This window comes from Brevundimonas sp., assembly GCF_046299595.1.
In the GTDB taxonomy this organism is placed as follows: Bacteria; Pseudomonadota; Alphaproteobacteria; order Caulobacterales; family Caulobacteraceae; genus Brevundimonas.
Genome location: NZ_JBKBHQ010000001.1, coordinates 1477560 through 1535230 on the forward strand (window position 1 = coordinate 1477560; position 57671 = coordinate 1535230).

48 protein-coding genes (2 of these 48 cut by a window edge) are annotated in these 57671 nt (G+C 66.9%); 30 read left to right on the plus strand and 18 right to left on the minus strand.

Annotated features, from left to right (window positions below; translation table 11 throughout):
- Nucleotides 1–1136, minus strand: partial view of a prolyl oligopeptidase family serine peptidase gene (locus tag ACK4E3_RS07375; protein ID WP_409698526.1) — the 5' portion only. It extends 1039 nt beyond the left edge of the window; 1136 of the gene's 2175 nt are visible here — the first part of the coding sequence; it begins with the start codon at nucleotides 1134–1136; its stop codon lies off the left edge, out of view.
- Nucleotides 1137–1261: 125 nt separating this feature from the next.
- A complete protein-coding gene (locus ACK4E3_RS07380; protein ID WP_409698529.1) occupies nucleotides 1262–2110 on the minus strand; it encodes a potassium channel family protein in 849 nt (282 codons plus the stop codon).
- An 88-nt stretch (nucleotides 2111–2198) separates the two neighbouring features.
- On the opposite strand from ACK4E3_RS07380, the gene dapF reads away from it, so the two are divergent.
- Nucleotides 2199–3053: a diaminopimelate epimerase gene (gene dapF / locus ACK4E3_RS07385; RefSeq protein WP_409698532.1), complete on the plus strand. Its 855-nt coding sequence runs from the start codon at nucleotides 2199–2201 to the stop codon at nucleotides 3051–3053.
- Nucleotides 3054–3143: 90 nt separating this feature from the next.
- Complete coding sequence (locus tag ACK4E3_RS07390) at nucleotides 3144–5426, plus strand: NADP-dependent malic enzyme (RefSeq protein ID WP_409698535.1); 2283 nt, start codon at nucleotides 3144–3146, stop codon at nucleotides 5424–5426.
- 78 nt (nucleotides 5427–5504) lie between these two features.
- On the opposite strand, the gene ACK4E3_RS07395 is transcribed toward ACK4E3_RS07390, so the two are convergent.
- The 4 genes from ACK4E3_RS07395 to timA all read right to left on the minus strand — a co-directional run bounded on the left by ACK4E3_RS07395 (nucleotide 5505) and on the right by timA (nucleotide 10708).
- Nucleotides 5505–7262, minus strand: a complete 1758-nt coding sequence (locus ACK4E3_RS07395) for an AmpG family muropeptide MFS transporter (RefSeq protein WP_409698538.1) — start codon at nucleotides 7260–7262, stop codon at nucleotides 5505–5507.
- A gap of 52 nt (nucleotides 7263–7314) precedes the next feature.
- On the minus strand, nucleotides 7315–8874 hold the full coding sequence (locus tag ACK4E3_RS07400; RefSeq protein WP_409698541.1) for a response regulator: 1560 nt from the start codon (nucleotides 8872–8874) through the stop codon (nucleotides 7315–7317).
- Nucleotides 8875–8958: 84 nt separating this feature from the next.
- A complete protein-coding gene (locus ACK4E3_RS07405) occupies nucleotides 8959–10044 on the minus strand; it encodes an MltA domain-containing protein (protein WP_409698544.1) in 1086 nt (361 codons plus the stop codon).
- A gap of 25 nt (nucleotides 10045–10069) precedes the next feature.
- Entirely contained in the window at nucleotides 10070–10708 is a 639-nt protein-coding gene (gene timA, locus ACK4E3_RS07410; protein ID WP_409698546.1) for a TIM44-related membrane protein TimA, read from the minus strand.
- Nucleotides 10709–10915: 207 nt separating this feature from the next.
- Here timA and secB point away from each other — a divergent pair, with 207 nt between their 5' ends.
- On the plus strand, nucleotides 10916–11431 hold the full coding sequence (gene secB / locus ACK4E3_RS07415; RefSeq protein WP_409698549.1) for a protein-export chaperone SecB: 516 nt from the start codon (nucleotides 10916–10918) through the stop codon (nucleotides 11429–11431).
- Nucleotides 11432–11466: 35 nt separating this feature from the next.
- Here secB and dnaQ read toward each other — a convergent pair whose 3' ends face one another.
- The 5 genes from dnaQ to ACK4E3_RS07440 are packed head-to-tail and all read right to left on the minus strand — an operon-like array spanning nucleotide 11467 to nucleotide 15172.
- Nucleotides 11467–12189 carry a DNA polymerase III subunit epsilon gene (gene dnaQ / locus ACK4E3_RS07420; RefSeq protein WP_409698552.1) on the minus strand — a complete coding sequence of 241 codons (723 nt, stop codon included), beginning with the start codon at nucleotides 12187–12189 and terminating at the stop codon, nucleotides 11467–11469.
- 48 nt (nucleotides 12190–12237) lie between these two features.
- The gene (gene coaE / locus ACK4E3_RS07425; protein ID WP_409698555.1) at nucleotides 12238–12825 is read right to left on the minus strand and encodes a dephospho-CoA kinase; all 588 of its coding nucleotides are present in this window, start codon (nucleotides 12823–12825) and stop codon (nucleotides 12238–12240) included.
- Nucleotides 12822–13679, minus strand: coding sequence for a shikimate dehydrogenase family protein (locus ACK4E3_RS07430; protein WP_409698558.1), 858 nt, complete (start codon nucleotides 13677–13679; stop codon nucleotides 12822–12824). The genes coaE and ACK4E3_RS07430 overlap by 4 nt, the downstream gene beginning before the upstream one ends.
- Nucleotides 13676–14284 (minus strand): Maf family protein, encoded by a 609-nt coding sequence (locus tag ACK4E3_RS07435; RefSeq protein ID WP_409698561.1) that lies wholly within the window; start codon nucleotides 14282–14284, stop codon nucleotides 13676–13678. Before ACK4E3_RS07435 ends, ACK4E3_RS07430 begins: the two co-directional genes overlap by 4 nt.
- Before the next feature lie 24 nt (nucleotides 14285–14308).
- Entirely contained in the window at nucleotides 14309–15172 is an 864-nt protein-coding gene (locus ACK4E3_RS07440) for a pyruvate, water dikinase regulatory protein (RefSeq protein ID WP_409701160.1), read from the minus strand.
- A 530-nt stretch (nucleotides 15173–15702) separates the two neighbouring features.
- Between ACK4E3_RS07440 and hemE the strand changes: the two genes are divergently transcribed.
- The 4 genes from hemE to rho all read left to right on the plus strand — a co-directional run bounded on the left by hemE (nucleotide 15703) and on the right by rho (nucleotide 19858).
- Nucleotides 15703–16728, plus strand: a complete 1026-nt coding sequence (hemE, locus tag ACK4E3_RS07445) for a uroporphyrinogen decarboxylase (protein WP_409698563.1) — start codon at nucleotides 15703–15705, stop codon at nucleotides 16726–16728.
- The gene (hemH, locus tag ACK4E3_RS07450) at nucleotides 16728–17762 is read left to right on the plus strand and encodes a ferrochelatase (protein WP_409698566.1); all 1035 of its coding nucleotides are present in this window, start codon (nucleotides 16728–16730) and stop codon (nucleotides 17760–17762) included. The genes hemE and hemH overlap by 1 nt, the downstream gene beginning before the upstream one ends.
- A complete protein-coding gene (gene hemJ, locus ACK4E3_RS07455; protein ID WP_409698570.1) occupies nucleotides 17759–18211 on the plus strand; it encodes a protoporphyrinogen oxidase HemJ in 453 nt (150 codons plus the stop codon). Before hemH ends, hemJ begins: the two co-directional genes overlap by 4 nt.
- Nucleotides 18212–18439: 228 nt before the next feature.
- On the plus strand, nucleotides 18440–19858 hold the full coding sequence (gene rho, locus ACK4E3_RS07460) for a transcription termination factor Rho (protein WP_409698573.1): 1419 nt from the start codon (nucleotides 18440–18442) through the stop codon (nucleotides 19856–19858).
- Between the two features lie 80 nt (nucleotides 19859–19938).
- On the opposite strand, the gene ACK4E3_RS07465 is transcribed toward rho, so the two are convergent.
- Nucleotides 19939–20640 (minus strand): dienelactone hydrolase family protein, encoded by a 702-nt coding sequence (locus tag ACK4E3_RS07465; RefSeq protein WP_409698576.1) that lies wholly within the window; start codon nucleotides 20638–20640, stop codon nucleotides 19939–19941.
- Nucleotides 20641–20684: 44 nt separating this feature from the next.
- Here ACK4E3_RS07465 and ACK4E3_RS07470 point away from each other — a divergent pair, with 44 nt between their 5' ends.
- From ACK4E3_RS07470 to ACK4E3_RS07555, 18 genes are all read left to right on the plus strand, one after another.
- Nucleotides 20685–20936: a DUF6489 family protein gene (locus ACK4E3_RS07470; protein ID WP_409698579.1), complete on the plus strand. Its 252-nt coding sequence runs from the start codon at nucleotides 20685–20687 to the stop codon at nucleotides 20934–20936.
- Nucleotides 20933–22240, plus strand: coding sequence for a tRNA uridine-5-carboxymethylaminomethyl(34) synthesis GTPase MnmE (gene mnmE, locus ACK4E3_RS07475; RefSeq protein ID WP_409698582.1), 1308 nt, complete (start codon nucleotides 20933–20935; stop codon nucleotides 22238–22240). The genes ACK4E3_RS07470 and mnmE overlap by 4 nt, the downstream gene beginning before the upstream one ends.
- A gap of 152 nt (nucleotides 22241–22392) precedes the next feature.
- A complete protein-coding gene (gene mnmG, locus ACK4E3_RS07480) occupies nucleotides 22393–24252 on the plus strand; it encodes a tRNA uridine-5-carboxymethylaminomethyl(34) synthesis enzyme MnmG (RefSeq protein ID WP_409698585.1) in 1860 nt (619 codons plus the stop codon).
- A gap of 70 nt (nucleotides 24253–24322) precedes the next feature.
- Nucleotides 24323–24913 carry a 16S rRNA (guanine(527)-N(7))-methyltransferase RsmG gene (rsmG, locus tag ACK4E3_RS07485; protein WP_409698588.1) on the plus strand — a complete coding sequence of 197 codons (591 nt, stop codon included), beginning with the start codon at nucleotides 24323–24325 and terminating at the stop codon, nucleotides 24911–24913.
- A gap of 7 nt (nucleotides 24914–24920) precedes the next feature.
- Nucleotides 24921–25760, plus strand: coding sequence for a ParA family protein (locus ACK4E3_RS07490; protein ID WP_409701163.1), 840 nt, complete (start codon nucleotides 24921–24923; stop codon nucleotides 25758–25760).
- A 49-nt stretch (nucleotides 25761–25809) separates the two neighbouring features.
- On the plus strand, nucleotides 25810–26694 hold the full coding sequence (locus ACK4E3_RS07495; protein ID WP_409698591.1) for a ParB/RepB/Spo0J family partition protein: 885 nt from the start codon (nucleotides 25810–25812) through the stop codon (nucleotides 26692–26694).
- Nucleotides 26695–26711: 17 nt separating this feature from the next.
- Nucleotides 26712–27797 (plus strand): AI-2E family transporter, encoded by a 1086-nt coding sequence (locus tag ACK4E3_RS07500; protein WP_409698594.1) that lies wholly within the window; start codon nucleotides 26712–26714, stop codon nucleotides 27795–27797.
- 352 nt (nucleotides 27798–28149) lie between these two features.
- Nucleotides 28150–33051 carry an NAD-glutamate dehydrogenase gene (locus tag ACK4E3_RS07505; RefSeq protein ID WP_409698597.1) on the plus strand — a complete coding sequence of 1634 codons (4902 nt, stop codon included), beginning with the start codon at nucleotides 28150–28152 and terminating at the stop codon, nucleotides 33049–33051.
- A 20-nt stretch (nucleotides 33052–33071) separates the two neighbouring features.
- A complete protein-coding gene (locus ACK4E3_RS07510) occupies nucleotides 33072–33539 on the plus strand; it encodes a universal stress protein (RefSeq protein WP_409698600.1) in 468 nt (155 codons plus the stop codon).
- Between the two features lie 79 nt (nucleotides 33540–33618).
- A complete protein-coding gene (locus ACK4E3_RS07515) occupies nucleotides 33619–34188 on the plus strand; it encodes a NifU family protein (RefSeq protein WP_409701166.1) in 570 nt (189 codons plus the stop codon).
- A 3-nt stretch (nucleotides 34189–34191) separates the two neighbouring features.
- Complete coding sequence (tsaB, locus tag ACK4E3_RS07520; RefSeq protein ID WP_409698603.1) at nucleotides 34192–34875, plus strand: tRNA (adenosine(37)-N6)-threonylcarbamoyltransferase complex dimerization subunit type 1 TsaB; 684 nt, start codon at nucleotides 34192–34194, stop codon at nucleotides 34873–34875.
- Nucleotides 34868–35302, plus strand: coding sequence for a GNAT family N-acetyltransferase (locus tag ACK4E3_RS07525; RefSeq protein ID WP_409698607.1), 435 nt, complete (start codon nucleotides 34868–34870; stop codon nucleotides 35300–35302). The genes tsaB and ACK4E3_RS07525 overlap by 8 nt, the downstream gene beginning before the upstream one ends.
- A 27-nt stretch (nucleotides 35303–35329) precedes the next feature.
- A complete protein-coding gene (locus ACK4E3_RS07530; protein ID WP_409698610.1) occupies nucleotides 35330–35773 on the plus strand; it encodes a Fur family transcriptional regulator in 444 nt (147 codons plus the stop codon).
- 41 nt (nucleotides 35774–35814) lie between these two features.
- Nucleotides 35815–37194, plus strand: coding sequence for a tRNA (N6-isopentenyl adenosine(37)-C2)-methylthiotransferase MiaB (gene miaB / locus ACK4E3_RS07535; RefSeq protein ID WP_409698613.1), 1380 nt, complete (start codon nucleotides 35815–35817; stop codon nucleotides 37192–37194).
- A 1-nt stretch (nucleotide 37195) separates the two neighbouring features.
- The gene (locus tag ACK4E3_RS07540) at nucleotides 37196–38191 is read left to right on the plus strand and encodes a PhoH family protein (protein ID WP_409698616.1); all 996 of its coding nucleotides are present in this window, start codon (nucleotides 37196–37198) and stop codon (nucleotides 38189–38191) included.
- The gene (gene ybeY / locus ACK4E3_RS07545) at nucleotides 38188–38652 is read left to right on the plus strand and encodes an rRNA maturation RNase YbeY (protein ID WP_409698619.1); all 465 of its coding nucleotides are present in this window, start codon (nucleotides 38188–38190) and stop codon (nucleotides 38650–38652) included. The genes ACK4E3_RS07540 and ybeY overlap by 4 nt, the downstream gene beginning before the upstream one ends.
- Nucleotides 38653–38756: 104 nt before the next feature.
- On the plus strand, nucleotides 38757–40301 hold the full coding sequence (gene lnt, locus ACK4E3_RS07550; RefSeq protein WP_409701169.1) for an apolipoprotein N-acyltransferase: 1545 nt from the start codon (nucleotides 38757–38759) through the stop codon (nucleotides 40299–40301).
- Nucleotides 40302–40404: 103 nt separating this feature from the next.
- Complete coding sequence (locus tag ACK4E3_RS07555; protein WP_409698622.1) at nucleotides 40405–40815, plus strand: helix-turn-helix domain-containing protein; 411 nt, start codon at nucleotides 40405–40407, stop codon at nucleotides 40813–40815.
- A 100-nt stretch (nucleotides 40816–40915) separates the two neighbouring features.
- On the opposite strand, the gene ACK4E3_RS07560 is transcribed toward ACK4E3_RS07555, so the two are convergent.
- Nucleotides 40916–44062, minus strand: coding sequence for an efflux RND transporter permease subunit (locus tag ACK4E3_RS07560; RefSeq protein ID WP_409698625.1), 3147 nt, complete (start codon nucleotides 44060–44062; stop codon nucleotides 40916–40918).
- Nucleotides 44059–45171, minus strand: a complete 1113-nt coding sequence (locus ACK4E3_RS07565) for an efflux RND transporter periplasmic adaptor subunit (RefSeq protein WP_409698628.1) — start codon at nucleotides 45169–45171, stop codon at nucleotides 44059–44061. Before ACK4E3_RS07565 ends, ACK4E3_RS07560 begins: the two co-directional genes overlap by 4 nt.
- 380 nt (nucleotides 45172–45551) lie before the next feature.
- On the opposite strand from ACK4E3_RS07565, the gene lepA reads away from it, so the two are divergent.
- Nucleotides 45552–47372 carry a translation elongation factor 4 gene (gene lepA, locus ACK4E3_RS07570; protein ID WP_409698631.1) on the plus strand — a complete coding sequence of 607 codons (1821 nt, stop codon included), beginning with the start codon at nucleotides 45552–45554 and terminating at the stop codon, nucleotides 47370–47372.
- 33 nt (nucleotides 47373–47405) lie between these two features.
- Here lepA and ACK4E3_RS07575 read toward each other — a convergent pair whose 3' ends face one another.
- From ACK4E3_RS07575 to ACK4E3_RS07585, 3 genes are read right to left on the minus strand one after another with little or no spacing between them, the layout of a single operon-like run.
- A complete protein-coding gene (locus ACK4E3_RS07575; protein WP_409698634.1) occupies nucleotides 47406–48530 on the minus strand; it encodes an osmoprotectant NAGGN system M42 family peptidase in 1125 nt (374 codons plus the stop codon).
- Nucleotides 48527–50392, minus strand: coding sequence for an N-acetylglutaminylglutamine synthetase (gene ngg / locus ACK4E3_RS07580; protein ID WP_409698636.1), 1866 nt, complete (start codon nucleotides 50390–50392; stop codon nucleotides 48527–48529). The genes ACK4E3_RS07575 and ngg overlap by 4 nt, the downstream gene beginning before the upstream one ends.
- Nucleotides 50382–52157: an N-acetylglutaminylglutamine amidotransferase gene (locus ACK4E3_RS07585; protein ID WP_409698639.1), complete on the minus strand. Its 1776-nt coding sequence runs from the start codon at nucleotides 52155–52157 to the stop codon at nucleotides 50382–50384. The genes ngg and ACK4E3_RS07585 overlap by 11 nt, the downstream gene beginning before the upstream one ends.
- A gap of 348 nt (nucleotides 52158–52505) precedes the next feature.
- Between ACK4E3_RS07585 and ACK4E3_RS07590 the strand changes: the two genes are divergently transcribed.
- The 4 genes from ACK4E3_RS07590 to ACK4E3_RS07605 all read left to right on the plus strand — a co-directional run bounded on the left by ACK4E3_RS07590 (nucleotide 52506) and on the right by ACK4E3_RS07605 (nucleotide 57327).
- Nucleotides 52506–54800 carry a TonB-dependent receptor family protein gene (locus tag ACK4E3_RS07590; protein WP_409698642.1) on the plus strand — a complete coding sequence of 765 codons (2295 nt, stop codon included), beginning with the start codon at nucleotides 52506–52508 and terminating at the stop codon, nucleotides 54798–54800.
- 18 nt (nucleotides 54801–54818) lie between these two features.
- On the plus strand, nucleotides 54819–55970 hold the full coding sequence (locus tag ACK4E3_RS07595) for a serine hydrolase domain-containing protein (RefSeq protein ID WP_409698646.1): 1152 nt from the start codon (nucleotides 54819–54821) through the stop codon (nucleotides 55968–55970).
- 179 nt (nucleotides 55971–56149) lie between these two features.
- The gene (locus tag ACK4E3_RS07600) at nucleotides 56150–56908 is read left to right on the plus strand and encodes an extensin family protein (protein WP_409698649.1); all 759 of its coding nucleotides are present in this window, start codon (nucleotides 56150–56152) and stop codon (nucleotides 56906–56908) included.
- Nucleotides 56909–57123: 215 nt separating this feature from the next.
- Nucleotides 57124–57327, plus strand: coding sequence for a cold-shock protein (locus ACK4E3_RS07605; protein WP_409698652.1), 204 nt, complete (start codon nucleotides 57124–57126; stop codon nucleotides 57325–57327).
- Nucleotides 57328–57423: 96 nt separating this feature from the next.
- Here the strand turns inward: ACK4E3_RS07605 and ACK4E3_RS07610 are convergent, their stop codons facing one another.
- A protein-coding gene (locus ACK4E3_RS07610) for a DMT family transporter (RefSeq protein WP_409698655.1) crosses the window boundary here: on the minus strand, nucleotides 57424–57671 show its 3' portion. The gene runs 661 nt beyond the window's last position; the window shows 248 of its 909 coding nt (coding positions 662–909); its start codon lies off the right edge, out of view — the gene reads right to left on this strand; its stop codon occupies nucleotides 57424–57426.

The following is a 57671-nucleotide window of genomic DNA, read 5'->3' on the forward strand; positions in this document are numbered from 1 at the left end:
AGGGTGTTGCGGGTGGTGGTCACGCTCTGGACCGCCTCACGCTCGCCGGGGCGGATGATGAGCTGGTGGTCCGCCGCCTCGGGGCTGTTCAGCAGGGTATCAAGGTCGGTGTAGATCAGGTCGCCCGTGGTGAAGCTCTGGCCCGAGCGCGTGGTCCAGTCCTGATTGGTGGTATAGATGAAGCGATCGCCGATCAGGCCGCGGATGTTGACCCGGGCGGGCAGATCGATCTGGCGCACGCCTTCGTCGCTCAGCACGAAATACTGCGCCTCATAGAAGCTGGTGGCGCGCGAGATCATCACCGCACGGATGCGCCCGTCGGGTGCGCGCAGGGTGAAGGCACTGACGGACACATCGCTCTGCTCGCCCGCGAAGACCTCGGGGGCGCTGGCGATGTCCTCGCCGCGGCGCAGCAGGCGGATGGTGCGCGCATAGCCCGAGTCCGTCAGGCTGCCCTCGCCGAAGTCGCGGTGCACCAGCAGGGTGTCGCGGTCGATCCAGGTCACGCCGCCCTTGGATTCCGGCAGGGCAAAGCCGCCCTCGACGAACGACAGCGTCTCGCGGTCGAACTCGCGCACCTCGTTGGCGTCCTTGCCCCCGTCCGAAAGGAACACCAGGCAGTGACGGCCCTCGGGGAACAGGCAGCTGGCGCCCTGCCAGACCCAGTTGGCCCCTTCCGCTGCCGTCAGGGCGTCAACGTCGATGATGGTTTCCCACTCGGGCTCGTCGGTCAGATAGCTGCCCAGGGTGGTGGTGCGCCAGATGCCGCGCACATGGGTCGCGTCCTGCCAGAAATTGTCGACGCGCCGCTCCAGTCCCGTGCCCAGGCCCGAAAAGCCGGGAGAGGCGATACGGTCGCGCGATTCCAGGATCTCGAGCGCGGTCTGATAGAAGCCCTCATAGCGCGGATCGCCCTGCAAGGTGCCCAGCGAATGGCGGTTGCGCTCCTCGACCCAGGCCATGGCGCGCTCGCCCTCGATCTCCTCCAGCCACAGATAGGGGTCTTCGTCCGCCACGCGCACGGGCTCGGCGACGGGGGTGGGAAGACGGGCTTCCGGGGCGTCCTGGGTCATGGCGGGTCCGGCAATGGGCACGACGAGGCTGGCAATCGCGGTCAGGGCAAGGCGGCGAAGCATGGAAACTCCTGAAAGCCTGAATGGGCAGTCTTTGGAAGGGCGCACCTTAGCGGGGCATGCGCGCAGGGCAAGCGGCCAGTCACAGCGCGGGTTACAGAAATGGTCCCGCATCAGACCCCTGAAGATCAATCGCCACGATTGGGAATGCGCAGGGACTTGCCGCAGGCCTTGCAGTGAACCGCATCCGGGTCGTGGCGCTCAAGCCCGCAGCGCGGACAGGCGAAATGCACCTTGTGGGGCCGGGCCAGGGACTGGATCAGGCGGAAGAACAGGCCCACCCCGCCCAGCATCACCGCGATCGACAGCAGCCTGCCCCAGACGCCGGGAAGGATGATGTCGCCGTAGCCCGTGGTCGTCAGGCTGGTGATGGTGAAATAGAGCGCATCCACATACCCCGAGATGCCCTCGTAGCGGCCCATGAAGCTGGTGTAGACAAAGCCCGTCACCACGAAGACGAAGGTGACCAGCGCCGCCAGAGCCTTGGTTACGTCCTCCACGCGCGTGTCGTCATAGTGCCGCCCGACCGTCTTCCAGAAGAAGTCGCTGTTCACCAGCGACCACAGCCTCAGCACCCTCAGGAATCCGAGGTTGATCAGAACGGTGGGGAACAGCAGCGTGGCCAGAACGAACAGGTCCACCCACACGATGGGCCGCTTGATCCATTCGCGCAGGGAGCCGAACGCCAGCGCCCGCGCCCACAGGTCGAAGGCCAGCAGTGCGGCGATCAGATAATCCAGCACATAGAAGGTAAGCCCGCCGTCGTCGCGCAGCAGAGGCGCGGCAATGAAAAAGGCGATGATGAGAAAATCGATCACCAGCACGCCGAAACGGAAGCGCACCGCCGTGGGCGATGAGCCATGATAAAGCGCGCGCAGACGCGCCTTGACACGCCATTCCCGGAAGCGGCTCGGCCTCGAAGGGTTCGGCCCTGGCACGCTCGCGCCCTCGGCGCCTGCGCCCGGTACTCTCGCCATGATCGCCCTTTGAAGCTGGGGGTGTCGGCAACGGAAGGTGAGGGGCGGGCCTCCCACCCGGGCGATTTTGCCCTATATCTGCGCCGCTATGGATAAGGGCACACACGCCTTCGTCAAGATGAACGGCACCGGCAATGACTTTGTCATCGTCGATGCGCTTGGCGCACCCTTCACCCCCACGCCCGATCAGGTGCGCCACATCTGCTCGCGCGGGCATGGGGTTCATGGCGGATGCGACCAGCTTATTGCGCTCGAGCCCGCCCGCTCTGACGGTGCCGTCTTCATGCGCGTGTGGAACAGCGATGGCGGGGTGGTGGAGACCTGCGGCAATGCGCTCCGGTGCGCGGGCTGGCTGATGATGCAGGGCAGCGGGCGCGAGCAGGTGGCCATCGAGACCCTGGCCGGGACGGTTCTGGCCTGCCGGGATCATGCGGATGCCGAGGGCACTCCCATGGTCGGGGTCGACATGGGCCGCCCGCGCCTCGACTGGCGCGAGATTCCGCTGGCCGAGGAAATGGACACGCGCGGCATCGAGCTTCAGGTCGGGCCGATCGACGATCCGGTGCTGCATACGCCCGGCGCGGTCTCCATGGGCAATCCCCATGTGGTGTTCTTCACCGACAGGCTCGATGACACCTTCGTGCGCGCGACCGGCTCGCTGATCGAGAACCACCCCCTGTTCCCCGAGCGGGTCAATGTCGGCTTTGCCCATCTCGAGAGCCGCGCGCGCATTCGCCTGAGGGTGTGGGAGCGCGGTGCCGGACTGACGCGGGCCTGCGGCACTGGTGCCTGCGCCGCCCTGGTGGCCAGCGCGCGCCGGGGCCTGAGCGATCGCATGGCGCAGGTTGTGCTCGACGGCGGCACGCTTCAGATCGTGTGGGGCGAGGACGACCATGTGCGCATGACCGGCCCGGTCGCATTGGAGGGCTCGGGGCGTCTGTGAGCGCGTGCGGCGCGCAACAGCGGTTGTAGCCACCGGGGGTGGCCGCTAGGGTCAGCGCGAAACCCCGCACCGGAGCCGCCGAACCTTCCCATGCCCGAACTGACCGACAAGCAGACCTTCACCGAGCAGGAAGCCCTCGATTTCCACCGCCTGCCCCGGCCCGGAAAGCTGTCGGTCGCGCCCTCCAAGCCCATGGCGACCCAGCGCGATCTCAGCCTCGCCTATTCGCCGGGCGTTGCCGTGCCCGTGCGCGAGATCGCCCGCGACCCCGACCTGGCCTATGAGTACACCTCCAAGGGCAACACCGTCGCCGTGATCTCGAACGGCACCGCCATCCTTGGCCTGGGCAACCTCGGCGCCATGGCCTCCAAGCCGGTGATGGAAGGCAAGTCGGTGCTGTTCAAGCGCTTTGCCGATGTCGATTCCATCGACGTGGAGGTCGAGACCCTCGACCCGGACGAGTTCATCACCGTGGTCAAGAATATCGGCGCGACCTGGGGCGGCATCAATCTGGAGGACATCAAGAGCCCCGAGTGTTTCGTCATCGAATCCGAGCTTCAGGACAAGCTGGACATTCCTGTCTTTCACGACGACCAGCACGGCACGGCCATCATCGCCTCGGCCGGCCTGATCAATGCGGTCGAGATCGCCGGAAAGAGCCTTGCCGACATCCGGGTGGTTCTGGTCGGGGCCGGAGCGGCGGGGCTGTCAACCATCGGCCTGATGAAGGCCATGGGCGTGCGCCAGGAGAACACCACCATCATCGACCGCGACGGCGTGGTCTATGTCGGGCGCGAGAGCGGCATGGACCAGTGGAAGGCGGCCCACGCCACCGTCACCGAACACCGCACCCTCAAGGAGGCGATGGTCGGCGCGGACGTGGTCATTGGTCTGGCGGCCAAGGGTGCGATCACCGCCGATATGGTGGCCACCATGGCGCCCAATCCGATCATCTTCGCCATGGCCAATCCCGACCCGGAGATCACGCCAGAGGAAGTGGCCGCCGTGCGCCCCGATGCCATCATCGCCACGGGCCGCTCGGACTATGCGAACCAGGTCAACAATGTGCTGGGCTTTCCCTACATCTTCCGCGGCGCGCTGGATGTGCGGGCGCGACGGGTCAATCACGAGATGAAGATCGCCTGCGCCAGGGCTCTGGCCCAGCTGGCGCGCGAGGACGTGCCCGATGAGGTCGCCGCCGCCTATCGCGGGCGCAAGCTGAAGTTCGGGCGCGACTACATCATTCCCACGCCGTTCGACCCGCGCCTGATCTGGTATGTGCCGCCCTTCGTGGCTCAGGCCGCCATGGACACGGGCGTGGCGCGCAGGCCCATCGAGGACATGGACGCCTATCGCGCCGAGCTGCGCCAGCGGCTCGATCCTTCCGCTGCCCTGATGCAGAAGATTTCCTCGGCCGTGCGCGCAGCGCCCAACCGCCGGGTCGTGTTCGCGGAAGGCGAGGAGACCTCGGTCATCCGCGCCGCCTGGGCCTTCAAGCAGCAGGAGCTGGGCACGCCCATACTGGTGGGCCGCGAGGACCTGATCCGTCAGAACGCCGCCGAGGCGGGCCTTCGCTTCGACGAGCTGGGCATAGAGATCGTCAACGCCCGCGTCTCGGATCGCAACAGCGTCTATACCGACGCCCTCTACGAGCGCCTGTGGCGGCGCGGCTATCTGCGCCGCGACGTGCAGCGCATGATCAATCAGGACCGCAACTATTTCGGTGCCGCCATGCTGGCCCACGGCGATGCCGACGCCATGGTCACGGGGGTGACGCGCAACTTCAACATGGCCCTGCGCGAGGTTCTGAGGGTCATCGACGTCAAGGGCACCCTGATCGGCCTGTCGGTGCTGATGGCCAAGGGGCGCACCTTGTTCGTGGCCGACACCTCCATCCACGAGCTGCCCAGCGCCGAGGAACTGGCCGACATCGCGGTTCAGGCGGCCCGGACCGTGCGCCAGCTCGGGCGCACGCCGCGCGTGGCCTTCCTCAGCTATTCGGTGTTCGGAAATCCGCCCGGCGACCGGGGAGAAAAGGTGCGCGAGGCGATCCGCATCCTCGACCAGCGCGGCGTCGATTTCGAATACGAGGGCGAGATGCCGCCGGAGCTGGCCCTAGATGCCGATGCGCGCAGTGCCTATCCCTTCATGCGTCTGACCCGCGATGCCAATGTTCTGGTCATGCCCGCCGTGCACTCGGCCGCCATATCCACCCAGCTTGCGCGCGTGCTGGGCTCGGCGACCCTGATCGGGCCGCTGCTGGTGGGGCTGGAGAAGTCGGTGCAGATCGTGCCGCTGGGCGCATCCGTCAGCCACATCATCACCGCGGCCAGCTTTGCCGCCTATGAGGAAGGCCTCGACGAGGAGGCCTGATCGCGCGGCCCGATCGCGCGGCCCAATCTCGCTGAGCGTCTGCGCGGTCCCTTCATTGCCGGGGGCGAGAGACGGTCCTCAGCCCGTTGCGGGTGTGCCGGTGTCCGCGGCACGCGCACGCGCTTCGATCTCGCCCTGACGGCGCGCCACGGTGAAGGCCAGCACCACCGCAAAGACACCGATCACCACCGAATAGATGAAGAAGGTCACATAGCCCGCGCCCAGCGCGGCGGGCGTGACCCCGGCGGTCTGCGCCCCTGCAGCATAGGACTGCTCGGGCAGGGCGGTGAACCACTGGCGCATGAAGGTGTTGAAGCCCCCGGCGTCGGAAGCGCGCGCGGATTCCTCGACGATGCGCCCTGACTGGGACGCGACGATCTTGCCGAGAATCGCATAGAGGGACGAGAACAGCGCATACTGCGTCGCGGTGAAGCCTGCGCTGGTCAGGCTGGACATGTAGACGATCAGGGCCGTGCCCGCGATGCCGGTGGCAAAGTTGTCGATGGTGATGGCAGCATAGAGCACGGCCATGTCCGGCCCGGCCATGGCCACCCAGATGAACACCAGATTGGACAGCGGGCTGGCAAACACGCCGATCAGCATGCTGCGCAGCACGCCAAAGCGCGTCACCATCCACGCGCCCGCCGCGATGCCGGCCAGAGACGCCACGACGCCGTAGATCTTGCGCACCTCGGCGATCTGGCCAAGCGTGAAGCCCAGATCGACATAGAACGGCCCCATCAGGTTCAGCACGAAGTCGGACAGGCGATAGAGGCAGATCAGCGCCAGGATCAGCATGCCGAGCTTGAGGCCGAAGCGCTCGAAGAAGTCACCCAGCGGCTGTCCATAGGCACGGCGCAGGTAAAGCCCCGGTCGCGTCTCTATGCCGGGAAGCGGAATGCACGCCAGCGCGATCAGCCCCAGCCCTGCGACGACACCCGGGAACTGCAGGAAGATGCCGTTGGGCCGCGCCTCCCAGGCGGTGCGGAACGCCTCGGCCTGCTCGCTGCTCATGCCGGCCAGATCGAGCAGGGCCGCCAGCAAGGTGGCATTGGCCGCCAGACCCGAGCCCGCCAGCAGCGCACCGAGCGCAATGATCAGCAGGCGTCCGCTCCACTCCAGCGTCTCATAGACACGATGCTCGGGCAGATCGCTGACATCGACGAAGCGCACCCGCACCTCGCCGCCGCGCGGCGCGAACAGGGTCGCGGCCATTGCCACCAGCATGAAGGCGGCCATCACCGCATAGGAGACGTTCCAGTTATAGGCCTCGGCCAGGAACAGGGGCACGGCACCGGCCACGATCATGGCGCCGCGATAGCCCCACTGATAGGCCCCGGCCATGACGCCGTAGTCCTTCTTTTCGACCGCCTCGATGCGCCAGGCGTCGATGGCGATGTCCTGGGTGGCTCCGGCAATGCCGACCACCACGGCAAGGAAGGCCACATAGCCCAGCATGGATGACGGGTCGGAGCCCGAGATCAGCCACAGCCCCACCGCGATGAGGATCTGCATGAGCAGGATCCAGGAGCGCCTCTGCCCCAGAAGGTCGCCCAGCACAGGCAGTTTCACGCGATCAACGATGGGGGCCCAGACGAATTTCAGCGCATAGGACAGCGTCGCCAGGGCAAAGGCGGTGATGGCCTGCAGCGACAGTCCTTCCTGTCGCAGCCAGACGGACAGGGTATCGAAGATCAGGAAGAACGGCAGGCCCGCGCCGATCCCCAGCAGGAACATGGCGCCCACGCGCCGGTCGATCAGGCTTTTCAGGAAATCGAGCGTGCTGGCGCGCGTTTCGTCCTTGCCGCCATCACTCGCGGCGTTCTGATCGGTCATGGGGCCGTCCTGCTGTCGGATGCGCCGCCTGCGGAAGATCCCGCAGAAGGCATCAGGACGCCAGCTTTACCCCAAGCTCCCGGTTCGTAAAGCGAGCGATGACGCTGCGCAGGGCCTCAGGCGACAGAGGCTTGGTCAAATGTTCGTTCATGCCCGCGACGAGACATGCCTGACGATCCTCGACAAAGGCATTGGCGGTCAGGGCAATTACCGGCGTCGCATCGCCACGCGCGCGCAGCTGGCGTGTGGCCTCCAGCCCGTCCATGCCGGGCATGCGCACGTCCATCAGCACGATGTCATAGCGGGCTCGGCTCATGGCCTGAAGCACCTCATGGCCCGTGGCCGCCGTCTCGACGGTGCAGCCCTCGCGCGCCAGCAGCGTGCGGGCCAGCAGGGCACCGACGGGATTATCCTCGGCCAGCAGCACCCGGACGCCTGCGGGCCGGGCGGGGGCGACGCGATCATCCTCGCCATCGCGCGCCGTGGTCCGGGGTTCACTTCCGCGCCCCAGCGCCGCCAGCACGCGTCCGCTCAGCGAAGCCCGGCGCAGCGGCTTGATCAGATAGCCGCGAAAGCCGAGCGCGCGATAGCGGCCGATCAGGTCGCGATCGAGCGGACGCAGCAGGATGATGGAGGGACAGTCCGCCGGTCTGGCCAGGGCCTCGCCCTCGCGCCGCGTCTCGTGGTCGATCAGGGCGACGTCGGCCTTTTCGCCGATGCGCGCGCCCTCGCCGTGCGCCATGGCCTCGATGGCCGTGACGAGGAAAGGGTTGGAGCAGGCCACACCGAGCGTGACCCCGTGCAGGGGCCGGGCAGGCTCAGGTGTGGCGGGCACTTCACTTGCGTCGCGCGCCAGAGGCACCTCGAACCAGAAGCGGGCTCCGCGCGGCTGGGCATCAGCTCTGGCGCGGGGGCGGTCGGTGACCCCGATCTCGCCGCCCATGGCCTCGACCAGACGCCTTGCCACCGCTAGGCCCAGCCCCGCGCCGCCGTGGGCCGTGGCGTCGCCGGGATCGACGTGGCCGAACTCCTCGAAGATGCGCGCACGGGCACTTCGCGGCACACCGGGGCCGGTGTCATCGACCATCACCTTGAGCACCATGGCGTCGGGGCCTGCGTCACGCGCCTGGGCGCGGATATGCACGCCGCCCTTGTCGGTGAACTTCACCGCATTGCCCGCAAGGTTGTAGAGCACCTGGCGCAGGCGGCCCTCGTCGGCGAGCACGCGCGGCAGGCGCTGGTCGCAGGACCAGACGATCTCTATGCCCTTGTCATGGGCGCGGGGGCTGAGCAGTTCGGTGGCACCCTGGATCAGGGCCTCGAGGTCAAGCGGCTGGGCCTCCAGGTCGATGTGGCCGGCCTCCATGCGCGCATAGTCCAGCAGGTCGTTGACCAGCCCGAGAAGATGATCGGCAGAGCTGCGCGCCGCATCCACATAGGCTTTCTGGGCACCGTCGAGCCGTGTGCGCGACAAGAGCCCCAGCATACCGATCACACCGTTCAGCGGCGTGCGGAACTCATGACTCATCAGGCGCAGGAACTGGGTCTGGGCATCGTCCTCGCGCCCGCGCATCTCCCCGCCCGCCTTGTCCGCAACATCCTCACGCGCCATCACTCACCCACCCGAAGCTGTTCGGGACGAGTATGCCGATCAGGCGTTAATGCGGGCTCAAGGCGCGCGTGGACCCGTTTTCGTTCAGGGTCTGGGCACCAGACGATAGAAGCGCAAGGGATGACGGATCGTGCCCGCTTCGCGTCCGGCCTCATCTCCACGTCCCAGATAGAGGTCGGCCCGCACCCTTCCCCGGATGGCACTGCCGGTATCCAGAGCAGTGGCAAGGCCGTGATAACTGTTCATGGCCCCGGCCAGTGTCGCGCCATCGGCCTCGACCCACATCAGCTCGCCATAGCGCCATTGGGCCGGATCGACGGCGATGGCGCGCCGGGGGGGCAGGGGCACACCGGCGGCACCGGCCGGGTGGCCCCCGTCGTCCTCCGCCAGAGAGAAGAAGATGTAGCGGGCGTTGGTGGCCATGATCGCGCGTGCACGCTCGCCACGATTGTCCGACAGCCACCGACGGATGTTGTCCGCCGAGGTCTGGTGATCGGCGAGGATGCCCTGTTGGACCATCACGCGGGCAATGCCCGAAAAGGGGTGGCCATTGTCAGCGGCATAGCCTGCGCGCAGCCGCCGCCCGTCGGGCAGGGTCAGATAGCCCGAGCCCTGAATCTGAAGGAAGAACAGGTCTTCGGCCCGCAGCCAGGCCAGAGGCTGCCAGGGACTGCGGCCCTGAAGCGCCTCGGCCTCGATGACGCTGCGCTCGGGCAGGGGCGATCGCGCCGCGGGCGCAGCCAGAAGCGGCATGTCGAATGTGTCGGTGCGCACCGGCGAGGCGAGATACTCGGGCGCGAAATACCCCGTAAGCAGGCCCTGCCCGTCCACGGGCTCCAGGGTGAAGCGCTGCTCGAAGAAGGCGCGGGCCACGCTCGGGCTCGTGTCAGCGCTGCGCGACAGAGCGCGCGCCTCATCGCAGACGCGCACATAGGCCGGCTCGCGCACCAGTCCGCAGCTTCGCGCATAGGCCATGAGCGCATCGAGATGGTTTTCCTGACCCCACCGCGGGAGACTTTGCGGCCCTGCCCCGGGCACCGGGGGTGCAGGCTCGATCCGGGGTTCGGTCTGGGGTGGCGGGCCGGGCAGGGAAGGCACATCGGCCACGCGCGGCGCACAGGCACCGAGCCCCGCAAGCATGGCGAGCAGCAGAAGGCCGGAGGTTCTCATGACCGGCAAGGCGTCATCCCTTGCCTCAGGCCGTGGCCGGGCGCACGCCCACCAGTCGCCAGTTGGGATCGGAAGCCCCGATGGCCCGCTGGAAGGTCCAGATTTCGGCGGTGCGCTTCTCGCTTACTGTGGGCTCGGGCGCGGTGTGCTCCAGGGTGGTGCGGATCTCGGCCAGAAAGCGCACGGCGGCCATGGCCTGATCGTTCTCGGCATAGGCGCGCTCCAGGTCCAGCCGGGGCGGCTCGACGAACTCGACGCTCTCGCGATGGTCGGGTGCGCGCGCGTTGATGGCCTGCTCGAAGCTCTGCAGCACCTTGGGTGCCAGAAGCGGACGCAGGGTCTCGACATCGCCCGCCGCAAAGGCGCGCACGATGGCCTCATAGGCCTGACGCGCCCCTTCCAGAAAGCGGACCGGATCGAACGAAGGATCGCGCCCCTTCAGCTCGGCTGCCGCCGCGTGGGTCTGGCGATCCTGGGCCGAGAGCGGGGCGGTGGGCTGTTCCGAGCGCTGCTGACCCCCGCCGGGCAGGGGGTGAGGCATGGGCTTGGCGTCCTGTTCTGGCTGACGGCCGACCTTCTTGCCGAGCACATTGTAAAGCTGGAACAGCACCACTGCCGCAATGACGGCAAAGATCACGATCTCGAAGGGAAACGGCAGGGTCATCGCCTCTGGACGGCTAGGGGTTGGCGCCGGTGCGCGGCCTTGTCCCGTTCGATATAGGGCGGTGCCTCTGGGGCGTCCATAGCGCGCGGCGTTGCCTGACATGAACGGTCGTGATAGCAGCGCCCATCCGGCGGACCCGAGCACTGGCCCAGGCATGGGAGTGCGGGGAGGGGGCGCCCCACCCTGAACATCAGTTTGCATCAGCTCATGACCGACACCGACACGTCCGCCGAAACCAACAACGCTCCCGCGCCCCAGCAGGGCCCGCCCCAGGGTCCGGGCTTTGGCATCCTTGCCCAGTACATCAAGGATTTCAGCTTCGAGAACCCGCGCGCGCCCGAGAGCCTGCGCCTGCAAGGCAAGCCCCAGGTGGACCTCGGCGTCGAGATGAATGCCCAGGGCCGCGCCGACGGCCTCTATGAGGTCGACCTCAAGCTCTCGATCAAGGCCACCCAGGAAGATCAGCCGGTCTTCCAGATCGAGCTGGTCTATTGCGGGCTGTTCCAGCTGGTGAACGTGAGCGAGCAGGAAATGGGCCCGGTGCTTCTGATCGAGTGCCCGCGCTACCTCTACCCCTACGCGCGCCACATCATCGCCAATGCCACGGCCGACGGCGGCTTCTATCCGCCGTTCCAGATGGAGCCCATCGACTTTGCCTCCATTTACCAGGCGCGCATGACGGCCACGGGCGGGGCGGGCGATCCGCCGGTCGGCCAGGCCTGAGTGCGAGAAGGGCCTGCCCGGTCAGGCCCCTTCGTTCACGACTTGCGCCCCAGTTCGGGAACCAGCTGCGCCCACAGGCTCTGATCCTTCAGGGCTTCGGCCAGAAACGCGGCGTGGCGCTCACGCTCGGCCTCGGTTGAGCCCGTGACCAGAGGCCTTGGCCGTGCGCCGTAAGCCTCAGGAGCCACCACGCCGGTCTCGCTCTCGCCCTGAGCCTCCGAAGATGACAGCTCGAGCCTGCGCTCCTTGCCGCCCTTCAGCTCCAGATAGACGGACGCCAGCAGGCGCGCATCGATCAGCGCGCCGTGCAAGGTGCGCTCGGCCAGCGAGATACGAAAGCGCTTGCACAGGGCATCAAGGGAGTTGGCCATGCCGGGAAAGCGCTTCTGGGCCAGGGCCAGGGTGTCGATCCAGCGCTCGTCCTGCACCACCGGCCGGGAGCACATCTCGAGCTGGAAATTGATGAAGGCGCGGTCGAACCTGGCATTGTGCGCGATCACCGGGGCATCGCCGATGAAATCGAGCAGGGCATCGCAGACCTCCTCGAAGCGCGGCGCGTTCGCGGCCTTCTCATTGGTGATGCCGTGCACCCGGATCACCTCGTCATCGATGTGGCGTTCGGGATTGATGATGTGGTGAAAGGTGCGCCCGGTCGGCAGCAGGTCTTCGATCTCGATGCAGCCCACCTCGACGAGGCGATGGCCCTGTCTCGGGTCAAAACCGGTGGTTTCGGTATCTAGAACGATCTCGCGGGCCATGGCGGCGATTCTGGCCTGTTTCGTGCGACGAAAAAAGGGGGGCGGGCCTCAGGAGCGCAGGCTCTCCACAATCGCGCGCACCTGGCGGCGGGCGTGATCCATGCCCCTGTGCGTCTCGATGACAAAGTCTGCCTTCGCACGCTTCTGGTCATCGGGCATCTGGCGCGACAGGATCAGGTCGAGGCGCTCCGCGCTCATGCCGGGCCTAGCAAGGACGCGCTCGCGCTGGATGTGTTCGGGGGCGCTGACCACCACGACGCGGTCAACCATGACTTCCAGCCCCTTTTCCAGCAGCAGCGGGATGTCGAGCACCACCATGTCGGCACCTTGCGCCTCTGCCCGGTCCAGAAAGGCCTGACGGTCCGCCTCGACCAGAGGGTGGATGGCCGCTTCGAGCAGGGCGAAACGCTCCGGTGCCTCGCCAAGCCATTGAGACAGGCGCGCGCGATCCACCCTGCCGTCACGAACCGCCTCGCCATGAAGCGCCCCGATAATCGCCACACCTGCGCCGCCTTGATCATAGAACCGGTGCACGGCCTCGTCGGCACACCATACCGCGATGCCCATCTCACGAAACATGGCGGCCGTGGTGCTCTTGCCCATGCCGATGGACCCTGTCAGGCCGATGCGGATCAAGGCTGTCGCTCCATGGCAGCAAGGGCGACAGGGCGCGGATCACCCAGGGGCTCGCGCCCGAAAAGCCTGCAAAAGCTGGGTCTTGCCTGACCGATCAGCATGGCGAGACCATCGACCGGACGCAGGCCCATGGCCTTTGCGTGCGCCAGAAGCGCCGTCTGGAGCGGGCGATAGCGCATGTCCAGCACCACCGCGCCCTTGGCAAGGCTCTCCAGCGGTGGCCGGGTCTCAGCCCCGGTGGCATCGATGAGCAGCCGCACACCGCAGGTCGCGCGCTCCAGTTCGTCCCAGCCATATGCCTGCGCCCCGAAGGCTGCCGCCAGCGTCCGGCTTCTCTCAAGGGTACGGGATGCGATGCGGATGTCTGCGACGCCGCGCTCAACCAGCGCCGCCGCCGCCGCCCGCGCTGCACCGCCCGCACCCAGTATCAGGCAGGGATCGAGCGCGCCCTGATCGGGGGCCTGCTGCGCGATGGCCGCCATGATGCCCTCTCCATCGAGGCAGTCGACCTCGAGGCGGCCCTGACGGGCAAGGAGCAGATTGGCCGCGCCTGCAGCGCGCGCGCTGTCGCTGACAGCATCGGCGCGGGCAAAGGCTTGTTCTTTCAGTGGAGCAGTGACATTGACCCCGATCAGGATACCGGCCCGGATCAGGTCCATGATCCGTTCAAGCCCCGCCTCGTCCTCGACCTCGATGGCCAGATAGGCGCCGTCGATCCCCGCATTCTTCAGCCAGTATCCGTGGATGGCGGGGCTGAGGCTGTGCGCGATGGGACAGCCGATCACGGCGGCCAGCGGCCCCGTTACGCGCGCGAGCTTTTCCTCCAGTGCCCCGTCACTGGCCGACAGGATCATCTCAGGATCACGCCCTCGGCGCGAAGCTGCTCGAGCAGGGGCCACAGCGGCAGGCCGAGAATGGTGAAATAGTCGCCCTCGACACGGTCGAAAAGCTGCGCCCCCAATCCCTCGAGCCGGTAGCTGCCCACGATCGAGAGCAGGGCCTCGCCCTCGCGCCCGATGTAGGCGTCGATGAAATCGTTGCTGAGCGAGCGCATCAGAAGGCGCGCCTGATCCTTGTAGCGCCAGACGATCCGGCCCTCGCGGGCCATGGCCAGAGCCGAGTGCAGGGTATGCCAGCGGCCCTGCATCTCGTGCAGGCGTCGGCGCACCTCGGCCAGCGACGTGGCCTTGTCCATCAGCCGGGTCTCGAACTCCAGGGTCTGATCGGCACCGATCACCAGCGCCTCGGGGTCGAGCCGGGAAATCTTGAGGGCCTTGGCCTCGGCAAGATCCATGGCGATGTCGGCCGGGCGCCGGTCGCGCGCAAGGCCCGCCTGTTTGATGGGTTCCTCGGCCAGATCGGACTTCTGGGCCGAGAAAGGCACGGCGGCCTGGTCCAGGATGGCGCGCCTGGCCAGGCTCTCGGAAGCCAGGACAAGACGCGGGGGGGTGAGGTTCATGATGAGTGCTCCGGGCAAGGGCAGCTAGGTCGCACTGACGCTGCGGCGACCGCTGCGATGATCGCCCAGCAGATTGATCACGGCGGCGGCGGTTTCCTCCACCGAGCGGCGCGTGACGTCGATGGTGGGCCACCCAAGCCTTTCGAACACGCGCCGTGCCCGCACGGTTTCATCGCGCACCGCATCCAGGTCCACATAGGGTGTCGCAAAGACCTCGCCGAGGCCGGTCAGGCGGTTTTTCCTGATCTGGACCAGACGATCGGGGGCGACGGTAAGGCCCACGACCAGCGGGCGCTTCAGCGTAGACAGATACTCGGGCGGGCTCTGGCCGGGCACCAGCGGCACATTGGCCGAGCGCACCCCGCGATGGGCCAGATAGATGCAGGTCGGCGTCTTGGAAGTCCGGCTCACGCCAACCAGCACGACGTCGGCATCCTCAAGACCATCGCGGCCATTGCCGTCGTCATGGGCAATGGCGAAATCGAGCGCGCCCATCCGGTTGAAATAGTCGCTGTCGAGCGCGTGCTGGGCACCCACCCGCGTGGACAGGGCCGCGCCCAGATGCCGTGAGAGGGCCGCCACGAGAGGGTCCAGCGCCCCGATGTGCGGCTGGCCGAGCTTGCGGCATCCCTCTTCAAGGGCTTCGCGCAGGGCCTTGTCCACGATGGTGTGCAGCACCACGCCCGGTGATGCCTCGATCTTCTCGAGCACCTTGGCCAGCTGGCGGTCGCTGCGCACCAGGGCGTGGATGTGCTCGATCGGGATCACGCCCTCGAAGCGGGCCGTGACCGCCTTGGCCATAGCATTGAGCGTCTCGCCCGTGGAATCCGAGACCAGATGCACATGGAAATAGGTCGCCAGCCTTCGGGCGCGTGGTGCTTCCGGCACGGCCTGGGCAGGGGCCTGATCTGCTTGCCCCGGCGCGCCCGGATTTGCCGGTCTGTCGCTCTCGCTCAACTGTCCGTCCGCCACTCACAGGCCTGTGGGAGTCTGATCTTAGTCGGGGATGATGCGCGCGGGCAGTCCCTATTTGTCCCGTCCGTGGCCGACACCCTGAAGACAGATCGCCGCCTTTTCTCCCGGTTTTGCCCGTGTGCATGGGGCATGGGTCCTGCGAGCGCTGTGAACAGTCTTAATCCTTCGTTAAATATTCTGAACGGCCAACGGCCCGCTCCCGGGCCAGGGACCGGTATGGCTTGATGATTCTTGCAGTCATACCCCGACTCACAGCCCGGCCCGCCTCCCTGGATAACTGGGCGGACAGCCTGTGGGATAAAGCGCTGCCTTGGTCTCTCGGGCCGCGACAAAAGCGCCTCTTTTCCCCACAACAAACGGCCCTATCTCTGCTTCCACCCGATATATTTCATTATTCAGAATAGGGATTGAGCGGCTCCGTAAGCGCCCTTAAGCCATAGGTCATGTCAAAACCGCTGTTCCTTCGTGCCCTGGATGGGGAAGCCACCGCTCGCCCTCCCGTATGGTTCATGCGTCAGGCGGGTCGCTACCTGCCAGAGTATCGCGAACTGAGGTCGCAGGCGCCTGACTTCGTGGCCTTCTGCCTCAATCCCGAGATGGCCGCCGAGGCCACGCTCCAGCCCATGCGCCGCCTTGGCTTTGATGCCTCGATCGTGTTCGCCGACATATTGCTGATCCCGCGTGCGCTCGGCCAGGACGTCTGGTTCGAGAAGGGCGAGGGGCCGCGGCTGGGTGCCCTGCCCGAGCTGTCACGCATGAATGATCTGGCGGCCGGTGCCGGTGAGGCCCTGTCCCAGGTGGGAGAGACCCTGTCGCGCGTGCGCTCGGCCCTCGGACCAGACAAGGCTCTGATCGGCTTTTGCGGGGCGCCGTGGACAGTGGCCACCTACATGCTCGATGGGCAGGGAGCCAAGGGCGAGCGCGCCTCGGTGCGCGCCCTGGCCTACAGCGAGCCCGAGCGGGTCGATGCCCTGCTCGACACCCTTGTCGAGGCCAGTGCTCATTATCTGGCCATGCAGGCGCGTTCCGGTGCCGATGCGCTCAAGATCTTCGAGAGCTGGGCCGAGGGCCTGCCCGATGACCTGTTCGAGCGGCTGGTGATGAAGCCCCACCAGAAGCTGGTGACGCGCCTGAGAGAACTGGGTGTCGATCTGCCCCTGATCGGTTTTCCGAGGGGCTCGGCGGCTCTGGCCGAGCGCTATGGGCGAGATGTGGCGGTGACGGCCGTGGCGCTCGATACCGCCTGTCCGCTCGAGGTCGGACGGCGCGTGCAAAAGATCAAGCCCATTCAGGGCGCGCTCGACCCCCTGCTGCTGCGTGCAGGCGGCCCGCTGCTGGACCGGCGCGTTGACGAGCTGATGGCCGCTTGGGGTGAGGGCCCGTGGGTGTTCAATCTGGGTCACGGCATCCTGCCCGATACGCCGATTGCCCACGTCGAGCAGGTGCTGAAGCGGATCGGAGCGGCCTGATGGCGCGGCGGGTGGCGGTTGTGCTTTTCAATCTCGGCGGCCCTGACCGCCAGGAGACGGTGCGCCCGTTCCTGTTCAACCTGTTCAATGACCCCGCCATCATCGGCCTGCCGGGATTTCTGCGCACGCCGCTGGCGAGGCTGATCTCCTCGCGGCGGGAGGAGGAGGCCAAAGGCAACTATGCGCTGATGGGCGGGGGCTCACCCCTGTTGCCGGAAACGCGCAAGCAGGCCGAAGCGCTCAAGGCCAGTCTGAGCGCGAGCCTCGCTGGTGATGCGGTCGAGGTGTTCATCTCGATGCGCTACTGGCACCCGCTTACCGATGAAACTGCACGCGCCGTCGAGGCCTTTGATCCCGATCAGGTGGTGTTGCTGCCGCTCTATCCGCAGTTTTCGACCACCACCAGCGCTTCATCGCTCAAGGCCTGGCGGGAGCTTTACCGGGGCGGGGGCGAGAGCCGGACGATCTGCTGCTATCCTGTCGCGCCCGGTCTGATCGAGGCGCACGCGGCCCTGATCAGCCAAGCGATTGCCGAGGCAGGAGATGCACCGCTGCGGGTGCTGTTCTCGGCCCACGGTATCCCTGAGAACCGCGTCAAGGCTGGCGATCCCTATCAGAAACAGATCGTGGCAACGGCCAGCGCCGTGGCGTCGCGCCTTGGCCTTTCGGACTGGTCGGTCTGTTATCAGAGCCGGGTCGGCCCGCTGAAATGGCTTGGCCCTTCGACGCCCGAGGCGCTGAAGCAGGCAGCCAGGGATGGCGTTGGTGTGGTCATCTCTCCCATCGCGTTCGTCTCCGAGCACGTCGAGACCCTGGTCGAGCTGGACATGGAATATGCCGAGCTGGCCCATGAGCTGAACCTCGCGCCCTATATCCGCGTGCCGGCGCTTGGCGTGCAGTCGGCCTTCATCGAAGCGCTTGCCGATGCCGTGATCGCGGCGCTGGCGCGCGAGGATGATCGACCTGCGCCCTATGGTCCGGGTTGTGCGGGCCGCTGGGCCGCGTGCCCGTGTCAGCAGGCCGAACGCGCATGAGTGCCTATGACTGGCTGCGCGGGCTGCACATCCTGGCGGTGATCGCCTGGATGGCGGGGCTGCTCTATCTGCCGAGACTTTATGCCTATCACACGCGCGCCGAGCGTGGATCGCAGATGGACCAGACCTTTCAGGTGATGGAAGCGCGGCTTCTGCGCATCATCATGACCCCAGCCATGGTGGCGAGCTGGGCCTTCGGTCTTGCCCTGATCTGGGTGCGTACCGGCGGTCTGGAAGCGCCGCAGATGCTGATGGAAGGGTGGATGCACGCAAAGCTGCTGGGCGTGGTGCTGCTGAGCGGCTGGCACGGATATCTTGCGGCATCCCAAAGGCGCTTTGCCGAAGGAAGAAACACTAGATCAGAGAAGTTCTGGCGTATTTCCAATGAGTTACCTTTCCTGCTGGCCATAGTGATCGTGCTGTCGGCCACCGTAGAATGGTCGTTCTGACGGCCCTCTCTCTTGACGCGAGGGCGCCCCGTGTGGTCTGGAGCAGACAGGGCGCGCAGGCAATCTGGCGTGTCCTCCCTTCCTTCATCCGACCGCCTGCCTTGATGATGTTTCGATGACATGGGCTGGCGGACCCGGAATCCCCATTGCGCCCCTGCGGCGCCCACATGACTGAGCCTTGAGCCCGGCGCGCCCGTCGCCCGGGCCTTCTGCTGTGCGAGCTGATCCATGACCGACCTGCCCCCCGAAGACGAGCGCGACCTGGCCGATGATGCTGCCCGGGACGAGGCCGGTTTCGATGCGTCCGACACTCAAGGGACTGACGAGCCTGACATCGAGGCGCTGGACGGCGAGGACGACGATGGCGAGCCGGTGGTTCCCAACGGGCGCATTTCGCTTCAGGAGCTGAAGGACAAGTCGCCGACCGATCTGGTCGCCTTTGCCGAGTCCCTCGAGATCGAGAATGCGTCCAGCCTGCGCAAGCAGGATCTGATGTTTGCCATTCTCAAGACCCTGGCCGACGAGGACGTCGAGATTTCCGCTTCGGGCGTGCTGGAGGTGTTGCAGGACGGTTTCGGCTTCCTGCGCAGCCCCGATGCCAACTATCTGTCCGGCCCCGATGACATCTATGTCTCGCCCTCGCAGATCCGCCGCTTCGGGCTTCGCACGGGCGATACCGTCCATGGCACGGTGCGCGGCCCGCGCGAGGGGGAGCGCTATTTCGCCCTGCTGAAAGTCGACACGATCAATTTCGAAGACCCCGAGACGGTCAAGCACAAGGTCAATTTCGACAACCTGACGCCGCTCTATCCCGATCAGCGCCTGGTCATGGAAATCGATGATCCGACCTTGAAGGATCGCTCGGGCCGGGTCATCGACATCGTGGCCCCCCTGGGCAAGGGACAGCGCTGCCTGATCGTGGCCCCGCCGCGCGTCGGCAAGACGGTCATGCTCCAGAACATCGCCAAGTCCATCGAGCAGAACCACCCCGAGTGCTTCCTGATCGTGCTGCTGATCGACGAGCGCCCCGAAGAGGTCACGGACATGCAGCGCACCGTAAAGGGCGAGGTGGTGGCCTCGACCTTCGACGAGCCCTCGACCCGTCACGTCGCCGTGGCCGAGATGGTGATCGAAAAGGCCAAGCGCCTGGTCGAGCACAAGCGTGACGTGGTGATCCTGCTCGATTCCGTCACGCGTCTTGGCCGCGCCTACAACGCCACCGTGCCTTCGTCGGGCAAGGTGCTGACCGGTGGTGTGGATGCCAACGCCCTGCAACGGCCCAAGCGCTTCTTCGGTGCGGCGCGCAATGTGGAGGAGGGCGGATCGCTGACCATCATCGCCACGGCCCTGATCGACACGGGCTCGCGCATGGACGAGGTGATCTTCGAAGAGTTCAAGGGCACCGGTAACTCGGAGATCGTGCTGGACCGCAAGGTGGCCGACAAGCGCATCTTCCCGGCCATCGACGTGCTGAAGTCGGGCACGCGCAAGGAAGAGTTGATCACGCCTAAGGATCAGCTGACCAAGACCTATGTGCTGCGCCGTATCCTCAACCCCATGGGGCCGCAGGACGCCATCGAGTTCCTGCTCGACAAGCTGCGCCAGTCCAAGAACAACGGCGACTTCTTCCAGTCCATGAACACCTGATCGGTGCCAGCTGAGCCTTGGAAGGCACAGAGGCCCTGTTTCACGTGAAACAGGGCCTTTTCTTTGGCGGGATTTTCAGCCTAGGCCAGAGCCGATTTCAGGAAGTCCACAGTGCGCTGGTCGGCCTGCGCCGCATCGGCCGCATGGAAATGCTCTCCGCCGGGGCGTGCAAAGGCGTGATCGCGCTCTTCATAGACATGAAGGGTGACCAGAGGGTGATCCTTGAATGCGCCGATCACGACGGCTCTGGCGTCATCGGAAGAAAAGCTGTCCTGACCGGCAATGTGCAGCATCAGCGGCTTGGTCAGCTTGTCGGCCTCTCCGACCAGCGCCTCCAGCCCGACGCCGTAATAGCCGACCGCGCCGTCCGCATCGGTGCGCGTGGCGGTCAGAAACGCCAGCTTGCCCCCGAGGCAATAGCCGACCGCGCCCACCTTGCCGGTGCTGCTGCCATGGCTTCGGGCATGGCGGATGGTGGCGGCGATGTCATCGACACCCTTGTCCACATCGAACCGGTTCATGTAGCCCAGCGCCTTGTCCCACTCGGCCTTGGTCCTGTCGGTCAGCTCTATGCCGGGCTCGAGACGCCAGAACAGGTCCGGTGCGACGGCAAGAAAGCCATGGCCGGCCAGAGTCGCGCAGACCTCGCGCATCACATCGTTGATGCCGAAGATCTCCTGAATGGCGATCACCACCGGCCATGGGCCCTCGCCCTCGGGCCTGGCGATGTGGGCGTGAAAGCTGCCGTCGGGCGTCTCGATGGTCCAGCGGTCATTGGTCATGGCACGGCCTCCTGTTAGTAGGGAGGCATCAAAGGGAGCCTCTTGTGAAGATCAAGATCGAGATTGACTGTGAACCCGCCGAAGCCCGCGCTTTTCTGGGTCTGCCCGATGTCGAACCGCTCAATGCCCATCTGGTTGCCGAGATGCAGCGGCGGATGAGCGAGAATCTCAATCTGCTCAATCCCGACGACCTCGTGCGCCAGTGGACCAGCTTTGGCATGCAGGCCCAGGAGCAGATGCGCAAGCTGATGGAAAGCGCGGCCAGTGCTTCCCTCGATCCGAAGGCGCGCCCTTGAACGACACCATCTTTGCCCTGGCCACCCCGCCGGGCCGGTCCGCCCTGGCGCTCATGCGGATCAGCGGGCCGCGCTGTGCGGAGGTTCTGAATGCGCTTGGGGCCGGGTCTCTCGAGGTTCGCAAGGCAGGACTTCGGACCTTGCGCACACAAGGTGGCGAGGTGATCGATCAGGCGCTCTGCGTGCGCTTTGAAGGCCCCGCCAGTTTCACGGGCGAGGACGTGGCCGAGCTGTCCATCCACGGGGGCAGCGCAGTGGTCGAGGCCCTGACGCAGGCCCTGTCCGCCCTGGGCCTGCGTCCCGCAGAGCCCGGCGAGTTCACGCGGCGCGCCTTTGAGAACGGCAGGCTCGATCTGGCCCAGGCCGAGGGCATAGCCGATCTGATCGATGCCGAATCCGAGGCCCAGAGACTTCAGGCGCTGGAACAGCTCGGCGGGCGCCTCAGCGAGCGTCACGGGCTGTGGCGTCAGTCGCTCCTGCGCATTCTCGCCCTGTTCGAGGCCGAGATCGATTTTCCCGACGAAGATGTGCCCGATCACGTCAGCCGCCAGACCCGCGCCGAGATCGAGGCGTTACGTGCCAGCCTTGCCGCCGCCCTTGATGACGGCCGTGCGGGCGAGCGCATCCGCGATGGCTACCGCATCGCCCTGATCGGCGCACCCAATGCTGGCAAGAGCACCCTGTTCAACGCGCTTGTAGGGCGCGATGCCGCCATCGTGACGCCACTGGCTGGCACCACGCGCGACATCATAGAAGCCAGCGTCGATCTTGCGGGTTACAAGGTAACTTTCGCCGATACGGCCGGGCTGCGCGAGACCGCCGATGTCATCGAGGCCGAGGGCGTTTCGCGCGCGCGCCGCTGGGCGCAGGATGCAGCCTTGCGACTGTGGGTCCGTGATCCGCGTGAGGTCGAAGACGAGGAGGCGCGGGCTCTGTTTCGCGAGGGCGATATCATCGTGCTGACCCGCGCCGATCTGTTGGACACACCTATACGCAGCGGCAAAGGTCTCTGGGTAAGCGGAGCCACGGGCGAGGGTATAGATGCCCTGCGCGAGCATCTTGAGGAGCGCGTCAGGGCTGATCTTTCGGCCAGCGAGTTTCCTGCCATCACCCGGGCCCGTCACCGCGTCAGTCTGGGCGAGGCCCATGCTCATTTGGGTGATGCGCTGGCGCAGATGGACCATCCCGAGCTGGCCGGCGAAAGCGTCCGGCTGGCGGGCCGCGCTCTGGCACGGGTCACGGGCAGCCTCGGCGTCGAGGATGTGCTGGGTGAGGTGTTCTCCACCTTCTGCATCGGAAAATAGCGGCTGTTTCACGTGAAACAGGGCGTGCGCGTTCTCCGTTCATCAGCGGGCCGGGACGGCCCCAATCTCGACCTGGAGCCCACGCAATGCTATAGGCTCAACCGCCCCCGGAGACGGGGGCGTCTTTGTCTGGAAGGTTCGGGACCGGTCGCGTGTCACAGAGCTGGGATGTCATTGTCGTGGGCGGAGGGCACGCGGGCTGCGAGGCAGCGGCGGCGTCTGCGCGCGCGGGTGCCCGGACGCTGCTGCTGACCCACCGCCTCGACACCATCGGCGAGATGTCCTGCAATCCGGCCATCGGGGGGCTGGGCAAGGGGCATCTGGTACGCGAGATCGATGCGCTGGACGGCCTCATGGGGCGTCTTGCGGACGCGGCCGGAATCCAGTTCCGCCTGCTCAATCGCTCCAAAGGCCCTGCTGTGCGCGGGCCGCGCGCCCAGATCGACCGGCGTCTTTATCGCGAGGCCATGCAGGCGGCTTTGACAGACGTGGAGAATCTCGAGCTTGCGGCAGGTGCGGTCGATGATCTGATCATTGAGGACGCTTGCGTGGCGGGCGTTCGCACCGAGAGCGGCGAGGTGTATCGCGCGCGCGCTGTGGTGCTGACCACGGGAACCTTCCTCAAGGGCGTGATCCATCAGGGCGAGGTGCGCACCCCGGCTGGCCGGCACGGCGAGCAGCCCGCCCTGGGTCTCTCGGACCGGCTTTACGCACTGGGCCTTCGCATGGGCCGCCTCAAGACCGGCACGCCCACGCGCCTCGATGGTCGCACCATCAACTGGGACGCGCTGGAGAAGCAGCCGGGCGACGCTGCGCCCTCTCCTTTCTCCTTCCTGACCGAGGCGATCACTACGCCCCAGGTGGACTGCGCCATCACCTGGACCAATGAGCGCACTCACGCGATCATCGAGCAGAATCTGGGTCAGTCCGCGGTCTATGGCGGGCATCTCTCCGGGCGAGGCCCGCGCTATTGCCCCTCCATCGAGGACAAGGTGGTGCGCTTTGCCGACAAGGCGTCCCATCAGGTGTTTCTCGAGCCCGAGGGGCTGGACGACGACACGGTCTATCCCAACGGGATCTCGACCTCTCTGGCACCCGATAGCCAGCTGGCCTTCCTGCGCACCATGGCCGGGCTGGAGCGGGTCGAGGTGCGCCGCTACGGCTATGCCATCGAGTACGACTACGTCGACCCGCGCGAGCTTTTGCCCAGTCTGGCGCTCAAGGCCCTGCCGGGGCTTTATCTGGCCGGCCAGATCAATGGCACCACCGGCTATGAGGAAGCGGCGGCTCAGGGCCTCATGGCAGGCGTCAATGCCGCGCGCGCGGTGGCAGGCCTCGATCCCCTGATCCTGCGTCGCGATCAGGCCTATATCGGCGTCATGATCGACGATCTGGTCACCCATGGTGTGACCGAGCCCTACCGCATGTTCACCAGCCGTGCGGAGTACCGCCTGAGTCTGCGCGCCGACAATGCCGATCAACGCTTGACGCAGCTCGGAATTAACCATGGCCTGGTGGGCCGTGCGCGCGCCTACGCCTGGGCCGACAAGCACGAGCGTCTCGGACACGCGCGCCGCATCATGACCGAGGTGCGTCTCACGCCCAACGAGGCCCGCCGCATCGGCATCAGCGTCAACGCCGATGGTCAGCGCCGCAGCCTGTCCCAGCTTCTGGCCTATCCGGGGGTGAGTCTCGACGACCTGGCCGCCGCTGCGCCCGAAATCCTCTCCTTTGCCACGGATGTGCGCGAGCAGGTCGAGATCGACGCGACCTATGCGGGCTATCTTGGCCGACAGCAGGCGGATGCCGAGGCCCTGCGCCGCGACGAGGCCCTGCGCCTGCCTGCCGATCTCGACTACGGCGCCATCGGCGGGCTTTCCAACGAGGTGCGCGAGAAGCTCTCTCTGGTGCGCCCGCTGACGCTGGGTCAGGCCTCGCGTATCGAGGGCGTTACGCCCGGTGCCCTGACGGCGCTCCTGTCACACGTGAAACGTCTGCCTCATGTCGCCTGAGGTGCCGGGCACGCAGCCGGAACAGCCAGGCGAGGCCCTTCCCCGTTTGAGCGCAGGCGCGTTTCAGTCCATGTCCGGGGCCAGCGATGCCCAGATGGCCGATCTGGAGGCCTATCGTCAGGCCCTGCTCGAGGGCAATGCGGTGATGAACCTGGTCGGGCCGGAGTCCATGAACGACTACTGGCGTCGGCACGTCCTGGACAGCTGGCAGCTGCTGGCCATGCTGGACGGCGCGCGCCGCATCGCAGATCTCGGCACGGGCGCAGGCCTGCCGGGCGTTGTGCTGGCGATCTTCATGAAGGGAGAGCCCGGCTCCGAGATCCTTCTGGTGGACAGCCTTGCCAAGCGCTGCCGCTTTCTGGAGGGTGTGGTGCAGAACCTCGCCCTGCCTGCCCGCGTGGTGTGCGCCAGGGCCGAGGCGGCGAGCGAGAAGGTCGATGTGATCACCGCGCGCGCCTGTGCCCCGCTGTCGCGCCTGCTGACTTATGCACACCCGTGGATGCAAAAGGGTGCAAAAGCGGTTTTTCTCAAGGGTGCGCGCCTCGATGAGGAATTGCGCGATGCCCGCAAAGGCTGGCATCTGGATGATGAGGTCCGGCCCTCGCTCAGCGACGGCCGCGGTCAGATCGTGTTGCTTCGGAGTGCGCGCCGTGTCCGATAAGTCCCATATACGAGACAATCACGCGGGCGGGCCTGCGCGGGTTCTGGCCGTCGCCAACCAGAAGGGCGGGGTGGGCAAGACCACAACGGCCATCAATCTCGGCACCGCCCTGGCTGCTGTGGGCGAGAAGGTGCTGATTGTCGATCTCGACCCCCAGGGCAACGCCTCCACCGGGCTGGGCGTGCCGCGCGAGGCGCGCCGCGTGACCATCTATGACGTGGTGGTCGATCAGCGCCCCGTGAGCGAGGCGGTCGTGCCCACGGCGGTGCCGGGGCTGCACATCCTGCCTGCCGACCCGGATATGTCCGGCGTCGAGATCGAACTGTCCAGCGCCGAGCGCCGGTCCTACCGTCTGCGCGATGCTCTGGCCCGCAATGCCGAGGATGCGGGCGCGTCGTCAGGTGTGACCGGGTATGACTATGTGCTGATCGACTGCCCGCCCTCGCTCAATCTGTTGACCGTCAACGCCATGGCCGCCGCCGATGCAGTGCTGGTGCCCCTGCAGTGCGAGTTCTTTGCGCTGGAGGGCCTGACGCAGTTGATGCGCACCGTCGAGCTGGTGCGCTCCAGCCTCAATCCGCGCCTCGAGATCCAGGGCGTGGTCCTGACCATGTACGATCGGCGCAACTCGCTCTCGGCCCAGGTGGCGGCGGATGTGCGCGCGCACTTCGGCGACAAGGTCTATGAGGCGGTGATCCCCCGCAATGTGCGTGTCTCCGAGGCCCCGAGCCACGGCAAGCCTGCGCTGATCTATGATCTGAAGTGCGCGGGCAGTCAGGCCTATCTGAAGCTGGCGCGCGAGGTGGTGGCCGCCGAGCGCAGGCGCCGCGCGGCCCTGGCGGCCTGATGCGGGTGAACAGTCGGCACGATACGATAACGGGAAAAGGCTGAGCGTGATGTCGGACAGGCAGAGAGGTTTGGGGCGCGGGCTGTCGGCCTTGCTCAGCGAGGCCGCCGAGACCGAGGTGCCGGTCGATCAGATCACCGGCAAAAGTCAGGGTCGGGGCGAGAGCCGGGGCGTGCGCGAGCTGCCCCTCGATCAGCTGGAGCCCAACCCCGACCAACCCCGGCGTCATTTTGCCGAGGACGAAATCGCCTCTCTGGCCCAGAGCATTGCCGAGCACGGCGTGCTCCAGCCCATTCTGGTTCGCGCCCATGGCGAGCGCTGGCAGATCATTGCCGGTGAGCGGCGCTGGCGCGCGGCGCGGCGCGCGGGCCTCGTCAGTGTCCCGGTGGTCGAGCGTTCGCTCGAAGACCTTGCCGTGCTCGAGGTTGCCATCATCGAGAACGTGCAGCGCGAGGATCTCAATCCGGTCGAGGAAGCGCGCGCCTACCAGATGCTGATCGAGCGCTTCTCGCGCACCCAGGAGCAGTTGGCCAAAGCGGTGGGCAAGAGCCGCAGCCACATCGCCAATCTGGTGCGGCTTCTCTCCCTGCCCGAGCCCGTGCTGGCTCTGGTCGAGAGCGGCCAGCTCAGCGCCGGGCACGCGCGCACCCTCGTCACCAGTGACAGGGCGGAGGCGCTGGCCGAGCGTATCGTGCGCGAGGGCCTGAGCGTGCGCGATGCCGAGAAGCTGGCGCGCGAGGGCGGCGAGCAGCCTCGCCCCAAGGCCGTCCGGCCCGCCAAGGCCCCCGACACCATCGCGCTGGAGACCGATCTTTCCAATGCGCTCGGGCTCAAGGTCGAAGTGCGTGACCGAGACGGGCGCGGCGAGGTGGTGATCGGCTATGGCACACTGGACCAGCTTGACGAAATCTGCCGCCGACTGACGCGCGGTTGAGGCGCGAGAGGGCAAACATGGCCGAACACCTGCCCCTGTCCGAGCCCGGCACCCATCCGAGGGTCGTGCGAACCTGTCTGGTCATACTGGCCGTGGTGGCGGCAGGTGCGGCACTCTACTGGCTGCGCGACATTCTCACGCCGCTCGCCCTGGCGATCTTTCTGCTGATCATGATCGATGGCCTGGCGAGGGGCATCTCCGGGCGCACACGCCTGTCCGAAAGGGCCTCGGGCGCCCTGGCCATCCTTCTGGTGCTGCTCGGCTTTGCCGGCTCGGTCTGGATCATCGTCGAAGGGGCGGTGGGCTTCATCGCCGACGCCGCCGACGCGGTCAGCCGACTCGATGTGATCATCGCCGATGTGGCGCGCATGATCGGCCTTCAGGTCGCGCCCACCTTGCAGGAGCTGATCGGCGATCTTGATGTGCGCAGCCATGCCACGCGCCTGGCGTTGCAGGTGCAGGATGTGGCCACGGGCGCCTTTCTGGTGCTGGTTTACCTCGGCTTTCTGCTGGCATCGCAACTGGGCTTTCGCAAGAAGCTGGTCTCCATGTTTCCCGATCGCGCGCGTCGCCACGAGGCTGCGGAAATCTTCGACCGGGTGCGCGCGGGCGTACAGGGCTATCTGTGGGTGCAGGCCGTCACCGGTCTGATGATCTGTGCCGTGGCTTATGGCCTGATGCTGATCGTCGGGCTCGACAATGCGCTGTTCCTGACCTTCGTGCTGTTCGTGGTCGGTTTCATCCCCCTGATCGGCGGGGTAGTGGCAGGCCTTGCGCCGCCCCTGTTTGCCCTGGTCCAGTTTGATACCTACTGGCAGGCGCTGGTGCTGCTGATCGGTCTTCAGGCCGTGATCCAGCCGGTCGGCAACTATGTCCAGCCGCGCATGCAGGGCGACAACCAGAACCTCGATCCGGTGACCGTGCTGCTGGCGCTGGCGTTCTGGGGCAAGCTGTGGGGCGTGATCGGCATGTTCCTTTCAACGCCGCTGGCGGTCATGGCCATGGCGATCCTGGCCGAGTTCCGCGGCTCGCGCTGGATTGCCGTTCTCATGTCGGGCGATGGTGAGCCCTATGCCAAACCGCGCACGCCGCCCGAGCCCTGAGGCGCGCGAAGGGCAAGGCGCGCTTAAGCATTGCGGCAGAAGCGATCCGTTGTCGCCGCAATCGCGCCATGAAATCGCGGCGCAACGCCGCACGGCCTGCCCCAGCCGTGCGATTGGCTTGCGGGGCCGCGGGGAGTGACTAGATAGGCAACAGCTTCGGCCATCCCCCCCTCCCAAACTGGCCGGAGATTGCGGGTCCGCCACCCCTCCCTCCCCCCAGCGGACCCCGACGAGCCGCCGGACCCCCGCCAGTCGGGTGCCCGGCGGTTTTCGTATGAGGCCCCTCCCGCTCCCGAACAAAGCGCGCTAGACGAGGACAGGCCGGATCATCCTGTGATCCGGGCAGCCGCCCATGAACCGGCCGTGCGCCAAGGCTTCCTGGGCCAATGATCGGGACGGATACCAGGGCATGAAGCACGACCAGCAGGGCGTGAAACTCTCCGAAATCGAAAAGACCTTTTCTGCCGCCGTGCACGGGGCCAGGGGGCGCAGGCTGGACGACATCCAGCGCGATTTCCTCGCCCAGGCCGTCGAGGACTATGAGGACGACGAGACGCCCGAGCTGAGCCCGGTCGATTTCGCCCAGGCGCTGGGAGCCTTCTGGATCTACGGCAAGGAGGCCAAGGCGCCGCGCAAGCCCCGTATCCGGGTGCGCGAACTGAAGTCGGGCGAGGGGGCCTCGCTCGATTACGACGCCATCGAGATCGTCCAGAAGGATGCGCCTTTCCTCGTCGACAGCGTGATGGGCGAGCTGGCCGATGCGGGCGTCTATGTGCGCGCCATGTTCCACCCCGTCGTTACCCAAGAGGACGGTGCGCGCGTCTCCATGATCATGGTGGTGGTCGATTCCCTGCCCGAGGACCGGCGCAGCTCCATCTCCGATGCCCTGGCCTCGGCCCTCGAAGACGTGCACGCGGCCGTGGCCGATTTCCCCGCCATGACGCGGGCCATGGATGCCACCATCGCCGAACTTCAGTCGCGCGCGCCCGGCGTGGAGCCCGAAGTGCTGCACGAGAACCTCGCGTTCCTGCAGTGGCTGAATGCCGATCAGTTCGTCTTTCTGGGCATGCGGCGCTACGAATATCCGCGCAAGAAGGGCGGGGGTTACGAGGCCAATGCGCCGCTGGTGCTGGCGGGCGAGGGTCTAGGTGTCCTGCGCGATCCCGAGCGCGCCGTGCTGCGCCGTACCAACGAGCCGGCGGTCATGACCACCCAGATGAAGCGCCAGATCGGCCACTCCGAGCCGGTGACCGTGGCCAAGGCCAATCTGCGCTCGCGCGTGCACCGGCGCGCCTATATGGATTATGTGGGGGTCAAGTCCTACGGCGAGGACGGAAGTCCCATCGGAGAGACACGCTTTGTGGGGCTGTTCACGGCTGAGGCCTATGATCGTCCGGCCGCCGATGTCCCTCTGGTGAGACGAAAGGTGGCCCAGGCTCTGGCCCGAGCCGGGAAGTCGCCCGGCAGCCACAGCTACAAGCGCCTGAAGAATATTCTCGAGAACTATCCGCGCGACGAGCTTTTCCAGATGGACGAGGAACAGCTCCTGTCCACGGCGCTGGGCATACTGCACCTGTTCGACCGCCCCCGGGTGAAGATGTTCGCGCGCAAGGATCCCTTCGACCGCTTCATCTCCGCCCTCGTCTTCATCCCGCGTGAAAAGTTCGATGCCGGGGTGCGCGAGCGCATCGGGCGCCATCTGGCCAGGGCCTACGGGGGGCGGCTGTCCGCCTGGTATCCCCAGCTGGGCGATGCGCCGCTGGTGCGCATCCACTACATTATCGGCGTCAATCCCGGCGATCATCTCGACCCCGATCCGGTAGAGCTTGAACAGCAGGTCGTGGACATCAGCCGCACCTGGGTCGAGCGCTTCGAGACCGCCGCGCGCCGGGCGGGCGTGGCCGAGGCGGGCATCAGCGCCCTGTCGAGCAAGTGGGCCGAGACGTTTCCCGCCGGATACCGCGACCGCTACAGCGCCGCCGAGGCCGTCAGGGATCTGAACGAGGTCGATCCGCTCGCCAGCGACGGTGCCGACGGGGCCGTGGCCGTGCGCGCCTTCCGCAATGACGACGACAGCGCCCTGCGCTTTCGCTTCAAGCTCTATCGCCGCGGCGGGGCCGCACCGCTCTCGGATGTGCTGCCCATCCTTGCAGACATGGGCCTGACCACGCTCGAGGAGTTCGGCCACACCCTGAAGCCACCCGGCGACACGCCCGTGCACATCCAGGAGTTCCTGCTGGAGGACCCGCGTGGCGAATCGCTCAGCTTCGATGACGTGCGCCACGCCTTTCAGGATGCGTTCAAGGCCGTATGGCGCGGCCATACCGAGAGCGACGGCTTCAACCGGCTTGTGCTGGAGCTGGGCGTGGGTTGGCGCGATGCGGCCCTGGTGCGCACCCTGGCGCGCTATCGTCAGCAGACCGGGCTCGATCCCAGCCAGGGCGTCCAGCAGGAAGCCCTGCAGGAGCACGCCGACGTTGCCCGCGACCTGCTCGCCCTGTTCTATGCCAAGTTCGACCCCGATCACGGAGAGGACACGGCACGGCGCGAGGGCGAGGTGGCGCGCCTTTGCGAGAGCATAGAGAAAGGGCTGCAGGAGGTCTCCAGCCTCGATCACGACCGGGTGCTGCGCCGCCTCTATCAGCTCGTCCTGGCGATCAAGCGCACCAATTATTTCCAGAAGGACGCCGAGGGGCGCCGGCACCCGCACATCTCGATCAAGATCGCCTCGCGCGAGATCGAGGACCTGCCCCTGCCCAAGCCCTATCGCGAGATTTTTGTGTGGGCACCCCACGTCGAGGGCGTTCACCTGCGCTTCGGCCCCGTGGCGCGCGGGGGCCTGCGCTGGTCTGACCGTCGCGAGGACTTCCGCACCGAGGTGCTCGGGCTCGTCAAGGCCCAGCAGGTCAAGAATGCGGTGATCGTGCCCGTGGGCTCCAAGGGCGGTTTCTATGCCAAGGCCCTGCCGCGCGGCGGTGCGCCCGAGGCCATACGCGAGGAGGGTATCCGCGCCTATCGTACCTTCCTGTCGGGCCTTCTCGACATCACCGACAATCTCGATGCCTCGGGCGAGGTGGTCCGCCCGCAAGGCGTGATCGCCTGGGAGGATGACGATCCCTATCTGGTCGTGGCGGCCGACAAGGGCACGGCGACCTTCTCGGACATCGCCAATGCGGTGTCCGAGGCCTACGGCTTCTGGCTGGGCGATGCCTTCGCGTCCGGCGGATCGGCGGGCTACGATCACAAGGTCATGGGCATCACCGCCCGCGGCGCGTGGGAGGCGGTCAAGCGCCACTTCCGCGAGATGGGCAAGGACATCCAGAGCGAGGACTTCACCGTTGTCGGCGTGGGCGACATGTCGGGCGACGTGTTCGGCAACGGCATGCTGCTCTCGAAGCACATCCGACTGGTAGCGGCCTTCGATCACCGCGACATCTTCGTCGATCCCGACCCGGACGCGGCGCGAAGCTGGAAGGAGCGCAAGCGGATGTTCGACCTGCCGCGCTCCAGCTGGCAGGACTATGACAAGTCCCTGATCTCCAAGGGGGGCGGGGTATTCTCGCGCAGCCAGAAGGCCATCACCATCTCGCCCGAGATGCGCGAGGCGCTGGGCATCGAGGACGAGAAGCTCGACCCGCCAGCCCTGATCCGCGCCATTTTGCGCGCGCCGGCCGAACTTCTCTATCTGGGCGGCATCGGCACCTATGTGAAGGAGGCGCGCGAGAGTAACCTTCAGGTCGGCGACAAGGCCAATGATGCGGTGCGCGTCGATGCCGAGGAGCTGCGCTGCAAGGTGGTGGGCGAGGGCGCCAATCTGGGTCTGACCCAGGCCGGCCGCATTGCCTTTGCGCGCCACGGCGGGCGCATCAACACCGACGCCATCGACAATTCTGCGGGCGTGGATTCGTCGGACCACGAGGTCAATATCAAGATCCTGACCGGCAGTGCCGAGAGCGACGGAAAGCTGGATCGCAAGGCGCGCAACAAGCTGCTGGCCTCCATGACCGACGAGGTCGCCGAGAAGGTGCTGGCGCACAACTACGACCAGACCCTCGCCATCAGCTTGCAGGAAGCGCGGGCGGCTGCGGACCTGGACGCCCATGCCCGCTTCATGGATGCGCTGGAGCGGCAGGGCAAGCTGGATCGCGGGGTCGAGGGCCTGCCCGGCCTGGCGCGGGTTCAGGAGATGGCGGCGGCGGGCCTCGGGCTCAGCCGACCCGAGCTTTCGGTCATCACGGCCTATGCCAAGATCGAGCTGTTCGACGACATCGTGGCTTCGCGCGCGCCCGAGGACGAGGCCTTCTGGTCAACCCTGAAGAGCTATTTCCCCGCGCCCCTGTCCCGCTTCGAGGACCAGATGCGCGAGCATCGCCTGCGCCGCGAGATCATTGCCACGGTGCTGGCCAACACCATCATCAACCGCACAGGCGCCACCTTCCCCGAGCGCCTGCGGGTCAGTGCCGAGTGTGACACCACCGCCATGGTTCTGGCCTTCGAGGCGGCCAGGCGCGTGTTCCGGCTCAACGAGGCCTGGGACGACATTTCGGCTCAAGACGGCAAGATCCCGGCCGAGGCCCAGACAGCGCTGTACAACGAGGTCTCGACCGTGCTGCGCCGCCAGACGCTGTGGCTGGCGCGGCGGGCCTCGCGGCACGACAATCCCAGCGTCGGCGCGCTTGTCGACAGCTATCGCCCGGCTGCCGACGCCCTGACGGACAAGGGGGCCTCGCTGCTGTCCCACATCGAGCGCGACAGCTTCGAGCAGCGCCAGGCCCGTTTCATCGAGCTGGGTGCGCCGGAGGCCCTGGCGGCCCGGATCGCCCTGTTGCGCTCCCTGACCTCGACGCCCGACATCGGCGATCTGGCGGAAGAGACAGGCATGGCCGTGCCTTCCGTGGCGCGCCTCTATCATCATGTGGGTGCCGAGCTGGAGTTCGACCGGCTCAAGGCGGCGGCCGCGTCCGTGGCCTCGCAGGACCACTATGAGCGGCTGGCCGTGCGGCGCATGGTCGAGGACATGATGCAGGAACAGGTGCTGCTGACCCGCGCAATTGCCAGCGAGGCCGGTGACAGCGTCACCAATGACAAGACGGCCCACAAGGCGGTCTGCGCCTGGATCGAGCCGCGCCTGCGCTCGGTCGAGCGGGTTCGCCGCGCCATCGACGACATCGACCGCTCCGGTCAGGGCTGGAGCTTCGCCAAGCTGACCGTGGCCAATGTGGCGCTGCGCGAGCTGGCTCTGGCCGGCGAATAGAGTCCGCGGAGGGATCGCTCATGGGCCGCAAGTTCCTTGTCATCGTCGATGACAGTCCCGAGTTCGAGGCCGCGCTGCGCTATGCGGCCCGCCGGGCGCGCTCCACGGGCGGCCATGTCGCGCTTCTCCGGGTGATCCCGAAATCGGCCTTCGAGCACTGGGCGGGGGTGCGCGAGGAGATCGAGCGCGAGCTGCGCGACGAGGCCCAGCGCCTTCTGCAACGCTATGCGGACATGGCAAAGGAGCGCTCGGGCAGCGTGCCGGTGCTTCTGGTCGAGGAGGGCGAGACGCGCGCCGCCATCCGAAAGGCGCTGGAGGCCGAACCGGAGATCAAGATTCTGGTGCTCGCCGCCGCCGTGGGCGGGCGTGGTCCGGGGCCGCTGGTCTCTTCCATTGCGCGCGAGGGCTTTGGCGGGGCGGCCAGACGCCTGCCCGTCACGGTGGTGCCCGGTGATCTCACCGACGACGAAATCGAAGACCTCGCCTGATCGTGAAGGCGCGACGCGGCGGGCCGCGCCCACCCGGCCGGGGCTTGTCATGGCGGCATCAAGGGCGCATCTGGAGCCCATGTTCATCCAGACCGAACCCACGCCCAATCCCGATGTGCTCAAATTCCTGCCCGGACGCACCGTGCTGGCCGAGGGCGGACGCGAGTTCCTGTCCATGGAGGAAGCAGAGCGCGCCTCACCCCTGGCCGAGGCGCTGTTCTCGCTGGAGGGCGTGCGCGGGGTCTATCTGGGCAGCGATTTCGTCTCGGTGACGCGCGAGCCTTCCGGCCCGAGCTGGCCCCAGCTGAAGCCCGCCCTGCTGGCCGCGATCATGGATCACTTCACCGGCGGTCTTGCGACCGTTCACGACGCGCAAGAAACGCCCGCCGAGCCCGTCTACGAGGGTCAGGTCGCCGAGATCGTCAGCGAGATCAAGACCCTGCTCGATACGCGCATTCGCCCTGCCGTGGCCCAGGACGGCGGCGACATCCTGTTCGAGCATTTCGATGCCGAGAGCGGCACCTTGTGGCTGCGAATGCGCGGGGCCTGTGCGGGCTGTCCGTCGTCGGGCGCGACCCTGAAGGCCGGTGTCGAGAACATGATGCGCCACTATGTGCCAGAGGTGCAGCGCGTCGAGCAGAGCCTCTAGGCCTTGCGAACCCTGATCGTCGACACGGCGCTTGGCGCCTGCACCGTGGTCGTCAGCGAGGCCGGGCGCGTGCTCGCGGGGCTTTCGGAGCCGATGGCGCGCGGTCATCAGGAGGCGCTGGCCCCCATGGCCGCGCGCGTGCTCTCGAACCAGACGGTCGACCAGATCGCCGCATCGTGCGGACCCGGCTCGTTTACGGGCCTGCGCGTGGGGCTGGCTTTTGCCGAAGGTCTGGCGTTGGCCCTGGGGGTGCCGTGTCGGGGTTTCAGCACCCTTCATGCTCTGGCCCTGGAGGCGGGAAAGGCGGCAGCAGAGGGGTCTGGCGACTGGGTGGTTGCTGCCATCGATGCGCGGCGCGGTCAGGTCTATGCCCAGGCTCTGAACGGGGGCAGGGCGATCCATGCGCCTGTTGTCTGCCCGCCCGAGGAGGTGGCCCGGAACCTGATCCCCGATCACGCCCTGCGTCTTTTCATCGTGGGCACCGGAGCGTCTCTGATCGAGGCGTCGCTTTCGTCACGACAGCGAGACATCCTGTGCCGGGTGCGTGATGTCCCCGCGCCGGGACAAGAAGCGCTCGCCCGGCTGGTCAATGATCCGCAGGCCTTGTCAGACGCAGCGCCGCTTTATCTGCGCGGTGCAGATGCCAAGCCGCCAACAAGCCCCGGCCTTGGCTTGTCCCATGGATAAGACACAGCTTGATCCCGTGACCATGGCCCGGCTGCATGCCACCGGCTTTGAGCGTGGCTGGAGTGCAGAAGATTTCGCTCGCTATCTGGCTGACGCCGACATGGTGTGCGTGGGCTCCGCCACCGGCTTTGCCCTGGCGCGCCTTACCGGTGACGAGGCCGAGCTGCTGAGCCTGGTTGTTGATCCGCTCTGGCGCGGTCAGGGACAGGGCCGTACGCTCATGCAGCAGCTGGTCAGTGCCCTGGCGCGCGCGGGCGCGGCCCGGCTTCATCTGGAGGTCGCCCACGACAATCAGCCGGCCATCGCTCTTTATGGCGTGATGGGCTTTTCGCCCACCGGGCTGAGGCGCGGCTACTACCCGAGGACGGGCGCCCCGGCGGCCGATGCACTGATAATGGCTCTCAAGATTTCGGACGCCCTTCCCTAGCCATTTGGCTGCGCCTATTCTGGGTCCATGGACAGGATCGAACGCCTTTGTGTCGAGCGCGGCATGCGCATGACCGAACAGCGCCGCGTGATCGCGCGCGTGCTCTCCGATGCCGAGGATCACCCGGATGTCGAGGAGCTTTACCGCCGGGCTTCCGCCATCGATCCGCATATCTCCATCGCCACCGTCTATCGCACGGTGCGCCTGTTCGAAGAGGCGGGGGTGGTCGAGCGTCACGACTTCGGTGACGGTCGCTCGCGCTATGAGGAACTGGGCGACGAGCACCACGACCATCTGATCGACACGCGCTCGGGCGAGGTGGTCGAGTTCTACGATGCCGAGATCGAGGCCATGAAGGAGGCCATTGCCCGGCGCCTCGGCTATCGCCTGATCGGGCACAAGCTCGAGCTTTATGCCGTGCCTCTGGATGAAAAGGCCGAGAGCGCCGGCACGCAGGTGGCCAAGGCCTAGCGTGCCTTGCGAAAGCCGGCTTCTGACCGCATAAGCGCGCCATGAGCACCGCGTTGAAGCCAGCCCCGGCCCGCGCCGGGCGGCGGCTTTTCATCAAGACCTACGGCTGTCAGATGAACGTCTATGACAGCGAGCGCATGGCCGACATCCTGCGCCCGCTGGGCTATGGCATGGCCGAGACCCCCGAAGACGCCGACTTCGTCGTGCTCAACACCTGCCACATCCGCGAGAAGGCGGCCGAGAAGGTCTATTCGGAGCTGGGCAGGCTCAAGGCCCTGCGCGAGGAGCGCCTCGCCATGGGGCACCCGCGCATGACCATCGTTGTGGCCGGCTGCGTGGCCCAGGCCGAGGGCGAGGAGATCATGCGCCGCCAGCCTGCGGTGGACATCGTGGTCGGGCCTCAGGCCTATCATCAGCTGCCCGAGCTGATCGTGCGCCAGAGCCGCCGCACCGGCGAGCGGCTCAGTGCCGATTTCGCTCCCGACGCCAAGTTCGATGCCCTGCCCAGCGTCCGTGCCGTCGACGGTGTCGCGGCCTTCGTCACGGTCCAGGAGGGCTGTGACAAGTTCTGCAGCTTCTGCGTGGTGCCCTATACGCGCGGTGCCGAGTGGTCGCGGCCCGTGGCCGACATCGAGGCCGAGGTGCGTGCTCTGGCCGGGCGGGGCGTGCGCGAGGTCACCCTGCTGGGCCAGAACGTCAATGCCTATAACGGCGTCGGCCATGACGGCGCGCCGTCCAGCCTCGCGCGGCTGATCGAGGGGCTGTCGCAGATCGAGGGGGTGGCGCGCATCCGCTACACCACCTCCCATCCCAACGACATGAGCGAAGACCTGATCGAGGCCCATGGCTCCAATCCGGTCCTGATGCCCTATCTGCACCTGCCCGTTCAGTCGGGTTCGGATCGGGTGCTGCGCGCCATGAACCGCAAGCATGGTGCGCGCAGCTACATCGATCTGATCGCCCGCATCCGCCGCGCGCGTCCCGATATCGCCATCTCGGGCGACTTCATCGTCGGTTTCCCCGGCGAGACCGAGGATGAGTTCGAGCAGACCCTCGCCCTGGTGCGTGAGGTGCGTTACGCATCGGCCTTCTCGTTCATCTATTCGCCGCGCCCCGGCACGCCAGCGGCCACCATGGGGCGCCAGATCGAGCCGGAAGTGGCGCGCGAGCGTCTGCACCGGCTTCAGGCCCTGCTTGCCGAGCAGCAGAAGGCCTTCAATGCCGATCAGATCGGGCGCACCCTGCCGGTACTGCTGGAAAAGCCCGGCCGACACGAGGGCCAGCTTGTGGGGCGCTCTCCCTATCTTCAGGGCGTGGTGTGCGAAGGCGATGCGGGCCTGATCGGCCGGATCGTCGATGTCAGGATCGAGGGCTCCAGCCTGAACAGCCTGCGCGGCCAGCGGCTGGAGCACGGGGGCTAGAGTGGCCAGAGCCAGTGAATACATCGCCCTTTCCGAAGCCGCGCTTGCCGCTGTCACCGGTCCGTCCGACCGGCACACGGCCCTGATCGAAGACGCCATGAAGGTGCTGATCGAAACGCCCGGCGGCGGGGTCAGCATCACCGGCTCGCCCAAGGATCGCATCGGCGCGCGCCGCGTGATCGAGGCCCTCAGCGAGCGGGCCGAACAAGGTGTCAGCATCACCGAGGCGGACGTGCGCGCCCTGCTAGGCCCGGCACTCGGGCATGTGCGCGCCCGCGCCCGCGATGGAGCGCCCTCCACGCGCCCGTCTTCGGTCCTGCCCGTGGGCCGCCGCGGTCCCATCGCCCCCAAGACCGCCGCCCAGGCGCGCTATCTCGAGGCCCTGAAAGGGTGCGAGCTCACCTTCGGCGTAGGACCGGCGGGGACGGGCAAGACCTTCATCGCTGCGGCTTATGGTGCCAGCCTGCTGCGCGCGGGCGAGGTCGACCGTCTGGTGGTCACGCGTCCGGCGGTCGAGGCCGGTGAGCGTCTCGGATTTCTGCCCGGCGATCTGAACGAGAAGGTGGATCCCTATCTGGCGCCCATCTGGCAGGCGCTGGACGAGATTCTCGGCGCGGCCGAGCTGACGCGGCGGCGCGACCGGGGCGAGGTTGAGGTCGTGCCGCTGGCCTTCATGCGCGGGCGCACGCTCAGCCATGCCTTCGTCATCGTCGACGAGGCCCAGAACACCACGCGCCTTCAGATGAAGATGGTGCTGACGCGCCTTGGCGAGGGCGCGCGCATGGCGGTGACGGGCGATCCCAGCCAGGTCGATCTGGTCAATGGTCGCGACAGCGGCCTCGAGCACGCCGTGCGTCTGCTGGAGGGGGTCGAGGGCGTCGGCGTCTCGCGTTTCGAGGCGGGCGACGTGGTGCGCCATGCGCTGGTCGAGCGCATCGTGCGCGCCTATGACCGCGATGCGGAGGCCAGTCGCGGCGCGCGCGGCGAGCGGCCATGACGCCTCAGTCCGCGGCAGGCGTCGAGGTCGTCATCGAGGATGAGGGCTGGTCCCGGCGCCTTGCCGATGCGCCCGCTAGGATCGAGACTTGGGTGCGCGCCGCGCTGGGCGGGGTCAGCGGGGAGGTTGCGGTGCTCCTGACCTCCGACGAGGCCATGCGCGTACTCAATCGCGATCTGCGCGGGCGCGACCGGCCCACCAATGTGCTCTCGTTTCCCGCCCATGAAAGCGCGGCGCCTCACCTGGGTGACATCGCACTGGGCCTGGGGACGTGCGAGCGCGAGGCCTTGGAACAGGGCAAGAGCCTGGAGGCCCATCTCGCCCATCTGGTCGTGCACGGCACCTTGCACCTGCTTGGCCACGATCACGAGACTGATGACGAGGCCGAGGCCATGGAGGCGCTGGAGCGCACGATCCTTGCAGGGATGGGGGTCTCTGACCCCTATGCTGTATCGCCATGACCCCTGAGCCCGCCCCCGAATCTGCCAACCCTGATACCGCCAGCCCCCGCGCCTCCGATCCCGCGCCGGTGGCCGCGCGCGCGCGGAGGGGGCGTGCCAGCGCCATGGTGATGATCGTGCTGGCGCTTGGGGCGGGCGCTGCCGCAGCACTTGCCCACCAGCCGTTCGGCCTGCTGCCGGGGCTTCTGGGCTATGCGGTGATGATGGCCCTGGCCGAGCGGATGCCAAGCGTGCGCGGCGCGGCTCTCGTGGGCTGGCTGGCGGGTTTCGCCTATTTCCTGATCAGTGCCTGGTGGGTGGCCGAGGCCTTTCTGGTCAATCCCGATGCCCATGCCTGGATGGCGCCGTTCGCGGCTTCCCTTCTGCCTGCGGTGCTGGCGCTGTTCTGGGCCGGGGCGCTCGGGCTCTATCACCGCTTCGGGCGCATTGGCCTTTTTCGCCCGCTGACCTTTGCCGCCTGGTTCGTGATCTTCGAGTGGCTGCGGGGCACGGTGCTGACCGGCTTTCCCTGGAATCCGCTGGGGGCGAGCTGGCCTGCGGGCAGCGCGGTCTCACAGTTCGCGGCCCATGTCGGTGTCTATGGGCTGAGCTTCGTGACGCTGCTGGCGATTTGCACCCTTGTGCCCCTGTTCGACCGGCGCAGCAGTGCAGTCGGGATCAAGCGGCGGCTGGGCGTGGCCGTGGCGGGAGCCGTGCTCATGGTCAGCGTGTGGCTCCTGGGCACCCTTCGTCTCGATGCCGCCAGTGTGGCGCTCGCCGACACCACCGTGCGCATCGTCCAGGCGGACGTGCAGCAGGAAGCCAAATGGGATGAGGAGAACTATCGCGCCATCGTCCAGCGCTATGTGAACCTCAATGCCCGGCCCGGAGCGATCACGCCGGACATCATCGTCTGGCCGGAAGGGGCGTTGCCGCGCGTCGCCAATGACGTGTTCGCCGACGGCTCGGGCGAGGCCATCGCGCGCTCGCTGGCCGAGGGCCAGATCCTGCTGGCAGGGCTCAGTCGTGCAGACATCAAGCCGGGCGCAGGCGGCGAGCCGCAGATCACCTATTACAACAGCCTCTATGCCCTGCAGGGTCTGGGTTCGGATCGCGGCATGCAGATCGCAGGCGTCTATGACAAGCATCGCCTCGTGCCCTTTGGCGAGTTTCTGCCGCTGGGCACACTGATGACCCGCACGGGCCTGCGCAGTCTCACCCACATGCCTGCGGACTTCACGCCGGGCCCGAGGCCGCAGCCTCTCACCCTGCCGGGCGGGGTCAGCATCCAGCCGCTCATCTGCTATGAGGGGCTCTATCCCGCCCTGCCGACGGGCGGGCGGCCCGATTTCATCGTCAATGTGTCGAATGACGCCTGGTTCGGCCGCAGCACGGGTCCGAGGCAGCACCTGAATCTCGCCGCCTATCGCGCCATCGAGCAGGGACTGGCCATGGTGCGCGCAACGCCCACGGGTGTCTCGGCCATCATCGATCCCTATGGTCGCATTCCGGCAGGTCAGCGCATGAATCCGGGCGAAAGCGGGGTCATCGATGCGCGCGTTCCCCAAGCCCTTGAACCCACTTTGTTTTCCAGGACAGGCTCCTGGCCCTTGCTGGTTCTGCTTCTCGTGATGCTGCCCATTTTTCGTCGGAAACGCACATTTCGTTGATTTCGGATGACACGGGGCGTCTATGGGCGCATCTGAACGAGGCGGTTCACGAGACCGTGTTCAGAGCAGTGGCAACGAAAAACAGATCCAGGGAGACCTAACCATGGACGAAGCTGCGGACCGGTCCATCCATCCCGTCGACGCCCACGTGGGCTCGCGCGTAAGAGCCCAGCGCAAGATTCTGCGCGTCAGTCAGCAGAAACTCGCCGACGAGCTGGGGCTCACCTTCCAGCAGGTGCAGAAGTACGAGCGCGGCACCAACCGCATCTCCGCCTCCAAGCTGTGGGAGATCGCGCGCGCGCTCGACGTCGAGGTCGGATTCTTCTTTTCGGGCCTGACGGGCCGGCAGCAGAGCCATGGCTTTGCCGAGGAGGGCGCTGCAACGTTCAGCCACGACTTTCTCATGACCAGCGAGGGCGTCGAGCTGTCCGAGCTGTTCCCGCGCCTCAAGCCCTCGCAGCGGCGCAAGATCCTCGAGCTGATCCGAACCATGGCCGACGACGCCGAGGGCTGAGGGCTCCCGGCTTCGTCATTTCCGCATCTTCGCCCGGCCGTGGTCATGTTCGGCCATGATCGCTCCGGCTTGATCATTCCGGCAGCGCCCCGAGGCGGGTTCAGGGCTCTCCGACGGGCTTGGGATGGCCGGTGGTCGGCGGCTCCAGGTCGTGCTGGCCGATATCGTGCTGAGAGGCGAAGCGCGCGCCCAGCAGACGCTCCAGACGTGTCTTGACTCCGTCGATCAGGCTGAACACCACCGGAACGAACAGCAGCGACAGCGCCGTCGAGGTGATCAGCCCGCCAATCACGGCAATGGCCATGGGCGAGCGGAACTCGGTGCCCTCACCAAAGGCCAGGGCGATGGGCAGCATGCCAAAGCCCATGGCCATGGTGGTCATGAGGATCGGGCGCGCGCGCTTTCTTGCGGCATCGACCATGGCGTCGCGCTTGTTCATGCCCCGCTCCATCGCCTGAATGGCGTAGTCCACCAGCAGGATGGAGTTCTTGGCCGCAATGCCCGTCAGCATGATGATGCCGATCAGCGCCGGCATGGACAAGGAGCGCCCCGTCAGCATCAGAAGCAGGAAAGCGCCGCCGAACGAGACGGGCAGGGCCGCCAGAATGGTTATTGGGTGGAAGAAGCTTCGGAACAGCAGGACCAGCACCACATACATCAGCAAGATGCCGGTCAGGATGGCGAACATGAAGCCCTGGCCCAGCTCCTGCAGGCTCTCCAGCTCGCCGGAAGGAGCCTCCAGAACACCCTCGGGCAGGTTCTGCATACTGGGCAGTGCGCGCACCGCCTCCGAGGCCTGTCCCAGCGTCAGCCCCGACAGCTCGGCCGAGAGGTTGGCCACGCGGCGGCGGTTGTAGCGCTCGATCACATTGGGACCGGCGCCGAAGCTGATCTCGGCCACCGTGGACAGTGGCACGGCCTGGCCCGTGGAGGTGGGCACGCGCAGGTTCTCGATCACATCGAGGCGCGAGCGTGCGTCCTCCTCCAGCATGACGCGCACGGGTATCTGGCGGTCCGGCAGGTTGAACTTGGGCAGCAGCTGCTCGGCGTCGCCCAGGGTGGCGATGCGGGCGACCTGGCTGATGTCGGCGGCGGACACGCCAAGCAGGGCTGCCACATCGGGCCGGGGCGTGATGAGGATCTCGGGGCGCACGAGGGCGGCGCTGGAGACCACGTTCGAGATGCCGTTCAGGCCGCGCATCTCGCGCTCGACGTTTGCTGCGCCCTCGGCCAGGGCAACGGGATCATCGCTGACCAGGGCGATGGTCATGCGACCCGATCCGCCACCTTCCTGACCGAACTGCACCCGCGCACCGGGAACGGCGCGAAGCTCCGGTCCGATCTCGGCCTCAAACGCGCTCTGTGACAGCCTGCGGCGCATCTTGGGCACCAGATTGACGGTCAGGTTGGCGCGCCGGACCTCGCCGGCCGAGCCGCCGCCGCCGGGCCCGAAGCTGAAGGTGGCCGAGCCGACCGAGCTGTAGATGGAGCGCACTTCGGGTCGCTCCAGCAGGATCTGCGTCACGTCGCTGACCACAGCGTCGGTCTGCTCCAGCGTTGCGCCGGGCGGCAGTTCGATGGCGACGGTCGAGCGCGAGATGTCCTCCACCGGAATGAAGTCGGCAGGCAGGCGCGTGGCCAGAAAGATCGAGAAGATGAAGAACAGCACGCCCGCGCCCAGGGTGATGCGGCGATGGTCCAGCGACCAGTTCAGCATCTTCTGATAGCGCGGCATCCAGAAGGGCTCGTCGTGCTCCTTGCCCTGCTCGCGCTTGAGCATATAGGCGCCCATCAGGGGCGTCAGGGTTCGCGCGACCAGAAGCGAGAAGGCCACGGACACGCAGGTTGCGATGGCAAAGCTCTTGAAGAACTGCCCCACCACGCCGGGCATGAAACCCGTGGGTGCGAATACCGCCAGCAGCGTCGCGGTGGTGGCCACGACCGCCAGGCCGATCTCGTCGGCCGCTTCCATGGCCGCCGGATAGGGTGCCTTGCCCTCGCGGATGTGCCTGACGATGTTCTCGATCTCCACGATGGCATCGTCGACCAGAATGCCCACGGTCATGGACAGGGCCAGCAGGGTCACGACATTGAGCGACTGGCCGGTCAGGTCCAGCACCCAGAAGGTCGGGATCATCGACATGGGCAGGGCCACGGCAGCGATGAAGGTGGCCCTCCATTCGCGCAGGAACAGGAACACCACCCCGATCGCCAGCAGGGCACCGAGCACCAGCGCCTCGACCGAGGCATGGAAGTTGTTGATCACATCGGTGGTCGTGGTGGTGACCAGCTCCATGGTGACGTCGTCACGCTCGGCATCGAGGGCGCGCACCGCGGCATCCACGGCCTCGGCCACGTCCACCTCGCTGGAGCCGATGGAGCGGACCACGCCGAAGCCGACCACTTCCTGACCGTTGTAGCGCGCGCGCCCGCGCGGCTCGGACCACTCGTCCACCACGGTGCCCAGATCGCCGAGGCGCACCGTGCGCCCGTCCGCCAGGGCAATGCGGGTCTCGCGCAGCTCTTCCAGCGAGCTGACAGAGCCGAGGGTGCGGATGGCCTGCTCGCCTCCGCCGATGGTGCCCCGCCCGCCGGGCAGGTTGATGTTGGTGGCCCTCAGGGTCTGGGAGACGGCCCCGGCCGTGACGCCGAGCGCTTCGAGCCGGTCAGGGTCGAGCTTGATGCGGATCTCGCGGTTGACCCCGCCGTCACGCTGCACCTGGCTGACGCCGCGCACCGACAGCAGCCGCTTGGCCACCTCGTTGTCGACGAACCAGCTCAGCTCCTCGGGGCTCATGCCCGGTGCGCGCACCACATAGTTGGCGATGGGGATGCCGGTGAACTCGATGCGCTGGATGATCGGCTCCTGCACGTCCGCGGGCAGGTCCTGGCGGATGCCCGAGACGGCGTTGCGAACATCGTTGGTGGCCTTTTCCAGATCCACGCCCAGCTCGAACTCGATGGCGGTGGTCGAGGCCCCGTCGCTGATGGTGGACGAGATGTTGCGCACCCGGCCCAGACCCGCCACGGAGTCCTCGACCACGCGGGCCACCTGGGTCTCCAGCTCGGTCGGCGCGGCGCCCGGCTGGACGACGGTGACCGAGACGACCGGCAGGTCGACGTCGGGGAAGTTGTTGGTGCGAAGGTTCAGGTAGCCGATGATCCCGCCGATCGTCAGCACGATGAACAGCAGGACGATCGGTATGGGGTTCCTGATCGACCAGGACGAGAGCTGATTGAGGTTCATCGGGTGCCCTTCGCGGCCGGAGCCTGGGCCGGAGCCTGGGCCGGGGCTTGGGCCGGGACGGGGCGCGGGGCGCTCACGCTCACCCTGTCGCCGTCGCCAAGGAAGCCTGCGCCGCGCACCACGACACGCTCGCCGCCCGAAAGACCGGCGCTGATCACCACATCGCTGCCATCGCGCAGGCCCGTGCTGACGGGCTGGAAGCGCACGGTGGAGTCAGCCTGAAGCACATAGACCCCGGCGCGACCCTCACGGAACACGATGGCGTCCTGGGGCACCATCAGCGACTGCTGGCTGCCCACATCGATGGTGGCGCGTGCGAACATGCCGGGGCGCAGGGTTGTCGGGCCCAGGGCGATGCGTGCAATGCCCAGGCGGGTCTGGCCGTCCACTGCAGGCGTGACGATGCGCACATTGCCGCTGGTACCCACGCCGCCTTCGCCGGTGACCTGAGCGCTCTGGCCGGTGCGGATCATGGCCAGTTCCGTCTCGGGCACCTGGGCGTTCAGTTCCAGGCGCCCGTCACGAACCATGCGAAACAGCTCGGTGCCCGGTTGGACGATCTGGCCGCGGGTGACCGCGCGCGACACGATCAGTCCCGAGACCGGCGCGCGGATGCGGGTCTGTTTCAGGCGGGTGGCCGTCTCCGAGCGCGCGGCGCGGCTGGCGGCGACCTGTGCCGCGGCGGTGCGCTGGGCGGCCAGGGCGTTGTCGAGACCGGCCTGGGCCAGAAAGCCGCGCTCGCGCAGCTCCTGCGCCCGCCCCAGTGCCGCATCGGCCTGGGCCAGAGTGGCCTCGGCAGAGGCCAGGGCGGCATCCTGCTGGGCGAGCTGGGCGCGCAGCAAGGCGTCATTGAGCGTGACCAGCACCTGTCCCTGTCGCACATAGGTGCCCTCGTCGGCATAGACGCCTGTGGCGACCAGCCCGCCGGTCTCTGCGCCCACCGGCACGTCCTCCCAGGCGGCGATGGTGCCCGATGCGGTCACGGTGCGTGCCACCTCGCGGCTGGCGACGGTCACCACACTGACGCTCTGGGTGGACCTCGGCTCGGCGCGTGCCTCCTCATCGCCATGGCAGGCGGCGAGGACGAAGGCGGCGGTGAGGGCCACCATCAAGGTGGCCAAAAAGGACTTACTCGGTCTGATGCGTTGTCCGGTCTGCGTGAGCGCGGTCACGTCGAACCCCTGTCTTGCCAGTTACCTGGTCTTCGCCTCGCCCTGAGATGAGAAAGATGAAGCCTGCAGCGATCAAGCCAGGCCTTGGGCACGCTGACGCTGGAACAGATGCGCACCCGGGGGAGGCACGGCGCGCGCCGCATAAAATAGGCGAGCTTGTGATCTGCGCAACACTCGCGGCCCTTCCATTACCGCCATTTAATGAGAATTGATTGTGACGCCGTGTTCACTGTCGCCCAAAGGCTGCATTGGCGAACGCAGCCGTGCGACGCCGCTCCGGCTTGGCGCTCAACCGGCGCCGTGCTACCGCCCCGGCCATGAGCGCATCTTCCGCATCCACGCCCCTTTCCCGCATCCGCAATTTCTCGATCGTGGCGCACATCGACCACGGCAAGTCGACCCTGTCCGATCGTCTGATCCAGGCGACAGGCGGCCTTAGCGCGCGCGAGATGACCGAGCAGGTGCTCGACAACATGGAGATCGAGAAGGAGCGCGGCATCACCATCAAGGCCCAGACGGTGCGCCTCGAGTACAAGGCGCGCGACGGGCAGACCTATGTGCTCAACCTGATGGACACGCCCGGCCACGTCGACTTTGCCTATGAGGTCTCGCGCTCACTGGCCGCCTGCGAGGGCTCGATCCTGGTGGTCGATGCCAGTCAGGGCGTCGAGGCCCAGACGCTCGCCAACGTCTATCAGGCCATCGACAACAATCACGAGATCGTGCCGGTCCTCAACAAGGTGGACCTGCCTGCCGCCGAGCCCGAGCGCGTGCGCGCCCAGATCGAGGACGTGATCGGCATCGACGCCTCCGAGGCCGTGCTCTGCAGCGCCAAGTCGGGCCTTGGCATCGAGGACGTGCTCGAGGCCATCGTCACGCGCCTGCCCGCGCCCAAGGGTGATCCCGATGCGCCGCTCAAGGCCATGCTGGTGGATGCCTGGTACGACCCCTATCTCGGCGTCATCCTGCTGGTGCGGGTGTTCGACGGGTACCTGCGCGCGGGCCAGCGCATCACCTTCATGCAGAACGGTTCGACCCACTTGGTCGACCGCGTGGGCGTGTTCCTGCCCAAGAATACCCCGGTGGAGCGTCTCGGCCCCGGCGAGGTCGGCTTCATCACCGCCCAGATCAAGGAAGTGGCCCATGCCGCCGTGGGCGACACCATCACCGACGAGAAGCGCCCTACCGCCACGCCGCTCAAGGGTTTCAAGGAAGTGCAGTCGGTGGTGTTCTGCGGCCTGTTCCCCGTCGATGCCGCCGATTTCGAAGACCTGCGCGCCGCCATCGCCCGCCTGCGCCTGAACGATGCCAGCTTCACCTACGAGATGGAATCGAGCGCCGCCCTGGGCTTTGGCTTCCGTTGCGGTTTTCTGGGGCTGCTGCACCTCGAGATCATCCAGGAGCGCCTGAGCCGCGAGTTCAACCTCGACCTGATCGCGACGGCACCCTCTGTGGTCTATCGCATTACCCTGACCGATGGCTCGGAAGTCGAGCTGCACAACCCCGCGGACATGCCCGATCCGGTCAAGATCGCCTCCATCGCCGAGCCGTGGATCAAGGCCACCATCTTCACGCCGGACGAATATCTGGGCGGGATCATCAAGCTGTGCCAGGACCGGCGCGGCGTGCAGCGCGAGCTGTCCTATGTGGGTGCGCGGGCCATGGCGGTCTATGACCTGCCGCTCAACGAGGTGGTGTTCGATTTCTACGACCGGCTGAAGTCCATCTCCAAGGGCTATGCCAGCTTCGACTACCAGATGGAGGACTACCGGACCGGCGATCTGGTGCGCATGAACATCCTCGTCAATGCCGAGCCGGTGGATGCCCTGTCCATGCTGGTGCACCGCCAGCGCGCCGAGACGCGCGGGCGCGCCATGGTCGAGAAGATGAAGGAGCTGATCCCGCCCCATCTGTTCCAGATTCCGATCCAGGCGGCCATCGGCGGCAAGGTCATCGCCCGCGAGACGGTGCGCGCCCTGCGCAAGGACGTCACGGCCAAGTGCTACGGCGGCGACATCACGCGCAAGAAGAAGCTTCTGGAGAAGCAGAAGGAAGGCAAGAAGAAGATGCGCCAGTTCGGGCGTGTCGAGATCCCGCAGGAGGCCTTCATCGCCGCGCTCAAGATGGACAGCGACTGAAGGCTGCGGCGAGGGCGGCGCACGCCTACACGCCTATTCGTCGTGCAGGCTGAGATCCTGATGGGTGAACCCGCGCGATCCCGACATGGGCTTGGCATCGCGGCTGATCTCCACCGGGCTGAGCGCATAGGCGCACAGAAGCTGTGACAGCGAGGTCAGGGCGTTGATGTGGATGCGCTCATAGCCGTGGCTGGCGTCCACCCCGAAGGTGACGAGTGCGGTGCGGATGTCGGCACCCGCCTCCAGCGCCGAGGCCGAGTCCGACCGATAGTAGCGGAACACATCCTTCTGGAAGGCGATGCCGTGTTCGCGCGCCAGGCGCACCAGCTTGCGCGTCAGGTGCCAGTCGAACGGTCCGGTCTGGTCGGCCATGGCGATGGTGACGCCGAACTCCGACGAGTTCTGTCCCGGTGCGGTGGTGCCGTTGTCAACCGTCACCATGGCGGCCACATCGGGCACCAGAATGCTGGATGCGCCCACGCCCACTTCTTCGGCAATGGTGAACAGCCAGTAGGTGTCGACCGGCGGGGTGTGGCCGGACAGGGCCTTCATGGCCGCCAGCATGGTGGCCACCCCGGCCTTGTCGTCCAGATGGCGCGAGACGATGAAGCCGTTGTCGAGAAATTCCGGCTGTGGGTCGATGGCGATGATGTCGCCCACATCGATGTCGAGCGCCAGCACGTCATCGCGGCTGAACACGGGGGCGTCGATACGCACCTCGACCTGCTGCCAGCTGACCGGCTGGGTGTCGACCTCCTCGTTGAAGGTGTGGCCCGAGGCCTTGAGCGGCAGGATCGAGCCGCGCCAGCCGCCATGCTCGGTGAAGATGGTGCAGCGCGCGCCCTCGGCAAAGCGCGACGACCAGTGGCCGATGGGCACGATCTCGAGGCGCCCGTTTTCCTTGATGCGCTTGACCTGGGCGCCCAGGGTGTCGACGTGCGAGACGATGGCGCGCGCCCCTGCATGGGTCCGGCCCCTGATGAGCGCGCGGATGGCGCCGCGCCGGGTCATCTCGTACGGCACACTCATGGCATCGAGCGTGCGGCACAGGCTCCAGACCGCCTCGTCGGTGTATCCGGTCGGACTGGCGATGGAGAGCAGTTCGGCCAGGGCCTCGCTCAGGAAACTCTGATCAATGGGGGGCAGGGGCTCGGTCATGAAGATTGCGGGTCTCGGGTCTTGGTCTCGCCCGCCCCGGAAGTGCGCGCAGGGGCGGGGTGCATGGAGGCCGGGTGCATTGAGGCTGGGCGTATGGAGGCCGGGCGCATGGGCCGTGGGGCCGACAGCGGAAACAGGAGGTCGATGAAACGCTCGGCCGTAGGCTGGGGCTCATGATTGGCCAGACCGGGGCGCTCGTTGGCCTCGATGAAGGCATAGTCCGGCTGGTCAACGGCCCGGACCATCAGGTCGATGCCCGTGACCGAGATGTCGATGGCACGCGCGGCGCGGATGGCCGCCTCGATCAGGGCCGGGTGGACGCTGGCGGTCACATCATGGATTGTCCCGCCGGTGTGAAGATTGGCGGTACGCCGCACCTGAATCTCTCGTCCCGCTTGTGGGACACTATCCAGATCAAGGCCTTGTTCGGAAAGCGTGCGCACGGTCTCGCCATCGAGCGGTATGGAAGACTCCCCACCAGTGGCTGCCATGCGCCGCCGGCTCTGGTGGGTGATCAGGGCCCGCAGGTCACTGTGGCCATCGCCGACAACCCGCGCCGGTCGCCGAAGGGCGGCGGCCACCACCTGAAAGTCGATCACGACGAGGCGCAGGTCCTCGCCCTCGACCTGCTCCTCGATCAGCACCGCCTCGCTGACCTCGCGTGCGCGGGCGATGGCGGCATCGACAGCCTCGAGAGTGCGCAGGCCCACGGCGACGCCCTGACCCTGCTCGCCGCGTGCGGGCTTGACCACCAGCGCTCCGCCCTGATCGAGAGCCGCGCGCAAGGCTGGATGATCGTCGGGCGCGAAGCTGCGCGGCACCCGCACGCCCGCACCCTCGACGATGCGCCGCGTCAGGCGCTTGTCGTCGCAGATGCTCAGGCTGACTGCGGATGTCAGCTCGCTCAGGCTCTCGCGGCAGCGGATCGAGCGGCCGCCGTGGCTAAGGCGCAAAAGGCCCGAGGGCGCATCGATGATCTCGGCATGAATGCCGCGCCGACGCGCCTCGTTGACGATGATCCGCGCATAGGGATTGAGCGCTTCCGTTTCGTCCGGCCCGGTGAACAGGGGCTCGTTGATGGGGTTCTTGCGCTTGACCCCGAAGAAGGCGACGCGCCGAAAGCCCAGCTTTTCATAAAGCGCGATGGCTTGGGTGTTGTCGTGCAGGACGGACAGATCCATGAAGGCCATCTGCCGGGCCTGGAAGTGCTCGGCCAGGCGCCGCACCAGCGCCTCGCCCACGCCCGGATGGGTCGCCTGCGGGTCCACGGCCAGGCACCACAGCGAGGAGCCGCATTCGGGGTCGCCAAAGGCCCTGGCGTGATTGACCCCGGTGACCGTGCCGATCACCTCGCCGCTGATCGCATCCTCGGCCACCAGATAGGTCAGGGCGCGGTCGTCGCGATGGGCCAGCAGGAAGGCCGGTTCCACCGGCACCATGTGGCGTGCGCCATAGATGCGGTTGACGGCCTCGGCATCGGCCTCGGAGATCAGGCGCCGGATGCTGAAGCCGCGCGGGACACGCCGCGACGGGCGATAGGTGGCCAGGTCAAGCCGGTAGGTATGCGAGGGATCGAGGAACACCTCCTGGGGCGCGCCCGCCAGCAGGACGTGGGGGTTGCGCACATAGAAGGCGATGTCGCGCCGGTCCGGGCCCTCGGCGCGCAGGGCGTCGATGAGGGGCTCGGCCGTCTCGAAGGTCTGGGCGAACAGCAGGCGTCCCCACCCGCAGTCCAGCACGGCGTTGGGACGATAATCCGTAGGCGGACGATCAAGCACAAAGGGCTTCAGTCCTTCGTGGCGCAGGCGCTTGAGGCGGTGCGCGCCTGCGGCCCGGCCCCGGCGGGTGATCTCAGAGGCCATGGGACTGCAGCCACATTTCCAGCAGCGCCACCTGCCACAGCTCCGAGCCTTGCAGGGGCGTGATGTGCGAGGCGGGATCGGCAAACAGCTGATCGAGATACTCCTGGCGGAACAGGCCCCGCTCGCGCGCCGCCGCCGCACCCAGCGCATCGCGCGCCATCTCGAGGTAAGGACCGTCCAGATACTTCAGGGCCGGAACGGGGAAGTAGCCCTTCTTGCGGTCGATCACCTCGGGCGGCACGACGAGGCGCGCGGCCTCTTTCAGAACACCCTTGCCGCCGTGGGCCAGCTTGTGCTCGGGCGGGATGCGCCCGGCCAGTTCCACCAGCTCGTGATCGAGGAAGGGCACCCGTGCCTCCAGCCCCCAGGCCATGGTCATGTTGTCCACGCGCTTGACCGGATCGTCGGTCAGCATGACCTGGGTGTCGAGGCGCAGGGCCTTGTCCACGCCGGTCTCGGCACCGGGGCGTGAGAAATGCTCGGCGATCAGGGCCGTGCTGGCATCGGCATCGATCATCCATTCAGGGCTGAGCTGGCGGCCGAGGGTCGCAAAGCTGCGGTCCATGAAGTGGCGCGCATAGGTCTCGACCGGGTCGGCGGCTTCGCTCATGGGCGGATACCAGTGATAGCCCGCGAAGATCTCGTCGGCGCCCTGGCCGGACTGCACCACCTTGATGTGTTTCGACACCTCCTGGCTGAGCAGGTAAAAGCCCACATTGTCGTAGGAGACCATCGGTTCCGACATGGCGTGGATGGTGCCGGGCAGGGCTTGCAGCAGCCTGTCGTGGGGCACGAAGATCTTGTGATGGCGCGTAGCAAAGCGCTCGGCGATCAGGTCCGAATAGACGAACTCGTCGCCCTTTTCCCCGTGCGCCTCGTCAAAGCCGACCGAGAAGGTCATCAGGTCGTGCTGACCCATTTCCGCCAGCAGGCCCACGACCACGCTGGAATCCACGCCACCCGACAGCAGCACCCCCACGGGCACGTCGGCGACCATGCGTCTGCGCACGGCAAGGCGCAGGGCTTCGAGCACCCGATCGCGCCAGTCCTCGAAGCTCAAGCGGGCGTCCTCGTCGAAGCGCTGGAGCAGGGGCCGCCAGTAAGTGTGTTCGCGAGAGCGCCCGTCGGCCTCGATCACACGCATGGTGGCGGGGGGAAACTTGCGCACCCCCTTCAGGATGGTGTGCGGCGCAGGCACCACGGCGTGAAAGCTCATGTAGTGGTTCAGCCCGACCTTATCGATGCCGGTATCGATGTCGCCGCCTGCCAGCAGGGCCGGCAGGGTCGAGGCAAAGCGCAGGCGCTTCGGGCTCTCGCTGATGTAGAGCGGCTTGATGCCGAGGCGGTCACGCGCGATCACCGTGCGTCCGCTGTCGCGCTCGTGGATCACGAAGGCGAACATTCCCAGGAAGCGTTCGACGCAGGCCTCGCCCCAGGCGTGCCACGCCTTGAGGATCACCTCGGTGTCGCCGCTGGATGCGAACCGGTAGCCCTTGGCCTCCAGCTCCGCGCGCAGCTCCGGGTAGTTGTAGATGCAGCCGTTGAAAACAATGGTCAGGCCGAGCGTGGCATCGACCATGGGCTGCTGGGCCTTTTCGGACAGGTCGATGATCTTGAGACGCCTGTGACCGAGCGCGATGGGGCCTCTTGCCACTATGCCCGATCCATCCGGCCCGCGCGGGGCCAGCGCCCGCGTCATCCGCTCTACCGCCGCGACATCGGCCGGGTTGTCGTCCAGACGCAACTCGCCGCTCAGGCCACACATACAATCACCTCAAATGACAACGGGGCCGGAAGCGTGGCCCGCAGACGCATAAAATCAGAACACAGAATAAATCACGCCCGCCCGACAGGCGCGCGAATGCAGGCCTCACGCCTGCATCGTGGGGCATCGCCCTTTTCCTAACGCGGAGGCGCGTTGATGGATGCACAAAAACCCTGTCCGGCCCTCTTGCGACTAAATCGCACTTGCACAAGCCGCCGCCTGTGATAGGAGGGCCCGCCGAGAACGGTGCGAATGATTATCAATCCTTCGCGCGCCTTTCCGGTTCAGCCGAACGCCACTTTCGCCCGAACACCACTTTTACCCCAACGCCGCTCTGCAAGGTCGTCCATGTCATTTTTCCCGCTCCGCCGCCGCCTGATGCTGGGCACTGCCATCGCCACGGCCGCCCTGGCCAGTCTGTCGCCGGCCATGGCCAGCGAGGCGGCGGATGTGGTCGCGGAGGCGGCTGCCGATGTCAGCGACGTCACGCGGCTCGAGCCCGTGATCGTGACCGGCTCGCGCGAGGCGGCGCGCCTGGCGGGGGGATCGGCGGTCTATCTCGATGCCGAACAGCTCGAGATTCATGCCTACAGCGATGTGAACCGCGTGCTGCGCCAGGTGCCGGGCGTCTACCTGCAGGAAGAGGACGGCTTTGGCCTGCGCCCCAACATCGGCATTCGCGGTTCTGGCACGGACCGGTCCTCGCGCGTGGCGATCATGGAGGATGGCGTGCTGATGGCGCCTGCGCCCTATGCCGCTCCCGCAAGCTACTATTTCCCCAGACTGGCCCGCATTTCAGGCGTCGAGGTCGTCAAGGGTCCGGGTGCCATCCAGTACGGACCCCTGACCACCGGCGGTACGGTGCAACTGTTCTCGACGCCGCTGGCCGAGAACCTGTCAGGCCGCTTCGACCTGATGGCCGGAAGCTATGGCGGCTTTCGCGGCTATGGCGTCATGGGCGGCTGGTTTTCCCCCTCCGAACTGTCGCTCGGGGGCTGGCAGATCGGTGCCCAGATCGAATGGCTGGATGAGCGCTCGGACGGTTTCAAGGTGCTGGACTCGGGCGGCGACACGGGCTTCCGCATCGATGATCTGGTGCTCAAGCTGGGCCTGCGTACGGGGCCGGACGCGCGTTTCCCCCAGAGCCTGGAGCTGAAGTACCAGACCTATGACGAGCGCTCTGACGAGACCTATCTGGGGCTGACCCTCGCCGATTTCTCGGCCTCGCCCTACCGCCGCTATCGGGGCAGCCAGATTGACCGGATGGATGTGGGCCACGAGACCTGGCAGCTCACCCACCGCATCGAGCTGAACGCCGCGCTCGAGCTGACCACCATCGCCTATCGCAACGAGACGGCGCGGGCCTGGTACAAGCTCAACGATGTTCGCAACACTGCCAACACCGGCTGGGTGGGCATCAGCGCCGTGCTGGCGAACCCCGGCACCAATGCGACCCAGATGAGCTATCTCATCGGTGCGCCCGGCTTTACCAGCCCCGCCAACGCCCTGAGGGTTCGCAACAACAACCGCGCCTATCTGGCCGAGGGCGTTCAGAGCGCACTCACTGCCCGCTTCGATACCGGTCCTGCCAGCCATACCCTGACCGCCTCGGTGCGCTGGCACCGCGACTCCGAGGATCGCTTCCAGCAGGACGACATCTATCAGATGGCCGATGGTATCATGCGTCTGACCAGTGCGGGTGCGCCGGGCAGCCAGGAGAACCGCGTGGTCTCGGCCGAGGCCTGGGCCTTCTTCGTGCGCGACGAGATCCGCCTGGGTGCCCTGACGCTCACGCCGGGCGTGCGCTACGAGACCATTGACCTGACCCAGACCCGCTATGCTCTGGGCGATGCAAGCCGTGCCGTGCCCATCGGGGTGGACGAGAACAGCGTCGATGTCTGGATTCCCGGCCTCGGCCTCACCTACGACCTGGGCGCGCGCCTGCGACTGGTAGGCGGGGTGCACAAGGGCTTCTCCAATCCCGCGCCCGGCTCCACCGCCTCGCCCGAGACCTCATGGAACTACGAGGCGGGCCTGCGCTGGCAGGACGGACCGTTCAATGCCGAGTTGATCGGTTTTTATACGGACTATGACAATCTGGTGGGTACCTGCACGGCGTCCACGGGCGGTGGCTGCGCCATCGGCGACCAGTTCGACGGCGGCGCCGTGCGCGTGCGCGGCATCGAGGCGATGGCCGGATACGACATCGCCCTGACGCCGGGGCTCAGCGCGCCGCTCTCGCTGGTCTATACCTATACCGACGCCGAGTTCCGCACGAGCTTTGTCTCCAGCTACGGGCCGTGGGGCACGGTGATGGCGGGCGATACCCTGCCCTATACGCCCGAGCACCAGCTGACCTTCAATGCCGGTCTGCGCGCGGACGGCTGGCGGCTGGATGCCAGCATCAACCACGTCAGCGAGGCGCGCGCGCGGGCGGGCTCGGGCAGCGTTCCGGTTGATCAACGCATTGACGCGCGTACCCTGCTCGATCTGTCCGGCGAGGTGCGCGTGAGCGATCAGGTGGCCCTGTTCGCCAGCGCCCAGAATGTCACCGACGAGGTCTACAACGTGGCCTTCTCTCCCGCCGGTGCCCGGCCCGGTGCGCCGCGCATGATCATGGGCGGTCTTCGCCTTCGCTTCTGAGGCCGCTATGGTGGGGCCATGAACAAGCATCACAGCCCCACCCGCCGCCGCATCTGCCTTGCGGCCGGTGCCCTGCTGGCCAGCGCGCCCATGCGTGCCATGGCGCAGGATGAAGACCTTGACGACCACGCGGCAGGGCGCGCAGCCCTGGACGCGGCGCTGGACGCCAGCCGCGTCCGCCACGGCGTTCCGGCCATGGGGGCGGTGGTGCTTCGCGGCGCGCGGATCCTCTATCTTGGTGTGGCCGGGCAGCGGTCCGTCACCGATGACACGCCCGTGGCGCGGGATGCCTCCTGGCACCTGGGCTCCAATACCAAGGCCATGACCGCGCTGGTCATGGCGCGGCTGGTGGACCGGGGCGTGCTTTCCTGGGATGCTGCGCTGGGCGATGTCTGGCCCGATGTGAACGATGCCTGGCGCGGGGTTTTGATTACCGACCTGCTGCATCATCGGGCAGGGCTGATGGATCGCGGCCTGATCGACGTTTCGTGGCTGATGAGCGCGCGACAGGACGAGCGGTCTCTGCCCGAGCAGCGCGCTGCCTTTGCCCGCGCGGCGCTGGGCGCGCCCCCTGCGGCAGAACCCGGCGCGTTCGCCTATGGAAATGCCAACTACCTGGTGGCCGGTGCGGCGCTTGAGCAGATCACGGGCATGCCGTGGGAGGCGCTGATGGCGGATGAGCTGTTCGCTCCGCTTGGCATCACGACGGGCGGTTTCGGTGCTCCGTCAGGCGAGGCGTCTCCGCTCGGCCACCGCGCCGTGGGCGAGACTCTGGCCCCGGTCGAAGCCGATCATCCGGGTTCCGACAATCCGCGCGCGCTAGGCCCTGCGGGGACGGCTCACATGAGCCTTGCCGACTATGCCAAGGTGCTGGCGATCTTCGCCGACGAGGGCCAGACACACATCAGCGCCGCCTCGCGAACGCGGCTGATGACGTCCTATGCTGGCGAGGAGCGTGACTATGCTCTGGGCTGGCTATGGTTGCGCGAGCGGCGCTGGGCGGAAGGCGCGGCCCTGGCCCATGAGGGCTCGAACACCCTGTGGCACACCTTTGCGGCCCTTTCGCCCCGAAGCGGTCTGGCGGTGGCGGTGTGCGCCAATGCGGGCGGGCCGGGAGCGGCGGCCTGTCAGGGCCTCGGGCAAAGCCTGATCCAGACCTTTGCAGCCTGATTTGAGGCTCAGGGCTGAACCTCCGGTGCATTTGTGCGCTGAATGGCTGCCCGTCATGCTCTCACCATGCTTCGATGGCATAGGGAATGAGGCATGAGGTGGGGCACAGTGGCCCTGTTCCACGCAAGGCCCCTGTGATTCAAGGCCGTCTGCGATGCTAGGAATGACTGATCCGGCCCATGGGACGTGACTTCGCCGATTTCTGGAATCTGCTGTGGGAGGTGGCCCTGCTCGGGCTCGCCGCTCTGGCGCTGCTCGATCATTTCGCGCCGCCCCAGCACCTGCCGTGGAAGCCGCTGGACCTGAACCAGCCGGTCGGTGCGGCGACCGCCTCCAAGGTCTCGGACTTCGAGCTGTCGCGCACGGCCCATGCCGAGGAAATCCGTGCCCAGACCGAGGCCTGCATGCAGACCCTGCGCGATGCGGGTGTGGAGGTGGTGCGCGCCGAGGACATCGACGACGGCCAGTTCTGTGTGGTGCGCGGGGCCGTCCGCATCACGGGCGGTGTCACGCCGATCCGGCCTGCGGGCCAGATCATGCAGTGCCCCCTTGCGGTGCGCTACGTCATCTGGGACCGCCAGGTGCTTCAGCCTCTGGCGAGCGAGATGCTGGGCGCGCAGGTCGCTTCCGTCGAGAGCTATGGCACCTATTCCTGCCGCCGTATCTATGGCCTCTCCGGCCCCGAGAACCGTCCTTCCGAGCACGCGCGGGCCAATGCCATCGACATCGCCTCGATCACCCTGAGCGACGGGCGGCGCATTTCGCTGTCGGGCGACTGGGAAGGCCAGGGGCGTGCGGGCGAGGAGGGCAGCCGCTTCCTGCGTCGCCTGCGCGACGGGGCCTGCCGAATATTTCCGACTGTGCTTGGCCCCGAGTATAACGAGGCCCACGCAGACCACTTCCACTTTGATGGCAGCGGAACCGGCCTGTGTCGTTAGGCAATGTGCCGCTTTGGCATAGCGCTGTTCTTGGTCTTTTGCTGTTGACCGCGCTGCGGCCTTGGGGAACATAAGCGTTGCAGTCCGAGGTAAGGCGCAGGGGCAGTCCCTTGCGTGGTCGCTCCTTCTAAGAACGAGCTGTGTCCCGGTTGGGCTGTCGGTTCGGGCCTGGTCCTGAGCTGCCTGGAAACGGCGCGTCCAAGGAGTGCGCAAACATGGCTACAGGTACGGTCAAGTGGTTCAACACCACCAAGGGTTTCGGCTTCATTCAGCCTGAGGGCGGCGGCAAGGATGTGTTCGTTCACATCACCGCCGTTCAGCGTGCGGGGCTGCAGGGCCTCGACGAGGGCGCCCGCGTGTCCTTCGAGCTGGAAGAGCAGCGCGGCAAGACCGCCGCAGTGGATCTCAAGCTGCTCTGAGGCAGGCACACAGATTCTGATGATCAGGGGCGCGGACGCGGTTCGCGCCCTTTTTCATGGTCTTTTGTGCGTCTGCCCGGTTTCGTGAGCCTCCTGTCAGGCGGGGCCTTCGCCGGCCAGCCTTCGCACCGGCGCGCGCTGGGCCATGACCACGGCGGCGAGCACCAGCACCGCGCCGGCGCCTTGCAGCACCGTCATGGCCTCTGCGAACAGCCACCATGACAGGGCCGCCGCCACCACGGGCTGAACCAGCACGACCATGGATACCGCTGCCGCCGGAAGCCTGCCCAGCGCCCAGGCCACCCCGCCCTGTCCCACCACGTGCATCAGGCCAAGGCCTGCGG

Coding starts and splice junctions, on each gene's coding strand:
- ACK4E3_RS07400 (WP_409698541.1), bottom strand. CDS start 8,874: ATGGCGCGTGAGGATGTTGCGGACAAGGCGGGCGGGGAGATGCGCGGG.
- ACK4E3_RS07495 (WP_409698591.1), top strand. CDS start 25,810: ATGTCGGACAGGCAGAGAGGTTTGGGGCGCGGGCTGTCGGCCTTGCTC.
- ACK4E3_RS07555 (WP_409698622.1), top strand. CDS start 40,405: ATGGACGAAGCTGCGGACCGGTCCATCCATCCCGTCGACGCCCACGTG.
- hemH (WP_409698566.1), top strand. CDS start 16,728: ATGGCGCGGCGGGTGGCGGTTGTGCTTTTCAATCTCGGCGGCCCTGAC.
- timA (WP_409698546.1), bottom strand. CDS start 10,708: ATGACCCTGCCGTTTCCCTTCGAGATCGTGATCTTTGCCGTCATTGCG.
- dapF (WP_409698532.1), top strand. CDS start 2,199: ATGGATAAGGGCACACACGCCTTCGTCAAGATGAACGGCACCGGCAAT.
- ACK4E3_RS07585 (WP_409698639.1), bottom strand. CDS start 52,157: ATGTGTGGCCTGAGCGGCGAGTTGCGTCTGGACGACAACCCGGCCGAT.
- ACK4E3_RS07525 (WP_409698607.1), top strand. CDS start 34,868: ATGGATAAGACACAGCTTGATCCCGTGACCATGGCCCGGCTGCATGCC.
- ACK4E3_RS07595 (WP_409698646.1), top strand. CDS start 54,819: ATGAACAAGCATCACAGCCCCACCCGCCGCCGCATCTGCCTTGCGGCC.
- ACK4E3_RS07430 (WP_409698558.1), bottom strand. CDS start 13,679: ATGATCCTGTCGGCCAGTGACGGGGCACTGGAGGAAAAGCTCGCGCGC.
- ACK4E3_RS07530 (WP_409698610.1), top strand. CDS start 35,330: ATGGACAGGATCGAACGCCTTTGTGTCGAGCGCGGCATGCGCATGACC.
- ACK4E3_RS07565 (WP_409698628.1), bottom strand. CDS start 45,171: ATGGTGGCCCTCACCGCCGCCTTCGTCCTCGCCGCCTGCCATGGCGAT.
- rho (WP_409698573.1), top strand. CDS start 18,440: ATGACCGACCTGCCCCCCGAAGACGAGCGCGACCTGGCCGATGATGCT.
- secB (WP_409698549.1), top strand. CDS start 10,916: ATGACCGACACCGACACGTCCGCCGAAACCAACAACGCTCCCGCGCCC.
- ACK4E3_RS07390 (WP_409698535.1), top strand. CDS start 3,144: ATGCCCGAACTGACCGACAAGCAGACCTTCACCGAGCAGGAAGCCCTC.
- ACK4E3_RS07405 (WP_409698544.1), bottom strand. CDS start 10,044: ATGAGAACCTCCGGCCTTCTGCTGCTCGCCATGCTTGCGGGGCTCGGT.
- hemJ (WP_409698570.1), top strand. CDS start 17,759: ATGAGTGCCTATGACTGGCTGCGCGGGCTGCACATCCTGGCGGTGATC.
- ACK4E3_RS07500 (WP_409698594.1), top strand. CDS start 26,712: ATGGCCGAACACCTGCCCCTGTCCGAGCCCGGCACCCATCCGAGGGTC.
- lepA (WP_409698631.1), top strand. CDS start 45,552: ATGAGCGCATCTTCCGCATCCACGCCCCTTTCCCGCATCCGCAATTTC.
- dnaQ (WP_409698552.1), bottom strand. CDS start 12,189: ATGGCCCGCGAGATCGTTCTAGATACCGAAACCACCGGTTTTGACCCG.
- ACK4E3_RS07605 (WP_409698652.1), top strand. CDS start 57,124: ATGGCTACAGGTACGGTCAAGTGGTTCAACACCACCAAGGGTTTCGGC.
- ACK4E3_RS07560 (WP_409698625.1), bottom strand. CDS start 44,062: ATGAACCTCAATCAGCTCTCGTCCTGGTCGATCAGGAACCCCATACCG.
- ACK4E3_RS07435 (WP_409698561.1), bottom strand. CDS start 14,284: ATGAACCTCACCCCCCCGCGTCTTGTCCTGGCTTCCGAGAGCCTGGCC.
- ACK4E3_RS07575 (WP_409698634.1), bottom strand. CDS start 48,530: ATGACCGAGCCCCTGCCCCCCATTGATCAGAGTTTCCTGAGCGAGGCC.
- ACK4E3_RS07510 (WP_409698600.1), top strand. CDS start 33,072: ATGGGCCGCAAGTTCCTTGTCATCGTCGATGACAGTCCCGAGTTCGAG.
- rsmG (WP_409698588.1), top strand. CDS start 24,323: ATGTCCGGGGCCAGCGATGCCCAGATGGCCGATCTGGAGGCCTATCGT.
- ACK4E3_RS07600 (WP_409698649.1), top strand. CDS start 56,150: ATGGGACGTGACTTCGCCGATTTCTGGAATCTGCTGTGGGAGGTGGCC.
- ACK4E3_RS07465 (WP_409698576.1), bottom strand. CDS start 20,640: ATGACCAATGACCGCTGGACCATCGAGACGCCCGACGGCAGCTTTCAC.
- lnt (WP_409701169.1), top strand. CDS start 38,757: ATGGTGATGATCGTGCTGGCGCTTGGGGCGGGCGCTGCCGCAGCACTT.
- ACK4E3_RS07515 (WP_409701166.1), top strand. CDS start 33,619: ATGTTCATCCAGACCGAACCCACGCCCAATCCCGATGTGCTCAAATTC.
- ACK4E3_RS07380 (WP_409698529.1), bottom strand. CDS start 2,110: ATGGCGAGAGTACCGGGCGCAGGCGCCGAGGGCGCGAGCGTGCCAGGG.
- ACK4E3_RS07590 (WP_409698642.1), top strand. CDS start 52,506: ATGTCATTTTTCCCGCTCCGCCGCCGCCTGATGCTGGGCACTGCCATC.
- ngg (WP_409698636.1), bottom strand. CDS start 50,392: ATGGCCTCTGAGATCACCCGCCGGGGCCGGGCCGCAGGCGCGCACCGC.
- hemE (WP_409698563.1), top strand. CDS start 15,703: ATGTCAAAACCGCTGTTCCTTCGTGCCCTGGATGGGGAAGCCACCGCT.
- ACK4E3_RS07395 (WP_409698538.1), bottom strand. CDS start 7,262: ATGACCGATCAGAACGCCGCGAGTGATGGCGGCAAGGACGAAACGCGC.
- miaB (WP_409698613.1), top strand. CDS start 35,815: ATGAGCACCGCGTTGAAGCCAGCCCCGGCCCGCGCCGGGCGGCGGCTT.
- ybeY (WP_409698619.1), top strand. CDS start 38,188: ATGACGCCTCAGTCCGCGGCAGGCGTCGAGGTCGTCATCGAGGATGAG.
- ACK4E3_RS07505 (WP_409698597.1), top strand. CDS start 28,150: ATGAACCGGCCGTGCGCCAAGGCTTCCTGGGCCAATGATCGGGACGGA.